Genomic DNA, 53,551 nt, shown 5'->3' with positions numbered 1-53,551 from the left:
GCATCAGCACCACGACCAGGATCGGCGGCACGATGGCCAGCATCGCGGTGACCATGACCAGGTGCCATTGGGTGTCGGCATCGGCGAAGGAAACCATTTTTCGCAGCGCGATGACGATGGTGTTCATGTCGTTGCTGTTGGTGACGAGCAGCGGCCAAAGATACTGCGTCCAGCCGTAGATGAAGAGGATCACGAACAGCGCGGCGATGTTTGTCCGCGACAGCGGTACCAGAATATCGAAAAAGAAGCGCCATGGACCGGCACCGTCGACACGCGCCGCCTCGACCAGTTCGCCCGGGATGGTCATGAAGAACTGGCGAAACAGCAGCGTTGCGGTGGCCGAGGCGATCAGCGGGATGATCAGGCCGGCATAGGTGTCGATCATGCCGAGATCGACCATCACCTTGTAGGTCGGCAGAATGCGCACCTCGACCGGAAGCATCAAGGTGATGAAGATCAGCCAGAAGAAGGTCATGCGCAGCGGAAAGCGGAAGAACACGATCGCGTAGGCCGACAGGATCGAGATGAAGATCTTTCCCACCGCGACGCCGAGCGCCATGATCGTGGTGTTGAGGAGCAGTCTGCCCACGCTGACACCGCCGATACGACCGATGCCGCCGAACAGCGCCTCGCTGTAATTGTTCCATAGCTGGTCGCCGGGCAACAGCGGCAGCGGCGGCCTGAGGATCGTTTGCAGCGTGTGCGTCGAGGCAACGAAGGTGTAGTAGATCGGAAAAGCCACGATCAATATGCCAAGGATAAGCACGGCATGGGCGATGACGGTGCGGAGCGGAGATTGGCCGATCATCGCTGCCCTCAGCCGTAATGGACTTTGCGTTCCACATAGCGGAACTGGATGGCTGTGAGCGCGATGACGATGGCCATCAGGATGACCGACTGCGCCGCCGAGTCCCCCAGGATCAGATTGACGAAGCCGTCATTGTAGACCTTGTAGACCAGCGTCTCGGTCGTCTTGCCCGGGCCGCCGCCGGTGACGGCATGAACGATGCCGAACGTGTCGAACAGGGCATAGACGGTGTTGACGACCAGCAGGAAAAAGGTTGTCGGCGCAAGCAGCGGGAAGACGATGGTCCAGAAGCGCTTGGTCTCGCCGGCGCCATCCATGGCCGCCGCCTCGATCAGCGTTTTCGGCACCGCCTGCAGGCCGGCGACGAAGAACAGGAAATTGTAACTGATCTGCTTCCAGGCAGCCGCCGACACCAGCAGGATCATGGCGTGGGTGCCGTTGAGCAGCGGGTCCCATGCGATGCCGAGGCTTCTCAGCAAATAAGCCAACGAGCCGATCGAAGGATTGAACAAGAAAAGCCACAGCATGCCGGCAATCGCCGGCGCGACGGCATAAGGCCATATCAACAGTGTGCGGTAGAGGCCTTTGCCGCGCACGGCCTTCTCGGCCATGACCGCGAGCAGCAGGGCCACAACCATGGCAACGATCGCGGTCGCAAGCGAGAACACCACGGTGACCTTGATCGAGTTGAGGTAGGCCGGATCGGCCAGCACCTTCCGGAAATTGGCAAACCAGACAAACCTGCTCTTCAGCCCGAACGGGTCTTGCCTGAGCATCGACTGGTAAAGCGCCTGACCGGCCGGCCAGTAGAAGAAAACCAGGGTGATGGCGAGTTGTGGCGCCACCAGCAGGTACGGCAGGATCTTGTTGGGAAATACGACGCGTGGAGACAGGCTGATTTCCCTCGCTATCCAGGTATCGCCCACGCGAGCTCGCGTGGGCGATATTCCAACCGACTAATGCATGTCGCCCAAAAGTGCGCAGCGGTTTTGAGATAACGACATGCATAAGAACAAGAGCTTAAAGCGCGTCGCATGTGGCCATTCAAACGCGACGCGCTTTAACCGAGATAATCTCGTCAGTTCTCCAGCGCTTCCTTGATCGCGGCGTTGCCGCGTGTGACCGCATTGTCGAGCGCCTGCTGGGCGGTTTGCTGGCCGGCCAGCAGCTTCTCCAACTCCTCATTCTGAATATCACGCACCTGCGGCAGATTCGGCAGGCGCACGCCCTTCGAGTTGTCGGTCGGCGCCTTGCCCGTCATCTGCAGGATGGGTGTCTCGCGGCCGGGGTTTTTGTTATAGAAGCCTGATTTCTTGGTCGCCTCATACGCGGCGAGCGTCACAGGCAGGTATCCCGACTTCTGGTGCAGATATTCCTGCACATCGGTCTTGGACAGATAGGCAAAGAAGGCGGCAACACCCTTATATTCCTCGTCCGACTTGTTGCCGAACACCCACAGGCTGGCACCGCCCGGCGTGGTGTTCTGTGGTGCGCCCTTGGCGTCGCTATCGTAGGGAAGCTGGCCGATGCCATAGTTCATGCCGGACTTGACGATATCGCCGAGGCCGCCCGACGATTCGGTGAAGATGCCGCATTCGCCGGCGAGGAATATCTGCTTGGCTTCGGAGGTGCGCCCGCCATACTTGAACGTGCCGTCCTTGGCTAGGTCCGCGAGTGCCTGGAAGTGGTTGACGAAAATCGGCGCATTGATCTTGAGTTCGACATCGCCGCCGGCCAGGCCGTTCTGCTGAGTGGCCCAAGGCACGTCATTCCACGCCGCGAAATTCTCCAGATGGATCCAGGTCAGCCAGGTCGAGGTATAGCCGCAAGGGGCGGCGCCGCTCGTCTTGATCTTCCTGGCAGCTTCCCACACCTCGTTCCAGGTCTGGGGCGGGCTGTTCACGTCGAGGCCCGCCTTCTGGAAAATGTCCTTGTTGTAGTAGAGGATCGGCGACGAGGAGTTGTAAGGGAACGACAGCATGGTGCCGTCCGGCTTCGAATAATAGCCGACGATGCCGGGCAGATACTGGCTCTTGTCAAAGGTCATCCCGGCACTGGTCAGCACATCGGCCGCCGGCTTGATCGCACCCTCGGCCGCCATCATCACGCCGGTGCCGACGTCGAACACCTGGAGGATATCGGGCGCCTGGCCGGCGCGGAAAGCGGCGATGCCGGCATTCAGCGTCTCCGGATAGGTGCCCTTGAACACCGGAACGAGCTCATAGTCGCTCTGGCTGGCGTTGAAATCCTTGGAGATCTTGGCGACGACCTCGGCGTTGGCGCCGGTCATGGCGTGCCACCAGCTGATCTGCGTGACGGCGAAGGCGGAGGTGGTGGAAAGCAGGGTCAAGGTGGCGGCAACACCGGCCGCGAAGCCGAAGAACTTCATGTTTCATCTCCCGTTTGTCATTGGCGAAAGGGGCACTCTCGCAAAGCCAATATGTGGCGCTGATGACAATCGGACAACGGTTTTGTTGCGGGTCAATGAACATCGCTTCCGGCTAAAGTGCGCTCGCTACCGAAAGCGTCGCCAGGAACTACATCACCGCCTTCTCGGCGGAGCGCATCGGTTTTCCCCCGAAAAGGCCCGCCTCATGGCCCGCGGGTTAACCATTCGTTAAAATCTCCAAGAGCTAATCAGTCACACCTCCCCTGTTATTTGGCAGACCGAGTGAACCCAGGATGCTGACGGTCTATAATTGTATTGTAAGTCAGCACGACCTGAGACTGGTCGCACTTGCCGCCCTCGTCTGCGGCATTTCTTGCTTCTCTGCAGTAAATCTCCTTAAGCACGTCGGCCGATCGACCAACCGAAACCGGCTTGTCTGGCTAATGATCGCCGCAACTTCGACCGGGTTCGGCATATGGGCGACGCATTTCATCGCCATGACTGCGTTTACGCCGGGAATACCAAACGCATACAATCCGGGATTATCCGCCTTTTCGCTTGCCGCCGCCGTCATCCTGACCGCGCTCGGGATGTGGGTTGCCACCTTGCGCCGCGGCATCGACCATTTCCTCGTTGGCGGTGCCATTCTCGGTGGTGCCATCGCGACGATGCACTACATCGGCATGGCGGCGTTCGAGGTCGAGGGCCGGATCGTATGGAACCTGCTCCTTGTCGCGATATCGCTTCTGGCCGGCGGGACGCTCGCGGCACTGGCGCTCCTTGTCGTCTTGCGCCGCCCGTCGGCGCTAGCGACTGTCGGCGGCGCCGCGCTTTTGACGCTGGCGATTTGCAGCTTGCATTTCATCGCGATGGCCGCGGTGTCGATCATTCCGGATTCCTCGATTGAAATATCCGAACATTCCATCGAGCCCATTTCCCAGGCCTTTGCCGCAGCGGTCGCCAGCCTGGTAATCCTTGTGCTGTCAGGCGCCGCGCTGTGGATCGACCTGCGCTTTCGCCGGCAGAGGCTCGAGGCGGATCGCATGCACGATCTCGCCAATGCCGCGGTCGAAGGGCTGATCGTTTGCGATGGCACACGCATAGTCAGCGCCAATGACAGCATGGCGAAACTGACGGGCACGGCGACAGCCACCCTGAACACGATGCAACTCGGCGAGCTGTTCGATGGACAGAGCGCAGCCGATGTATCCGGCTTCGGCGAACAGGCACAAGAAACGAAATTGAGGGGCAGCGACGGCACGAGAATTCCTGTCGAGCTGATCGCCAGGAAGATCGCCTACTGCGGCAGGCCTCATACGGTGCTTGCCGTTCGCGACATCCGTGAGCGCAAGAAGGCGGAAGAAGAGATCCTCCGTCTCGCGCATTTCGATCCACTTACCGGGCTTGCCAATCGGCGGAGCTTTTCTTCCCGGCTCGAAGCAGAAATCGCTTCGATGGAGCGTGGCAGCAAGGATGGATATCTGGCGCTCCTGCTGCTTGACCTCGACCGATTCAAGCAAGTCAACGACCTCTACGGCCACAGCGCCGGTGACGCCATGCTGCAGAAGCTGGCGCACTGCATTTCCGGCATTCCGCGCCACGGACAGATGCTCGCGCGTCTCGGCGGCGACGAGTTTGCCGTCTTAGCTCCGAACCTCCCCGACCCCCTGGCCGCAGGCCGCATAGCCGAGGACTTGCTGGCGGCGATCCGGGAGGAAAACAGGGTTTCAGTCGGCTCCGGCCTTGTTTCGGCCAGCATCGGCATCGCCTTCTTTCCGCTGGATGCCGAAGATCAGGCCGGCCTGATCGGCCATGCCGACACGGCACTCCATCGCGCCAAGACCGAGGGCAGGGACACCTATCGTTTTTTCGAGATAGCCATGGGCACCGCCGCCCGTGACAAGCGCGTGATGGAGCATGAACTGCGCCAGGCGATCGCCCGCAAGGAGTTCCACCTCGTCTACCAGCCGCAGAAGGAAATCCGCAGCGGCAAGATGATCGGCTTCGAAGCCCTGGTCCGTTGGCAGCATCCGGAGCGGGGCGACATTTCCCCGGCCGTTTTCATCCCCGTGGCCGAGGACAGTGGCGCCATCGCGCAGATCGGCGACTGGGTGCTGACGACGGCTTGTAACGATGCTGTTCGCTGGACGAATCCGCTGATGGTCGCCGTCAACGTCTCCGCCGTGCAGCTTCACAATCCGAACTTCAGCCGCAAGGTGCACGACGCACTGTCGAGATCCGGCCTCGCACCCGGCAGGCTCGAACTGGAGATCACCGAAACGGCCCTGGTGAAGGACATGCCCCGCGCATTGGCAACCTTGAGGCAGGTCAAGGCGCTTGGCGTGCATGTGGCGATGGACGATTTTGGCACCGGCTATTCTTCGCTGTCCAACCTTAGCGCCTTTCCCTTCGACAAGATCAAGATCGACGGGTCGTTCATCAAATCGGTCGACAAGAACGGCCAGTTCGCGGCGATCGTCCGCGCCGTGCTGGGGCTTGGACGCGGTCTCGGCCTGCCGGTCCTGGCGGAGGGCATCGAGACGCCGGGCGAATTGCAGTTCCTTGACGCCGAGGCTTGCGAGATCGGGCAAGGCTATTACCTCGGCAAACCGGCTCCGATCGAGACATTCGGCGAGTTGACGGGCGTCACGGCTCCGGCAGTCCGCACCGCCAGCCGGCGCGGCGCAAGCATCGCCGTGCTCAAGCCGCGCCTGCGCACGGTCTGAGCCTATCCCGGCTGAAGCGCTGCCTCGACCAGACGCTTGGCATCCGGCCCTGACCATTCGGCCGGGCCGTTCATATGGGCGATCAGGCAGCCTTGCCCATCGATCAGCATGGTGACCGGCAGACCGAGCGCCAGGCCGCGCGTCTTGACGTCGTTGAACAGTGCCATGGTGGCATCGCGATAATAGCCGAGCGCCTTGACGCCGGTGTCCTCGAGGAACTTCTTCGGCTTGGTATCGTCGCCGGCATCGACGTTGACTGCAACAACCTGAAACGCGTCGCTGCCCATCTCCTTCTGCAGTGCATCGAGCGCCGGCATTTCGGCGCGGCAAGGTGCGCACCATGTTGCCCACAGATTGAGCAGCACCGTCTTGCCGGCATGATCGGCGATCGTCGTCGGCTTGCCGTCGGGGCCGTTGAAGGCGAGGCTTTTCAGCGATTGCGGCGGATCCGCCGGCAAAAGCGCGGCGACTTGACCGGTAGCGGCCGCGGCGATCTTCTTGGCATGGTCGGTCCTGGCGGCGCAGGCGACGTCGTCCTTGCCGCCGCCGGCGGCCACTTGCGCGGGCGCGTTGTTGCCAGAACCGCTTTCCCTGACATATACCGCGACCGCGCCGGCCAGCACGCCCGCAACCAAAGCGGCGAGGATGAGACGCAAAGCCGGGAAAAATCTATTGCCGTCTGCCATTTTTCAAAAACTGCTCCGGAGCACGGGTTATAGCGATGAGCGACAAGAAGGCCAGCAACCAGATGTGGGGCGGACGTTTTGCCTCGGGTCCGGCCGCAATCATGGAAGCGATCAACGCGTCGATCTCGTTCGACCGCAAACTCTATGCCCAGGACATTCGCGGCTCGATCGCCCATAGCGAGATGCTGGCGCAAACGGGCATTATTTCGGCGGCCGATCAAGAAAAAATCAGTCACGGGCTGAACACGATCCTGGCAGAGATCGGGGCCGGCACATTCGAGTTCTCGACCAGGCTGGAAGACATCCACATGAATGTCGAGGCCCGCCTCGCCGATTTGATCGGCCCTGCCGCCGGCCGCCTGCACACTGCCCGCTCGCGCAACGACCAGGTGGCGGTCGACCTCAGGCTCTGGGTCAAAGACGAGTGCTTTCGTGTCGCCGAGGCGCTGAAAGGCCTGATCACAGCGTTCCTCGCCCGGGCCGAGGAGCATGCGGCAACGGTGATGCCGGGCTTTACCCACATGCAAGCGGCGCAGCCGGTGACCTTCGGCCACCACTGCATGGCCTATGTCGAGATGTTTGCGCGCGACCTGTCGCGCGTCCGCGACGCGATCGAGCGGATGGACGAAAGCCCGCTCGGTGCGGCCGCCCTCGCCGGCACCAGCTTTCCGATCGACCGGCACCAGACGGCAACGGCGCTTGGTTTTCGCGAACCGATGCGCAATTCGCTCGACAGCGTTTCGGACCGCGATTTCGCGCTGGAATTCTTGGGGCTGGCGGCGATCTGTGCGACACATCTGTCGCGGCTGGCCGAAGAGATCATCATCTGGTCGACGCCGCAATTCGGTTTCGTCAGGCTGTCGGATAGCTTCTCGACGGGTTCGTCGATCATGCCGCAGAAGAAGAACCCCGACGCCGCCGAACTGGTGCGCGGCAAGACAGGCCGTGTCACCGGCCATCTGGTCGGCCTGCTGACGGTAATGAAGGGCATGCCGCTGACCTATGGCAAGGACATGCAGGAAGACAAGGAATCCGTCTTCGACGCGGCAGAGACGCTCGACCTGATGCTGGCGGCGATGACCGGCATGATGCGCGACATGACGGTGAACACTGCCGCGATGAAAAAGGCGGCGGGCGCCGGCTATTCGACTGCGACCGACCTCGCCGACTGGCTGGTACGCACGCTCGGCCTGCCGTTCCGCGAGGCGCACCATATCACTGGCCGGGCGGTGGCGCTGGCCGAGGACAAGAAGGTCGGGCTCGACAGGCTTTCGCTGCAGGATTTGCAGTCCATTCACCCCGGTATCAGCGCCGACGTGTTTTCGGTTCTGGCCGTGCAGAATTCTGTAAGGAGCCGCACAAGCTTCGGCGGCACCGCGCCGTCCGAGGTGCGCAAGCAGATCCGCTACTGGAAAAAGCGGCTCGCCAAGGCGTAAGACGCGGGGTGCAATGGCCGCAAAACTCGGATAGAAGCGCTGCGGGCAACAGTTTCGGACGGATGACGCGATGACCGGAAGCAGGATTTTGGTGACGCTGACGCTGTTAGCGGCGATGGCGACCGTTGCGGCCTGCGGCAGGAAGGCTGCGCTCGATACGCCCTACGCGGCAGCCGTGCAGGCGCGCAAGGACGCCGAGAAGGCCAAGCAACCTTTGCCGCCGGAGCCGGAAAAACCTGTCGAGGACAAGAAATTCATCCTCGACCCGCTGCTCTGATTTTCGGACCGATCTCGTGAACCATTTCGACTACCGCGACGGCGTACTGCATGCCGAGGACGTGGCGATATCAGATATCGCCGCCAGTGTCGGCACGCCGTTTTATTGCTATTCGACGGCGACGCTGACCAGGCATTTTCGCGTCTTTGCCGAAGCTTTTGCCGGGCTCGACGCGCTCGTCTGCTATGCCATGAAGGCGAATTCCAACCAGGCTGTGCTGAAGGTGCTGGCAAGGCTTGGCGCCGGCGCCGACGTGGTCTCGGAAGGCGAACTGCGCCGCGCTTTGGCTGCCGGCATTCCGGCAAGCAAGATCCTGTTTTCAGGCGTCGGCAAGACCGCGCGCGAAATGGATTTTGCGCTCTCGGCCGGCATTCTCTGTTTCAACGTCGAATCCGAACCGGAGCTGGAGCTGCTGTCGGCCCGCGCCACCGCGCTGGGCAAGATCGCGCCGATCTCGCTGCGCATCAACCCGGATGTCGACGCCAGGACGCACAAGAAGATTTCGACTGGGAAGGCCGAGAACAAGTTCGGCATTCCCTGGCAGCAGGCGCGGAAGGTTTATGCCCGCGCGGCTGAGTTGCCGGGCATCAGGATCACCGGCATAGATACCCATATCGGCAGCCAGATCACCGAATTGCAGCCCTTCGACGACGCCTTCGCGCTGCTGGTGGAACTGGTCGGCGCGTTGCGTGCCGACGGGCATGCCATTGAGCATATCGATGTCGGTGGTGGCCTCGGCATTCCCTACCGCGTCGACAACAACCCGCCGCCTTTGCCCGAAGCCTATGCCCAGATCGTCAGTAAGCATGTCGCCAAGCTCGGGCTGAAAGTGATGTTCGAGCCGGGCCGGCTGATCGTCGGCAATGCCGGCATCCTGGTCTCGGAGGTCATCTTCGTGAAAGAGGGCGACGCCAAGAACTTCCTCGTCGTCGACGCCGCGATGAACGATCTGATCCGGCCGACCCTTTACGACGCCTTCCACGACATCAGGCCGGTGGTGCAGCAGCCGGTCGCGGCACCGCGCATGAAGGTCGACGTCGTCGGCCCGGTCTGCGAGACCGGCGACTATCTCGGGCTCGACCGTGACCTGCCCAGGCTGAAAGCCGGCGACCTGATCGCTGTCGCCACCGCCGGCGCCTATGGCGCCGTCCAGGCCGGCACCTACAACACCAGGCCGCTGGTGCCGGAAGTGCTGGTCGACGGCGACCGCTTCCACATCGTGCGCCCGCGCCAGACCTATGACGAATTGATCGGGCTGGATTCGGTGCCTGATTGGTTGACCTGAGAGATACCTTGCAGCGCTACAGCCGGTGCTGGACGAGCGCCCTGGCCTCGGCGATCCTGTCCTCGTTCCGGCGATAGAATATCCACTGCTTGATACGCTTGCTGCGCAAAAGCCTTGCCTGGGTGAGCACGCGCATATGCTCGCTGAGCGTCGCCTGCGTGATCCCCAGCTTTTCCGCGATCAGCAGCGCGCAGACCCCGTCCTCGACCAGATCACCGTCCGCCTGCGGCGGAAAATGCGCGCGCGGGTCCTTGAGCCAATCGAGGATCTGCAGTCTGCGCTCGCTGGCAATCGCTTTGAAGACGTCGACCTCTTGCATTTAGGCACTTTGCCAAGTTACTAAGTAATGTCAACTCTGAATGGCAACTCTGGGAGTGAAGCATGCTGCATGGCCACACGATCACCCGCGAGCGCATTGCGGCGATGGAACCCCGCATCCGGCCCTTCGTGCGCCACACGCCGGTGCTGCGCGTCGACATGGCCGATTTCGACCGCCCGCCTCTGCCTGTCGACCTGAAGCTCGAATGCCTGCAGCATTCCGGCTCGTTCAAGGCGCGTGGCGCGTTCACCAATCTCCTCGAACGGCCGGTTCCCGCAGTTGGCGTCGTCGCCGCATCGGGCGGCAACCACGGCGCCGCGGTCGCCTATGCCGCCATGCGGCTCGGCCATAAGGCGACCATCTTTGTTCCCGAAGTGAGCCCGCCGGCCAAGCTGGACCGCATCCGCGGCTATGGCGCCGAGCTGATCGTCGGCGGCGCCCGTTATGCCGAGGCGCTGGCCGCCAGCGAGAGCTTCGCCGAAAAATCCGGCGCGCTGCAGATCCACGCCTTCAACCAGGAGGAGACGCTGGTCGGGCAAGGCACGCTGGGCCTCGAGATCGAGGCCGACCTGCCGAAGCTCGACACGCTGCTGGTCGCTGTCGGCGGCGGCGGCTTGATCGGCGGCATCGCCGCCTGGTTTTCCGGCCGCATCAGGATCATTGCCGTCGAGCCGGAGGGTGCGCCGACGCTACACCGCGCTTTCGAGGCGGGCCGGCCTGTCGATGCTCCGACCGAGGGCATCGCCGCCGATTCGCTCGCGCCGAAGCGCGTCGGCGAAATGATGTTTCCTATCGCTGAGGCGTTCGTCGAGCGCTCGATCCTGGTCGGCGACGGCGACATTATCGCCGCCCAGGCGGCGCTGTGGGATCATGTGCGAATCATCTCCGAGCCGGGCGGTGCGGCCGCCTTCGCGGCGCTCCTGTCCGGCCGCTACAGGCCGGCTGTGGGCGAGCGCGTTGCCGTTCTGGTCTGCGGCGCAAACGCCAATCCAGCGAAATTTTGACAATATCCGGGGCATTATTGTTCACGTTTTGGGGAACCGCCTCGCCTTCGCCGTGTTTGTTGGTATCCTTAGAGCGACGTGCAGCCCGCTGAATGCACGAAGTATGCGCTAAGATTTTGGGTCTTCGCATCGTGCTTCCCGAAAAATCGACTTTTCGGGTCCATGCGATAGACTCGTGAGGTCCGGGCTATCCCGCCCGGCCAGGAAGGGCCGATGACGCAACGACCCATCTTCACCAGCGATCGCAGCCTGGCCGGGCGCCTTGCCTTGAGCCGGCTGGCGACGCAGGTGTCAATAATCGTCGAGCGCGGCTGGCCGTTGCTGCTGCCGCTGATCATCGTCGCCAGCCTGTTTCTCAGTATCTCGTGGCTCGGTCTGTTCCCGCTTTTGCCCGATTTGGCGCGAATCGGTCTCATCACGGCATTCGGCGTCGCAGCGCTTGCCGCACTCTATCCATTGCGTTTCTTCCGCACGCCATCCAGTGTCGAGGTCGACCGCCGCATCGAGGCGGCCAACCGGTTGCTGCACAGCCCGGTGCAGGTCCAGACCGATCGCCCGAGCGGCAAGGAAAGCATTTTTTCGCGAGCCCTGTGGCGCGAGCATCAGCGGCGCATGGCCGACCGGCTGGGCGAGCTTGGCGGCGACGTGCCGCGCACGCGCGTCCCCGAGCATGACCCGTGGGCGTTGCGCGCCGTTGCGGCGCTTTTGTTGGTCACCGCCTTTGCCTTCTCCTTCGGGCCGTCGGGCGGCAAGCTGACTGACGGGTTTGTTGCCCGTGCCGCGCGCGACGTCGTGCCGCCGCGCATTGATGCCTGGGTGACGCCACCGGCCTATACCGGCAGGCCACCAGTATTCCTCAACGCCCCTGTCCTTGCCAACAATGCCAATCAAGCGGCGCCGACCTTCACCGTTCCGGAAGGCAGCGACGTGTCGCTGCGCGTCACGGGCGGTTCGGGCGAGGAAACGCTGAACTACGCCGACGCCGGCGGCAACACCCGCGCCATCGATCCGACCGGGCCGCAAGCCAAGCCAGAGGCAAATACTGCAACGCCTTCCACCGTGCGCCAGTTCAGCGGCAAGTTGACGGCCGACGGCATGCTGACGCTGCAATCCGGCGACGGCGAGCTCGGCCGCTGGGCCTTCGCCATAATCCCCGACAAGCCGCCGCAGATCCGCTTTGTCGGTGAGCCGAAACGCGCCGTCAACGGCGCCTTCGAGCTCAACTACCAGATCGACGACGACTATGGCGCGGCCTCCGCCAAGGCGGTTTTCGCATTGGCCGATCCGCAGGTGCCCAACGCGCATCCGCTCTATGGGCCGCCGGAAATGCCGCTGACGTTGCCGCGCCGCGGCGGCAAGGCCAATGCCGCCAAAACGACGAAGGATCTGACCGACCATGTCTGGGCCGGTGGCAACGTCAAGCTGTCGCTTGTCGCTACCGACGGCGCCGGACACACGGCGACCAGCGAAACCAAGACGCTGGTGATGCCGGAGCGGCCATTCTCCAACCCCTTGGCGCGGGCCGTGGTCGAGCAGCGCCGCATACTGGCGCTCGATGCCTATGCCAAGGACCGCGTGCTCGACCTGATGGATGCGATCACGCTCAGGCCGGAAGACACGTTCGACAATATGGCGCACTACCTCGCCATCATGAGCGCCCGCACCCGGCTGAAGATGGCCGACAGCGACGACCAGTTGCGCGACGAGGTCGCTTACCTCTGGGAGATCGCGCTCGGCATCGAGGAAGGCAATCTGTCGGCGGCCGAGAAGCGGCTGCGCCAGGCGCAGCAGGCGCTGCAGGATGCGATCAAGAACGGCGCCAGCGACCAAGAGATCGAGAAGGCGATGAAGGAACTGCGCGAGGCGATGAACCAGTTCCTGCAGGAATTCGCGGCGCGGGCGCAGCAGAATCCGAATGCGCCACAGATGCAGCAAAACGGCCAGGAACTGCGCCAGAGCGACATCGACCGCATGATGGACCAAATCGAGAACCTGGCGAAATCCGGCAATCGCGACCAGGCGCAGCAATTGCTGTCGGAGCTGCAGGACATGATGAACAATCTGCAGGCAGGCCGCCAGCAGCAAGGCGGCCAGCAGGATAGCGAGATGCGCCAGCAGATGGACAAGCTGGGCGAGATCATGCGGCGCCAGCAGGAGATGATGAACGACACATTCCGTATGGACCAGATGCAGCGCGGCCAGCAACAGCGCGGGCAGAACCGCGACGAGCAACTCGGCGAGAACGGTGAGCAAGGCCCGATGGGCGAAGGGGGCAAGCCCAGCCCGGGCGACGACCGCGATCCGCTCGGCCGGCCGAAGCCGATGACGCCGCAGGAATTTGCCGATGCGCTGAAGCAATTGCAGGAAGGCCAGGGCAAGCTGCAGAGCGAGCTCGATCAATTGAGGAAGGGCCTCGAAGGCATGGGCCTCGACCCCAATGAGGGGTTTGGCGAAGCCGGCAAATCCATGGGCAATGCCGAACAGGCGCTCGGCGAGGGCGAGGGCGACCAAGCCGTCGGCCACCAGGGCCGCGCATTGGAAGCCTTGCGCAGGGGCGCCAAGGATATGATGAAGCAATTGCAAGCGATGCAAGGCGACCAGGGCGGCAACGGGCAGGGCGGACGCCAGCAGAATGCCGACCGTGACCCGCTCGGGCGGCCCCGCACCAGCGAGGGTCCCGATGACGGAAGTTCGGTGAGAGTGCCTGACGAGATCGACGTGCAGCGCGCCCGCCAGATCCTCGAGGCAATCCGCAAGCGGCTCGGCAACGCGCTCAGCCCCGATATCGAGCGCAGCTATCTGGAGCGGTTGCTGGAGCTGAAGTAAGGCTGCACTCTACATTTTTGGAAGATCGCCGTGCGCGGTCCTCCGTGGTGGCAGCTATCGCCGGACCGAGCGACGTGTTTAACGGTTGGTGAACGCCTCGCGGATCGCCTCTTCCATGCCGTCGATCGCCTCGCCGGAAGCGTTCGGATTGCGCCGCAGCACTACGTTCGAGGAATCGATGTCGCCGAAGCCGTCGGCGGCCGTAAGTTCGCGGCAGCCGGCCGGAATGTTGCTGCGCGAGATCGGCGCAATCGCCAGCCCGGAGGTGACGGCGAGCCGCAGGCCGCCATTGGTATCGCTGGTGTAGGCGACACGATAGGCGAGACCGCGCTGTTCCAGCGACTTTATCGCGAAATCCTTGCACCAGCCGGCGCGGTTGTAGAGCGCGATCGGCACCGGCCGGTCCTCATGCATGTGATGCAGCTCCGACGTCACCCATACGGTCGGATCATGCATCAGCACCTCACCGCCCGAGAGATCCTGCCATTCGAACACCACCGCCAGATCGAGCTCGCCGGCGGCGAGCGCCGCGATCTGCGCACCGGAATGCGCGTAGCGGACGGTGATGTCGACCTGAGGATGGCGCTTGGCAAAGGCACCGAGCGCGCGCGACAGGATCGCGTGGCCATATTCCTCCGGGATACCGATGCGCACCGGCCCGCCAAGCGGCGCCGCGACCATCGATGCCGCCGTCTCGTCGAGCAGCGAAACGATGCGCCTGGCGTTGGCGATGAGCTCGCCGCCGCGCCGCGTCAGCGCCACACCACGCGAGCCGCGCTCGAACAGGCTGTCGCCGACCATGCTTTCGAGCTTCTTCATCTGCATCGAGACCGCCGACTGGGTGCGGCCGGCCCGCTCCGCCGCCTTGGTGAAATTGCCGGTGTCGGCGACCGCGACGAAGGTGCGCAAGAGGTCGCTGTCGAGATTGGGTCGCATGTGCCCGCCATAAGAAAATCTGATTGCTGGCATCATTCCAATTCGTTTGCAACATGTCAAACGGCGGACGATAGTCGCCTCACCCATTGGATATGCGGCCGCGAAATCGGCCGCGGACCAATCAAAAGTCCTCACTCGTACCCGCTGCCCGAAACGGTGGCGGGTTCTTTTTACCCGGATGCAGGCCTGCTTCCGGCCGGCGCGCAGGAGACCGGAGCGCCCATGCAGAATCGGCTTGTGCTCGGCATCCTCAGCCTCTGTCTCGGCGTGTTGGTCTTTTCACTGCAGGACCCGCTGGTCAAGGCGGTGTCGAGCCGCTATCCCGTCACCGAGGTGATGGCGATCCGCTCGATCGTCGCCCTGCCGATCCTGGTTTTCCTCGTCCACGCCGACGTCGGATTGCAGGCGATCCAGTCGAAGCGGTTCGGCATGTTGACGATGCGCGCCTTCATCCAGTTCACCTCCTACACGGCCTACTATCTGGCAATCGCCGCCCTGCCGCTGGCCGACGCGGTGGCGCTCTATTTCATGGCGCCACTGTTCATCATGGCGCTGGCCGGCCCGTATCTCGGCGAACGCGTGTCCTGGCAGGCGCTCGCCACCGTCCTGGTCGGCATGCTCGGCGTGCTGGTGATGGCGCGCCCGGGTGCCGGCGTGTTCGACTGGGCGGCGCTGCTGTCGCTAGGCTCGGCTCTGCTCTACGGTTTTTCGCAACTGATGGCACGCAAGATCGGCGACACCGAATCCTCGACCGTTATGGCGTTTTACCAGAACGGCGCCTATCTGGCCGGTGCTGCCCTGGTGGCGGGGCTGTTTTGGCTGGCAGACATCGACCATGCCGTGCATCCGAGCCTCGAATTCCTAGTCCGGCCATGGGTCTGGCCGACGACGTCGGATCTGCTGAAGATGGGGGCATGCGGCTTCGTTGCCTCGGCCGGCATGATCCTGTTGTCGCAGGCCTACCGGTTGGCGCCCGCCAACAGCGTCGCCACCTTCGAATACACCGGTATCATCTGGTCGCCGCTATGGGGTTTTCTGTTCTTTGCCGAAGTGCCGCGACCGGCGACGGCGGCCGGCGCAGCCCTCATCATCGGCGCCGGCCTGTTTGCGCTCAATGCCAGCCGGCGCCGGAGCGGCGCGCCAGCCATCGCTGCGACCTGCGACCCTGCGTGAAGGGGTCGGCCTTGGGCTTTAGGCGAAACAGGCGAGCGCCTGTTCGACGCGGGCGCGAATTTCAGCCAGCGTGAACGGCTTTTGCACGACATCGAGAATAACGCCGTCCAATTCCTCGGCGCGCTCGCGCTGATCGGCAAAGCCGGTCATCAGCATGATCTTCATCGCCGGGAACAGCGCCGCTGCCGCCTTGGCCATCTCGATGCCGTCCATCTCCGGCATGCGGATGTCGGACAGCACAAGGTCGTAGCCCCCTTGCGCCGCCCGGATCAGAGAAAGACCGTGCGCGCCGTCGGCGGCAATAGTGACATTATGCCCGGCGCGTTCGAGCGCACGGGCGGCGAGGGTGCGGACGGATTCATCGTCCTCAACGATCAAGAGCTTTGCCATGGGCAGGATATTTGGCGAGGAAAAGTTGATGTTTCCTGAAGGCGCTGAGTGTCGATGAGGCCTTTTCAGAATTCGCTCCGGCGAGTCAGATGGCGTGGTTTTCGAGAACCGGAGGGGAGCGGACGTTCGAGTCCGGGAGCTTCGCGCTTGATCCCGAACTCGGTTTCGATTTCGGAAAGCATCATGCGCAAAATCAAAAGTGCTACAGCGTCCTTTGCGCGTCCAAAGGACGCGCTGCGCTGCAGGAAGCGCAGAACACTGCGTCAGGTGTCCGCCGGCGTAGAATTATCAAAAAGGCCTCAAGCGTCGCCCTTGACCATGCCGACGAACGGCAATTCGCGAAACGCGTGGGCGACGTCCATGCCATAACCGACGACGAAATAATCGGGGCAGTCGAAGCCGACATAGTCGGCGTTGAGCGTGGTCTGGCGGCGCATGCGCTTGTCGAGCAGCACGGCGATGGCACAGCTCCTCGCGCCGCGCGACAGCATGAGGTCACGGGTGAAGCTCAGCGTCTTGCCGGATTCGAGGATGTCGTCGATGAGAAGCACATCGCGGCCGGCGACCTCGTTGTCGATGTCGCGCAGCACCCTCACCTCACCGCTGGTTGTCCCGGCGCCATAGCTCGAGATGAAGATGAACTCAACCTCCGGCGACAGGCCGACATCGTGCATGGCACGGATAAGATCGGCGGCGAAGATGAATGATCCCTTCAGCACCGAGATTACCAGAAGGTCGTGGTAGTCGTGCCCGGCAATCTCCTTGGCAAGTTCCAGATTCCGCCGCGCGATGGCGGACGCCGAAAACAGGACTTCGATGTCCTTGCCGCGCACAACTGGCATTGGCCGCCTTTCCAGAAATGATCGCCTTGTAGGCGAAGCTGACCGAAAACGGTCTTCAACCCGTTTCTAGGCATGTCGAGCCGTCTGGCAAGGCCAAATCTTTGGCAGGGCGCCCGCGAACCGTCCCCTGCGCGTCGCAAATCGTTTATCTGGTGACCTGTTGATTTTCTGGCGCCGTTCTAACGAACCAGCGCATGGCCGCCCGAAATCCAGAAGGCGGCCAAGGCGGCACCGACGCCGGCAATCCAGAAGATCGGCCCACCGTGCACCCATAACGGCCGTTCGACGGCGGTTTCCGGCTTGCGCAACATGTCCATGCCTTCGATCGAAGGGGCGGAAATCGTGCGCGCAGGCGGCGGCGCAAAGTCTGGACGCGTAAAATGGCGGGGCAGCACCTCATAATCGGCATCGATGACGTCGGCGGTCACGTCGCGCATGATGCGTTCCGGCTCGGCGGCCGCATCGGTCATGATTTCGCCGGAAACCGGGCGCGCGGTTCGATCCTCAGCCATCGTGGCCCAACACTACGGCACCTGTTCGCTGTTCGTTTCTTTGGGTAAACGGAAATGGTTAACGCTTCCCCACCGGAACCCCTGTGACTCGTTTGAAAAGCCCCCAAATTAACCGTCGGTTAACCATGCCGGCCGATGGTCTTTCCACAGAAAGGGCTGGCATCTTGCCGCCGAGAATTTCAGGTCGTCGAAAGTGATCCGCTTCGAAAATGTCGGCCTCCGCTATGGCATGGGTCCGGAGATCCTCCGCGACATCTCCTTGCACATTCCGGAGCGCTCCTTTCAGTTCCTGAGCGGACCTTCAGGCGCCGGCAAGACGACGTTGCTGCGGCTTTTGTTCATGTCGCTGAAGCCGACGCGCGGCCTGATCACCATCTTCGGCAAGGACCGCTCGCGCATCTCGCGCACCGAATTGCCGCATCTGAGGCGCCGCATCGGGGTGGTGTTCCAGGATTTTCGCCTGCTCGACCATATGACCACCTACGAGAACGTGGCCTTGCCGCTGCGCGTGCGCGGCCGCGAGGAGGCGACCTACCGCACCGACGTCACCGAGCTGCTGAAATGGGTCGGCCTCGGCGAACGCATGCATGTGCTGCCGCCGGTGCTGTCTGGCGGCGAGAAGCAGCGCGCCGCGATCGCCCGTGCGTTGATCGAGCAGCCCGAGATCCTGCTCGCCGATGAGCCGACCGGCAATGTCGATCCACCGCTGGCACGACGCTTGCTGCGGCTGTTCATCGAGCTCAACCGGCTGGGCACTGCCGTGGTGATCGCCACGCACGACCTCGGCCTGATGGAACAGGTCGACGCACGGCGCATGATCCTGGCCGGCGGAAGGCTGGACATCTATGACTGAGCTCTCCGTCGAACACTTCGAGGGTCACGACGCCGCGGCGGCCCAGCCCCGCGTCCAGCGCAAGATGGCGCCGATCGTGCCGGCGCAGAACATCGCCGGCCGGGCGCTGGTGCTGGTCATCGCCATCATGACCTTTCTGTCCTGCCTGACGTTTGGCGCAGTCACGCTGGTGCGTGACACCGCCTCGGTCTGGGAGAACCAGATCTCGCGCGAGGCGACCATCCAGATCAAGCCGGTCGACGGCCTCGACATGGAGGCCGCACTTGCGCTGGCCTCGCAGATCGCCGGCGAATTCCCCGGCGTGAAAAGCGCCAGGATCGTCGACCGCGAAGCGACGGCCCGGCTGCTCGAGCCTTGGTTGGGCTCGGGCCTGAACATCGATGAGCTGCCGGTGCCGCGTCTGATCATCATCACCATCGACGAGAACAGTCCGCCCGATTTCGCCGCACTGCGCGCGGCGATCACGCCGAAGCTGCCGAGCGCCTCGCTCGACGATCATCGCACCTGGGTCGACCGGCTGGTTGCCATGGCCCGCACCACGGTAACGATCGGTATCGCAGTGCTGGCGCTGATGCTGTCGGCGACGGTGCTGACCGTGGTGTTCGCGACACGCGGCGCCATGGCCGGCAACGGCCACATCATCGAGGTGCTGCATTTCGTCGGCGCCGAGGCGCGCTTCATCGCGCGCGAATTCCGCCGGCATTTTCTGGTCACCGGCATGAAGGGCGCCGCGGCAGGCGGCGCCGCGGCAATACTCGTCTTCATCGTCTTCTCCTGGTGGTCGTCACGCAATATGGCGACGCCGCAGGCCGACCAGGCGACCGCCCTGTTCGGCAATTTCGCCATCGGCTCCGCAGGCTATCTCGGGGTCGCTGTCATGGTGCTGGTGATCGGCGCGCTGACCGCGGCAACCTCCCATTTCACCGTGGTTACCTATCTCAGCGACATCGACATTCGCCAGCCGGACGCCGGCTAAAGGAAAGATCGATCACGGATGAAAACGCATCGTCACGAAAATTGCATTTTTTTCCTACCAAAGGCCGTATTTCGGGATTAACCATTTCATGATGGACGTTCGGGACTCGACCGATACCGCTGGGTGCATGCCAGTGCTGGTTGCGCGTCCGCATGAATTCGCCGGGCCTGATGAATTTGCCAAGCCGGATCAATTCGCCACACACGGGCGGCTGCTGGCAGCCCGCTCCTTGCGACTTTCGGCCCTCGTTCTGCTCGCCCTTGTGGCGCTGTTTGTCGCCGGCTTCGGCTGGTTCGCCAACACCGTCAGCCGTCTGACGACGCCCGCCAATCCGGCAAGGGCCGACGCTATCATCGTGCTGACCGGCGGTCAGTCGCGCCTCGACGCCGCAATGGGGCTGCTTGCGTCAGGCAAGGGCGAGCGGCTGCTGATCAGCGGCGTCCATCCCTCCGCCAGCCGCCGCCAGCTTCAGGCCGCGACCGGCGGCGACAAGAGGCTGTTTTCCTGCTGCGTCGACATCGACCGCGCCGCGCTCGACACGATCGGCAATGCCGAGGAAAGCGCCAAATGGGTCGAGGACCACGCCTACGGCACCGTCATCCTCGTCACCAACAATTATCACATGCCGCGCAGCCTGCTGGAAATGGGACGGCTGCTGCACGGCGCCAGGCTTGAACCCTATCCGGTGGTCAACACCAACCTTGGGAATGGCGGCTGGCTGACCAAGCCGGAAGCGCTGCGCGTGCTGTTCACCGAATACAGCAAATACCTGCTGGCGCTGGCGCGTGGCATCATGCCGGTGAAGCAACCGCCCAACAGCGTCACGCTGGCCGACGCCGCGGGCGGAAACTGAACGGCACCGGCAGTTTTTATTCCCTGGCTGTTGCACCCGAGCGCAAGCGCGCGATCTCCTGCTCGAGCCGTTCTATACGCCTGTCGCGTTCGGCCAGAGCCGCCGCCACATCGGCCGCTTCGAAACGCTGCGGGATGTGCTGTGAGCAATTGGAATCCCAGGCAGAAACGGTAAACAGGATGACCTGTTCGGGTCGCGCTTTGTAGTCTTGCGGCACCAGCTTTGCCATCAGTTCGGCATCGCCCTCGACGACCTGCGCTGTGCCCCAGATCTTGATGCGCTGCCGGTGGGCATAATCGATGAGGAACAGGAAAGCCTGTGGGTTGTCGCTGAGATTGCCTTGGGTGATGAACTGCCTGTTGCCGGAAAAATCGGCAAAGCCGATCGTCCGTTCGTCGAGCACCTTGAGGAAACCGGCAGGCCCGCCGCGATGCTGGATGTAAGGCTGCCCGTCAGCATTGGCGGTCGACAGGAAGACGCTGGTCTGCGCCTCGATGAAGGCGGCGAGATCGGGCGTGATTGCCGCCTGCCAGCCACCACGCTCCTCAACACGGGCATAGGCCTGGCGCGAGCCCTTGCGGGCTTGGATCGCCTTCACCGTCGGTGTGAAGGCAACATCGCTGGTGTGAGCGTTCATGAAGACCCTCCTCAACTGCCGAGCTACGCTGCATTACTCACCGAAAAGTAGATACTTCCATCTTCGAGAAGCAGATGCCATATCTGCGATGCGTCCTTCCATTCTTCGGAAGGGCCAATTTTTTCGGGAAAGTTATGGATCGCCTCCACTCCATGTCGCTTTTCGTTGCCGCGGCGGAGACAGGCAGCCTTTCGGCTGCCGGGCGTCGCTTCGGCATTCCGCTGACGACGGTCAGCCGCAAGGTTTCGGACCTGGAAAGGCACCTGAAGACACGGCTGTTGAACCGCTCGGCGCGGCAGCTGTCGCTGACCGATGCCGGCCACGCCTATCTCGCCGCCTGTCGTCGCATTCTCGACGAGGTCGGCGAGGCCGAGCGAATAGCCGCCGGCGAGTACAGCGCCCCGACCGGCGAACTGATCGTCACCGCGCCGATCGTCTTCGGCCGCTTGCATGTGCTGCCGGTCGTCACCGCCTTTCTCGCCGCCTACCCCGACGTAAGTGTGCGGCTGACACTCGCCGACCGGATAACCCAGTTGGTCGAAGAGCACATCGATCTCGCCATCCGCATCGGCGCCCTTGCCGATTCGAGCCTGGTCGCCATCCGCCTCGGTTCGATCCGCCGCGTCGTTTGCGCGAGCCCGGCCTATCTCGCCGAGCACGGCACGCCGAAAAAGCCGCAGGAGCTTGCGGCACACAGTGCGATCACCTTCGAAGGGCTCAACGCCTCCGCCTGGAGTTTCGCCACCGGCAAGGCCGAATTCACCGTACCGGTCCGCTCCAGGTTACGGGTCAACACCGCTGAGGCGGCAATCGATGCGGCGATTGCTGGCGTCGGCGTGACGAGGCTGCTTTCCTACCAGATCGCCGCCGCGGTTCGGTCGGGTACGCTGCGCCCCGTGCTGCAGGAGTTCGAGCCCGAGCCATGGCCGGTGAGCCTCGTCCATGCCGGCCAGGGCCTGCTGCCGGTGAAGCTGCGCGCGTTCCTCGACTTCGCCGCCCCACGCCTGAAGCAGCGCCTGCTGCAGGCGGCGTGGCAGGCGTGACGAAGGACGGCCTACCGCAAAACCGGGCCGATCGCCCGCCTCGCACCGTTTCCTTTTTGCCGGCGCTTGGTGTAACCAACGCACACCTCCTCACCGGGCACTTGCTGTATGCTCTATTTCCGCTCGCTGGCGTTCAATCTCGCCTTTTACCTCAATCTGATCGTCCAGATGATCCTCTGGACCCCGTATTATTTCCTGTCGCCGCGCCACCGCGCCTGGTTCGTGCCGAAATTCTGGTCGCGCACCAGCATGTGGCTCTACGACAAGATCGCCGGCACCAGAAGCGAGATCACCGGCCAGGAGAACCTGCCTGAAGGCTCCTTCATCCTGGCGCCGAAGCACCAGTCCTTCTGGGACACGATCGCTTTCCTGCCGTTCCTCGACGATCCCGTTTACATATTGAAGCGGGAGCTGACCTGGATCCCGTTCTTCGGCTGGTACATCTTGAAGATGCGGATGATTCCGGTCGACCGCGGCAGCCGCTCGAAGGCATTGAAGATGGTGATCGCCGCGACCAAACAGGAATTGGCGCGCAATCCCCGCCAGCTCATCATCTATCCCGAGGGCACGCGCCGGGCGCCGGGCGACGAGCCGGTCTACAAATACGGCATCGTCGAACTCTACGCGCAACTTGGCATTCCGGTGGTGCCGGTCGCTCACGTCGCCGGCCTCTATTGGCCGCGCCGCAAATTCCTGCGCTATCCCGGCACGATCAAGGCGCGCTTCCTGTCGCCGATCCCGCCCGGCCTCGGCAAGGACGAATTCATGCAACGGCTGATCGGCGAGACGGAGGCCGCCTGCGACCAGCTCCTCGTCGAGGCGTCGCAAACGCCGAACCCGCCGCCGATGCCGCCGACTGCGGTGAAAAGGCTTGGTGAGCTGGACGCGAAACCTGAATTGAAAGGCTGAGGCAACGGCCTCAGATGCCACAAGGGCTCACGGCAGGGCAGCCAGGGCGGCTGTTGCAACCAGCGTCACGGCAAACACCAGATTGATGATCCGCGAAGCCAGCGGTTTGCGCAGCAAACGTGCAAAGGCTGCGCCGGCGAGAAGCCACAAGAGATGAATGGCAACGATCATCAAGGTGAGAACCCCCAGCTTGGCTGAAATACCGAGACCGCCGGCGCCGGAAGACGCGCCGGCGAACACGGCGGCAATCGCCACATAGGCTTTCGGGTTGGCAACAGCCAGAAGAAACCCGCCAAGGAAAGTGGGAAGCGCCGCTCCACGGACGCGTGCCGTCAGTGGCGGCGCCGTCGCTATCTTGAACGCCAGGTAAAGGATGTAGGCTGCCGAGGCGACCGCCAGCAGCGCCGCGAGCGTCGGCAACGCGGCGAGAACGGCCATGATGCCCGTCGCCACCACCACGAGCACGAGGATCGTGCCAACAACGATCCCCGAGGCATAGCGGAGCGAATCCCGCAGGCCGAACGCGGCGCCGACCGCGGTGACGCTTATCGTCGCCGGCCCCGGGCTGCCCATGACGATGGCCGATGCCAGCACAAGCGCCAGCAATTGCTGCCATAGCTGCTGATCGAGAAGAACCTGTCCGGCCATGCGGCGTCCCTGCATCCTGTGACGATGTAGGACGGTAGGCAAGGCAGCGGTGCGGGTCTTGAACGATCGTGCGCGGCTATGCGCTGGCCTTGTCGAGCTCGGCGATATCGTCCGGACTGAGCTGCAACGACGCCGCACGCACCAGGCTGTCGAGCTGGCCGAGCGTCGTCGCGCTGGCGATCGGAGCGGTGACGCCGGGGCGCGCCATGACCCAGGCCAGCGCCGCTTCCGCCGGCTTGGCCGAATGTCTGGCCGACACGGCGTCGAGCGCTGAGAGAATGCGCATGCCACGCGCGTTGAGATACCCTTTCACACCGCCGCCGCGCGGGCTTTTGCCGAGATCGGCTTCGCTGCGGTACTTGCCGCTCAAAAACCCTTTGGCGAGGCTGAAATAGGTGATGACGCCGATGTCCTCGGCCACGCACAGATCACGCAGCGGACCATCGAAGAACGAGCGGTCGTAGAGGTTGTATTCCGGCTGCAGCACCTCGTAGCGCGGCAGGCCGCGCAGGCTTGCTGCGTCGAATGCGGCGCGCAATTGGGCGGCGTCGAGGTTGGAAGCGCCGGCATAGCGGATTTTGCCCTTGTCGAGCAGTTTCTGGTAAGCACCGAGCGTTTCCTCATACGGGGTCGCAGGGTCGGGCCAGTGCGACAGATAGAGATCGACGGTATCGACCTGCAGCCGCTTCAGCGAGGCATCAATGGCCTTTTCGATATAGGCGGCGGACAGATCCCTTTTGCCCTGCCCCATGTCCGAACCGACCTTGGTGATGACGACAACCCTGTCGCGGTTGCCGCGGCTTTTCATCCATTTGCCGATGATGGTTTCGGATTCGCCGCCCTGGTGGCCGGCAATCCAGCGCGAATAGGAATCGGCCGTGTCGATGGCGTTGAGACCGGCGTCGACAAAGCGGTCGAGCAAGTCGAACGAGGTTTTCTCATCGGCGGTCCAGCCGAACACATTGCCGCCCAGAACCAATGGCGCGATGGATAGGTCGGTGCGACCGAGACGACGTTTCTGCAAGGCTGATCTCCATGGTGATTCATGCTGAGGCGGGTGGGAGCCGCCGACCGGGCTAACCTATGTCGCGCCATGGCAACGTCAAACGCATAGCCTCTTTTCCAACCCGCTGGCGCTTCACAAAACCGCGACCCGCCGCGCCGTGTCCGGCTTCCAAACCAGCCCCTCTGAGGAAATTGGCAAGTTTAGCACATAGATTGTCAAATCTGCCAATTCTGGCCTTTGCCGGCCGGCCATAAGTTCCGCGGCGCCGACGCAAATTTCGGCACGGTCTGGCCAAGCCCAGACTGTTTGCCCCGGATCGTTTGTTATGGAGACCGGCATGAAAGCAATTGTATTTGACGCCATCGGCTCGCCGCGCGACGTGCTCTACGTTGACGACCTGCCGATGCCGCGGATCGGCGATGGCGAGGTGCTGGTCAGGATGGTCTCGGCCTCGATCAATCCGGGCGACTTCCTGTTTATCCAGAACCTCTATCCCGAACCGAAGAAGCCGCATTTTCCCCAGCAGATCGCGGGAAACCATGGCGCCGGCATCGTCGAAGCCGTTGGCGCGAACGTTTTGCTGGAACCGGGCACGCTCGTCGCGTTCAGCTATTATGGCAGTTGGGCCGAGTACGCGGCCATTCCCGCCGAATGGCTGATCCCGTTGCCTGCCGGCTATCCGGTCGAACGCGCCGGGCAGATGGTGAACCCCATTACCGCGTGGGATCTGATGGTGGATTCCCGTGTGCGGCCTGGCCAGTGGCTGGCTGTCACGGCCGGCTATTCGTCGATTTCGACAATGGTGATGCAGTTCGCCCAACGACGCGGCATCAACGTCATCGCTCTGGTGCGGCGCTCGCACCAAAGCTTCGATCTGAAGACGCTTGGCGTCGCCGCCATTCTTGACCTTTCGGACTTGAAGGCAGGTATCCGGGAAGCTGTGATGGATATCACCGGTGGCGCCGGATTGAACGGGATTATCGACAATGTCGGCGGACCTGTCAGCGGCGAATTGATCCGCACCCTGGCGCTCGGCGGGCAGATGGTGATCAATGGCGGCATGAGTGCCGAGCGCTTCGAACTTCACAATTTCGATGTGTTGCTGAGCGGCGTCGAGATCAGGGCGAATATCTATCGCTACTTCTTTTCGCCGCCGGTCGAAGCCGAACGACCTGTGCTACGCGAGATCATCGACATCTTCGGCCAGCCCGGCTTCCACGTTCCTGTCGGCGGTCTCCGCCCGTTGACCGAGTTCAAGCTCGCCGTGGCAAACAGCCTGGATCGCGCCGATCTTGGCAAACAGATTTTCAGGATGTAGCCCGGACCACGACGCCGCAAGCATCATGGTCAACGACCAAAGAAGCTACGTCGCGACCCGTCTTGTCACCTCTTCCAGCCAGCGATCGCTTATACCCAGTGCTTCGAGGTGCTCCAGCGTGCTGAGCACGTAATCCTCATTCCTCCCCGACTGGCCGACGGCGCCGCGAACGACGGCTGCTGCCTCGGCGGCGTCGAGCGCACCGGCATATTGCTCATGGCTGCGGTCCACGACATAGGCGATGGCTTCGACCGTCTCGCCCCCATCCGTTTCACGCTTGTCGAGGCGAACGCTGAGCACACGCTCGAGATAGACGTTGGTGACCAGCTCGCGTTCGCGCAGATAGGTGATGACCTCGTTGCGCAGCTCGCCTGGAACCCGGAACGCCAGCCCGATGCAGGAGCCGCCGCGGTCGAGGCCGAGCACCAGGCCCGGCCGTTCGCGCGAGCCGCGATGCACGAAAGAATAGACGCAGAGCGAACGGCGATAGCCATGCAGGCGGGCACGCCGCGTCTCGACATGTGCGAATCCCGGCCGCCAGATCAGTGAGCCGTAGCCAAAAACCCAAAAATCGCCCATATCGCCAAGCCTGATTGTGACGAACCACCCCACCGGTGGTGTTTCAGTCCGTCTACCTGTTGTTGCCGAAAGCGACAGCCCGCCCGTGTCACCCGCGTTAACGAAAGCCGCAGCATGACGTCAAGTGACGAGCGCCCGCCGCCCAGCCAACGTCGCCGCCTGTTGTGGCTTGCCGCTTTCATCCTCGTGCTGTTCGGCATCTACAGCGCCGGCTGGTTCTACCTGGCGGATCTGGTCGAGAGCGCAACCGAAAAGGCGGTCGCCGATCTCGACGACAACGGCATCAAGGCCGACTGCGCCAATCTTGCGGTCAGCGGCTATCCCTTCACCTTCACCCTTTCCTGCGACAGTCTGGCTTACGAGGACGACAGCCGCAACGTCGCTGCATCGACAGGCAAAATCAACGCCGCCACGCAGATCACGCGGCTTCTGTCGCCTGCCGCCGAGTTCAGGGGGCCGCTCAGGACCTCTGTTCCCGGCATGACGCCGCTGTGGATCGACTGGGATGATCTGCGGGCCGACATGAAGCTGTCCTGGCCGCTGCCGGGGCGCCTCTCGCTGCAGGCAGAAGGCCTGTCCGGCCAGACCGATCCGGCGGACGACACCGATCCTGTCTCGCTGTTCAGCGCCGGAACCGCCACCGGACAATTGCGCCCAAACGGCCAGGACATCGACTATGCCGGCAATTTCACCGATCTCGAAATCGACGCAGAGGCCATCGGCGGGCGCGTCTTGCCGCCACTCGACGGCAGCGGCGACGTGACATTGAAGAACGGTGTGACGCTGATCAAGGCAAATCCGAAGAGCCTGCGCGGCCAGGCGGTCGAAATCCGCGAGCTCGATCTGTCGTCCGGAACTGCGCGCATCACCGTTTCCGGACCGCTGTCGGTCGACAATGATGGTCTCATAAATGCCGACCTGATGATCAAGCTCAATGATCCGAAGGCCGTGGCGGCAATCCTCGCCACCGCCATCCCCGAGCAGAAGAAAGAAATCCAGACCGGCTTCGCCGGACTGGCGCTGCTCGGCAACGCACCGTCGATGCCGCTGAAGATCGTCAAGGGCAAGGCCTCGCTCGGCTTCATCCCGCTCGGCAAGATCAAGCCGCTCGACTAGAGCAATTCCAGGAAATTGTGAACGGTTTTCCGTCCGGATTGCGTCAAACAAAAAGATAGACCGGTTCGGCGTTTCCGTGAAACGATGAACCGTTCTGGGGCGGTACGGCCTGCGATCGGCTTGCCGCGGCTTATCCCTTCGGCGGGTGTTCGACTGCCTGGCGGCCGAAATCCGGTACGTCGATGTCCTGGCCGGCCTCGATAATCGAGCGGCGGACAGCGCGGGTGCGGGTGAACAGGTCGAACAGCTTTTCGCCGTCGCCCCAGCGGATCGCCCGCTGCAGCGAGGATAGATCTTCCGAGAACCGCGCCAGCATTTCGAGGATGGCGTCCTTGTTGTGCAGGCAGACGTCGCGCCACATGGTCGGGTCGGACGCCGCGAGACGGGTGAAGTCGCGAAAGCCGGAAGCCGAGTATTTGATGACCTCGGACTTGGTCACCGACTCCAAATCGTCGGCGGTACCGACGATGTTATAGGCGATGATGTGCGGCAGGTGCGAAACGATGGCCAGCGTCATGTCGTGATGCTGCGGGTCCATCGTGTCGATGTTGGAGCCGCAGCGGCGCCAGAATTCCGAGAGCTTTTCCAGCGCCACGGGATCGGTGCCGGCCAGCGGCGTGAAAATGCACCAGCGGTTCTCGAACAGTTCGGCAAAACCGGCATCCGGTCCCGATTTTTCGGTGCCGGCCAAAGGATGGCCGGGGATGAAGTGCACGCCATCAGGCACATGCGGCTGCATCTGCGCGATCACCGATGCCTTGGTCGAGCCGACATCGGTGAGGATGGCGCCCTTCTTCAGCGCCGGTGCGATCTCCTGGGCGACCGTGCCTGAAGAGCCGACCGGCACCGAAACGATGACCAGATCGGCATCGCGAACCGCTTCTTTCGCATCTGTCGTGTAGGTGTCGCCAAGGCCGAGTTGGCTCGCCCGCTCCAGCGTCGCTTCGCTGCGCGTCGAAATGGCGACTTGGCCGGCAAGTCCCTCGCGGCGGATGACGCGGGCCAGCGACGAACCGATCAGGCCGATGCCGACCAGCGCGATCTTTTCGAACATCGGTGAGGTCATGGTGCCCTAGCTTTTCAGGAATGTCGCGAGTGCTGCGACAACGCCGCGATTGGCCTCTTCGGTGCCGATGCTCATGCGCAGCGCGTTGGGAAAACCGTAGCCGGAAACGCGCCGCAATATGTAGCCGCGCGCACTGAGGTAGTCGTCGGCGGCCGCCGCCGAATGCTTTTTGTCTTCGGGAAAGTGGATCAGGATGAAATTGCCGACGCTCGGGGTCACCCGCAGCCCGAGCCCGGTCAATTGCTCGCTCAGCCAGGCCAGCCAGGTCTCGTTATGCGCGACGCTGCGCTCGATATGAGCGCGGTCGCGGATCGCCGCGATGCCGGCCTCGATCGCCGTCGCATTGACGTTGAAAGGCCCGCGCACGCGGTTGATCGCGTCGATGACGTGCATTGGCGCATAGATCCAGCCGATCCGCGCGCCACCGAGGCCCAATTTCGAGAAGGTGCGGGTCATGACCACGTTTTCCGCGCTGCCCACCAACTCGACGCCGGCTTCATAGTCGTTGCGCCGGACATATTCGGCGTAGGCGGCATCCAGCACCAGAAGCACGTTTCGCGGCAGGCCGGCATGCAGGCGGCGCACCTCCTGGAACGGCACGTAAGTGCCGGTCGGGTTGTTCGGATTGGCAAGGAAGATGATCCTGGTACGCGGCGTCACCGCGGCGAGGATCGCATCGATGTCGGCGCGTTCATCGGTCTCCTTGACCGTTACCGGGACGGCACCGGCCGACTGTATGTAGATCTTGTAGACCATGAAGCCGTGTTCGGTGATGATGGCTTCATCGCCGGGCGCGAGGTAGGTCTGCGCAAGCAGGCCCAGGATCTCGTCGGAACCGTTGGAGCAGACGATGTTCGCCGGATTGAGCCCATGCACCTCGGCGATCGCCTCCCGCAGGCGCCTGGCGCTGCCGTCGGGATAGACCGCGAGCTTGTCGGCGACCGCGCGCGCGGCCTCTATCGCCTTTGGCGAAGGACCGAGCGGGTTCTCGTTCGCCGACAGTTTGTAGACTTTGGCGACACCTTCCGGCGCCGCGCTCTTGCCGGGCACATAGGCTTCGATGTCCATGATGCCGGCGCGGGGCGTTGGACGTGTCTGATCCGGTGTCTGGCTCATTCCATGAAATCCGTCGAGGATGCCTCCATCCGGAGGCCGCAGCGGAAATACAAGCCGTGGCCAGGAATGTCGAGGGGCGGCAATTCGGGATCAAGAACTTGCCGTTGACGAAGCCATGCGTCAGTCCTAGAAGAGCATCGACAGTTCCGTGGTGATTTGGCCGGTCGGCTTGCAGCCACGTTAAACAACTTGCTAAAGGGCCGTTTGCATCTTGTAACCGGCTTTGCGAAGGCATGGCCGGTTTTTGTTGCCCAGACCGGTGGACAACTAAAGCCCGGGCAAGGAGATGTGATGGTCGCTTTGCGCGCTCGAAAAACCAACAACGAGGCCGACCAGCCGTCGAGCCCAGTGTTGCGTTTCGGCGCCGACAAGCCGCTCAAGCTCGACGCCGGCACGCTGCTGTCGCCGTTCCAGATCGCCTACCAAACCTATGGCACGCTCAACGACGCGCGCTCCAACGCCATCCTCGTCTGCCATGCGCTGACCGGCGACCAGCATGTCGCCAACACCAATCCGGTGACCGGCAAGCCGGGCTGGTGGGAAGTGCTGATCGGCCCCGGCAAGATCATCGATACCGACCGTTTCTTCGTCATCTCGTCCAACGTCATCGGCGGCTGCCTCGGTTCCACCGGCCCCGCCTCGACAAATCCCGCAACCGCCAAGCCTTACGGACTCGACCTGCCGATCATCACCATCCGCGACATGGTGCGGGCGCAGCTGATGCTGGTCGAGCATTTCGGCATCGAACAGCTGTTCAGCGTGCTGGGCGGCTCGATGGGCGGCATGCAGGTGCTGCAATGGGCCTCCAGCTATCCCGAGCGCGTCTTCTCGGCCCTGCCGATCGCCACCGGCGCCCGCCATTCCTCGCAGAACATCGCTTTCCACGAGGTCGGCAGGCAAGCGGTGATGGCCGACCCCGACTGGCATGGCGGCAAATATTTCGAGCACGGCAAGCGACCGGAAAAGGGGCTGGCGGTGGCGCGCATGGCCGCCCACATCACTTATCTGTCGGAAGCAGCGCTGCACCGCAAGTTCGGCCGCAACCTGCAGGACCGCGAAGCGTTGACCTTCGGCTTCGATGCCGACTTCCAGATCGAGAGCTATCTGCGCCATCAGGGCATGACCTTCGTCGATCGCTTCGATGCCAACTCCTATCTCTACATGACCCGGGCGATGGACTATTTCGATCTCGCCGCCGACCATGGCGGCCGGCTGGCCGATGCCTTCGCCGGCACCAAGACCCGTTTTTGCCTGGTCTCCTTCACCAGCGACTGGCTGTTCCCGACCGAGGAGAGCCGCTCGGTCGTTCACGCGCTGAACGCGGCCGGCGCCTCGGTATCGTTCGTCGAAATCGAGACCGACCGCGGCCACGACGCCTTCCTGCTCGACGAGCCGGAACTGTTCGCCGCCATCAAAGGCTTCATCGCCTCGGCGGCCCGGGCTAGAGGGCTCGGCGCATGACCTCGAAAAGTTGCACGCTTTTCGGATCAGGACCATGTGCCAGGCATCAGCGCATGACCCTGAAAAGTTGCAGACTTTTCGGATCAGGATCATGCGCCAGGCATCAGCGCATGGCCCCGAAAAGTTGCAGACTTTTCGGGTCAGGACCATGCGCCAGGCAGGAGCCGAGCCAATGAGCGTCAACCGCGCCCAGCGCGTCGACCTCGAAGTCGTCGCCGATCTCATCCCGCCGCAGTCGCGGGTGCTGGACGTCGGTTCCGGCGACGGCCTGCTGCTCGAATTGCTGCAGGCGACCAAGAAGGTCGACGGCCGCGGGCTGGAACTGTCGCAGCGCGGCGTCAACGAATGCGTGGCGCGCGGCCTGTCGGTCATTCAAGGCGATGCCGACAAGGACCTCCAATTCTATCCCGACAAGGGCTTCGACTTTGTCGTCTTGTCGCAGACCTTGCAGGCGACCCGCAATCCGAAGCTGGTGCTCGACGAACTGCTCCGGATCGGCAACCGCGCCATCGTCTCATTCCCCAATTTCGGCCACTGGCGGGTACGCTTTTCGCTGCTCTTCAACGGCCGCATGCCGGTGACCAAGGACCTGCCCTATTACTGGTACGACACCCCCAACATCCATTTCTGCACCATTCGCGATTTCGTCAATCTATGCGACGAGCTGGGCGCGACGGTGGAAAAGGCAACCGCGCTCGACGCCAACGGCCAGCGGATCGGCTTCTCGATGCCGTGGTGGTTCTGGAACTTTTTCGGCCAGCAGGCGGTATTTCTGCTGAAACGATAGGTTAACAGGCAGAAGCAACGAACCTCCGACCTCCGCAAAAAACCATATTTTCAGTTTTCCATTCAATGAAATTGCCCAGCATTCTTTGTTGCTTTAACAGGTCTCAAATGGGTTGGTTTGGGGGAAGCAATGAAGACGCTAGTATTAGCAACAGCTTTGATATCGGCCACTTTGATTTCTGGGTGTACGACATCGAAGTCCGATTTCCAGAATGGACAAGTCGCGTTGAGCGGCAGCCCGGCGCTGAAGCGGCAGGCGATCCAGCGGTGCATGACCAAGTTCAAGATGCGGTTCGGCAAGGTTGAAAGGGCAAACCTCGCCGCGCTCATGAACGTCCCGGACGCCGGATTGGAACACACGTTCTGCACGCGATTGATGAACGGCTTCGCGAACGGGAGGATCAACTACTCGGATTATCTGGCTGCATTGTCGCACGGCGACATGTCCAACGCGATCAAGGTGCTGCAGGGGCGGTGAAGCTGCCGATGCAGACGCGATCCAAATTCAGTGTCGCCGGACAGATGGCGGCGCCATAGAAGCCGATCGTAGCCGATCATTGCCCTATTCAAGTACGTCGGTGGCCTTGTGCGGATGCGCAACGCCGTCGACAAGGACCACATCGGACTGAGAATTCTCGGTGCGCAGCGGCAAGATCTCCTGATAGGCGGCCGAGCGGTACCATCCGCGCGCCTGCTGCATGTCTGGAAATTCGATCATGACGAGGTGCCCCGGCCAGGTGTTTTCAACCACGTCCACCTCGCTGCCATGCACAATGAAGCGCCCGCCGAACGGCTCAAGCGTGGCATCGATCTTCTGCAGGTACTCGACGATCGGCGGCCCCGGCGTGACCTGGCGCATGTGGGCGACGGCGTAGGCGGTCATGGTGTAACTCCTTGTGGTCGAAAGCCGGACAACCGGCTTGATGGGAGCAGTTTGCCGGGACGTTGCGCGCTGGTCGATTACCCCCGAGGTAATGACACCGAATACAAAACTGGCGCGCCGCTGCCGTCACCTGAAAGATATTTCTGCCTGGCACCGATGATTTCCGCCCACCTGCGCTGTCCTTATCGATGAGCGCGCCTGGATGGTCCGGCGGCCGGGAACAGAGAGGTGATCCATGGGATCGTTGCAAAATCAGAATGTCGTCGTCGTCGGAGGCAGCCGGGGTGTCGGCCGCTCCATTGCGGAGGTCGCCCTCAAGGAGAAAGCGACGGTGCTGGCGGTCGCCCGCGGAAAACAGGCCCTGGCGCAATTTGCCTGGGAGGTCTCCGGCGTGAAGACGCTCGCGATCGATGCGACGGTGGACTCCGCCCCCGATAAGGTCTTCGCCGCGCTTGAGCCGGACGTGCTGGTGATCTGCGCAGGTGCGCTGGCCCCTTCCGCGCCGGTGCATGAACAGAACTGGAAGGCCTTCTCGGCAAATTGGGACACCGACGTCAAGGCGTCGTTCCTGTTTTGCCGGGCTGCTCTGCGCCGTCCGCTCAAGCCGGGAACCCGGATCGTTCTGATCTCCAGCGGCGCGGCCTTGAGCGGTGGGCCACCCAATGCCGGCGGCTATGCCGGCGCAAAACGCATGCAGATGTTCCTGGCCGGTCATAGCCAGAAGGAGTCGGACCGGCTTGGCCTCGGCCTGCGCTTCATGGCGCTCGCGCCGATGCGGATCATGCCGGAGACCGGCGTGGGCAAGGCCGGCGTCGACAGCATCGCGGCCTATATGGGCATCCAGCCGGCGGACTTCATCGCCGCCATGACCGACATGCAGACGCCGGCCGATGTCGGACGGGCGGTGGTCGCACTCGCCACCGGCCAGCCGCAAGGCAGTTCCTTCATGGTGAGCGGGAGCGGGCTTGCCCCGGCCGCCTGAGGCGCGCGTAATGCAAACCTGACCCGGAACCCGAAAGTAGCATGACAGACGCTCAACCACCTCTGGAACCGGCACGCCAGCCGATCCTCGATCGGCTGGCCTTCGAGAAGGTCACGGCCGCGCATCGCCGCGAGCTCAAGCTGCATTGCTATCGCATGATGGGTTCGCTGCACGAGGCCGACGACCTCGTCCAGGACACGTTGCTTCGCGCCTGGCGCGCAAGGTCGGAGTTCGACGGGCGGGGTTCGGTTCGCGGTTGGCTCTATATGATCGCGACCAATGCTTGCCTTAACGCCATCAAGGCGAGGTCGAGGGCGCGTCGCATTCTCCGGGAACCCGGACGGCCGCCGTCGCACGGGGCGGCCATAGGCGGGCCCGTAGCTGACGTCGCGTGGCTGGAGCCCTACCCCGACGCCGAGCTTCCAGACATTGCCGGCAGCGAGCCAGGTCCGGAAGCCCGTTACGAGAGCCGCGAGGCCGTCCAGCTCGCCTTCGTCGCCGCTATCCAGGATCTGCCGCCCAGGCAGCGCGCCGCGCTGCTGCTTGCCGACGTCCTGGGATGGTCGGCCGTCGAGACGGCGCGTTTGCTGGGCGGATCGACGGCTTCGATCAACAGCGCGTTGCAGCGCGCCCGCGCAACGCTGACGGCGCGCTATCCTGGCGGACGGCCGGCCAGCCGATCACGGCCCAACCCCGAAGAAGGCCTGCTGCTCGAACGTTACATGCAGGCCTGGCAGGCCGCCAATCTCGAAGGTTTGATCGAGCTCCTGCGTGAGGACGCCATCTATACCATGCCGCCTTGGCGCGAATGGTATCAAGGCCGCGAAGCGATCCGCGGTTTCTTCGAGACCGTCTGGCCGAGGTTCGGCGGCTTCCGCACGCTGGCCACCGCGGCCAATGGCCAGCCGGCGGTCGGGGTCTATTCCCGCAGCCACGATGACCCGGCGTGGCGGGCCCATTCCCTGCATGTGTTCGAGCCAGCCGAGGGCGGGATCGCTTCCTTGACGATCTTCATAGGGCCGCTCGGGCCATCTCTGTTCCCGGCCTTCGGCCTGCCACCGGCCTAGCTTACCCGTGGGCAAGCCTTACCGGTCGAGTTCCGGGAAATACGGGTCGGAGAAAAACCGCCGGTCGCGCTCGCCTTGCAGGCAGTCGATCGGTGCGTCGATGCGGATCGTCCTCGGATCCTCCTTGGGATACTCGACGCCGCTGACCTCGAGGATCAGTTTGCGGCGAGTGGCGGTGGCGAATTCGGAAACCGCATAGATTGGCAGGACGAACGAGCCCGGTCCGCCGGTGACGCATTCGGCATAATACCGGTCGAGATGGCTGAAGGTCGGTGACGGGCTGATCAGGATCGGCAACCCGTTGATGACGATGCCCTTCGCCAGCGCCGCATCGCGTGCCGTTGTGACCGGCAAGCCGGTGTTGTTTGGGCCGTCGCCAGAGACGTCGATGACGCGGCGTTTGGCCACGAAGGCCGTGCCATCGAAAAGCTCGGCGCCGAAGGCCACGGCACCGGAAATCGAGGTGCCGCGGAAGCTCCTGAACGGGCGGGCCGCGATCTTGTCGGCGAAAGCGTTGGCGCTCTCCTTGCTGTCGATGACGTGCCAGGCAATGACCGCATCGTCCCGGATGGTGCCGGCCCATTCGAAATAGGCGATGGCGATGCGGCCGGAAGGGCCGGCACGCACGGCATTGATGAAGTCGGGATGGCGCAGCGCCGCGACATAGCCGGCGCGCTGCAGGGCAAACTCCCTTTCATCCATCGACTGCGAGATGTCGACGGCCAGCACCAGCTCGACGTCGACGGCAATGGCATTGGCGGGCGCGGCCACAGGTGCTGCCGGGGCGCAGGCAAGGCAGGCGAGCAGGGCGAGAGCGTCAAGCATGGCCGATCGGAACGTTCCCATCTGAAACGATCGCGATAGTTTTTCGCCGCGATCGCGGCGAAATAAAGCTTGGCTTCTATTTCTTTCGGCGGGCCGAGGCGATAATCGGGGGCGGTTCGATGGCGCCTGCCCTGACACGGGCCGGCTTGAGGGGCGGTTGGCCGGCATCCTTGACGATGGTCAACGCTCGCGGGAAGAAGCGGGTATTGTGCTGGCCGCGGCCGATATTGAGGATCGCGGCGTCGGGAAGGCGCTTGTCCAGCATCGACAGCACTTGCCTCAGCGTCGCGCCGTCGAACGCGTCCAGCGCCTCGTCGATGATCACCCATTTCGGCCGTCGCAAGGCGAGCCTGGCAAAGGCCAGCAGACGCTGCTCGTCGTCGCTGAGCTCACGCTCCCAGCGCGCCGAGTGATCGAGCGAGGACGACAGGCGTTGCAGCCCGACATCGGCCAGCACCTCCGAAATCTCGGCATCGCTCGCCTCCGCCGCGCCGTCTGAATGGTTGAGCACCTCGCGCAGCCTGCCGAGCGGGAAATAGGGAGTACGCGGAACGAAGATCGGCGCTTCTCCGGCCGGCATGCCGATCCGGCCGCTGCCCCATGGCCACAGACCGGCAATGGCGCGGAAGAAAAGCGTCTTGCCGGCGCCCGGATCTCCGGTGATCATGACGCGGTCGCCGGCTCGGATTTCGACATGCGGCTCGGCAAGCTTGGTGCATCCGTCCGGCGAGGCAATCTCGAGCTTCTCGAAGGTCAGGCTGCCGTCGGGATTTTCGCCGAACGAAATGCGCCTTTCCGTATCGTGCAGCGCGTCGGTGTCGCCAAGCGCGATGCGGAAGTCGGCGACCCGCATCAGCGTGGCGCGCCAATCGGCGATGCCGCCGATATTGTTGATGAACCAGCGCAGCGAGGAATGGACCTGATTGAAGGCGCCGACCGCCATCATCAAGCCGCCAAAGCTGATATCGCCGGCAAAATAGACCGGGGAAGCGACGAGGATCGGCGCGACGACAGTGATCCAGCCATAGGTGTCGATTACCCAGGAAAGATTGATCTGGGCGCTGTAGATGCGCCGCATGGCGCCCAGCACCATGCCAAGGTCGAATTCGAGCCGGCGCCTGGCATCGGCCTCGCCATGCGCAAGCGCGATGGCATCGACATTCTCGTTGACGCGAACCACCGAGGAGCGCAGTTCCGCCTCACGCGTATAGCGATCGTTGTTGAAGCGGATCAGCGGCCGCCCGACCAGCCAGCTCAACCACGAAGCTGTGCCCGCATAGAGGATCGCCGCCCAGACCATGTAACCGGGTATGGCCAGCGAATGGCCGCCTATGTGGAAGACGAAGCCGGAAGACAGCGACCACAAGACGCCAACGAACGAGGCAAGCAGGATGCAGGACTGCAGCAGGCCGATGCCGAGACCGGTCGAAAGGTCGGAGAGATGCCCGGCATCCTGCTGCAGGCGCTGGTCGGGATTGACGCCGATGGCGCCGGCATGGGTCAGCCGGAAGGCACGCGCCGGCCGCATCCATTCGCCGATCAGGTCGAGCGTCAGCGCCTCGCGCAGCTTCAGGCGAAGCATCTGGTCGAGCCAGGTCTGGCTGACATTGAGCACCACAAGCCCGCCGGCGATGCCGGCGAAGACCAGAAGCTGATGCAGGAAAGCCGGCATGTCGCGCCGCGCCAGCGCGTCGTAGAAAGGCTGGTTCCAGCGATTGAGCAGAACCTGCCCGATCGAGCTCGCCACGATGACGGCGACGATGCCGATCGCTGCCCAAAGCAATTGTTTTCGCACTGGCGAGGTGGTCAGCGCCAATTTGATTGTTGCCAGCTGCTCACGCAGGCTGCTGGCTTCGATCGACGTGGCAAGCTTCTGGGCGCTGGGCTCGACATCCGGATGATCAGCCATGAGTGGATCCTTGCATTCGGAAGCGGTGCTAAACCCCGGTCATAGGATCGACCGCGTATGCCTTCAATCGGGCAGCGAACCCGTCCGCGACAGATAGGTGAGAAAAAGCCTGCGTCGGATCACGAACGCGTCATCCTGGCGACGCCGGACGTTCGGCCGGCGACAGCCGGCCAAGCGTCGGCGCACCATGCGGCGAGAGAACCGGCACGAAGACGCGGCGGGAGGCGCGCTGCGCCACCGGGACGCCCTGATAGAGCCGCTTCTGCGCCTCGACAACGATGACGCCCGAAAAGATCGGCCAGAAGCGCCGGCCGGCACGTTCCAGCACATTGTGGAACTGCATCATGAAACGTCGCGGCGACGGCGGAAAGAATAGCGCATCGGACCATGCCGCCGGCGTGAAATTCGCTTCGCGCAGCAATTCGGTCAACTGGCCGCGCGAGAACGGCCGGCCATTGCCGAAAGGCGTATGCTCGAAGCGCGCCCAGACGCCGCGCCGGTTGGGCACGACGATGACGACACGGCCGGCCGGCGACAGCACCCGCCAGATCTCGTTCAGCGTCTCGCGCGGGTTCTCGACATGTTCGAGCGAATGGACGAGCAGCATGCGGTCGATACAGGAATCGACCAGCGGCAGCTCCTCGTCGAAGACCAGCGCGGTCGCCGTCGGCCCCGTCGCCGGCCAGACCACCGCGCCCTGCGTCGCCGGCATGAAGGCAAAGACACGCTCGGCATCGCTGCCGAAGCGCTCCAGCCACGGCAAGGTGTAGCCGAGGCCGACCAGCCGCTCGTTGGGCACGACAGCCCATATCGAGGACAGGGCCATGGTGATCGAGCGTTCGGCCAGGCGCCCGAGCGTGGTCGAATAGAAGGAACGGAGGTCGACAATATCTGAATGCATGGGCGGAACGGTAGCTTCGAAGCAGTCCAAGTTCAACAAAGGCAGATGACATCGGCTGGCAGGCGCCCTATGTCTGCGCCTGTAAACGGAGAGATATGATGCCGGTCGAGATCGAACAATTCATGTGCCGCAGCGACAATTTCGGCGTGCTGGTGCATGACCCCAAAAGCGGCCAGACGGCGCTCATCGACGCACCAGAAGAGGCGCCGATCCTGGCCGCCATCAAGCGCACCGGCTGGGCGCCGACGATGATCCTGACCACCCACCACCATCTCGACCACGTCGAGGCCAATCTGGCGCTGAAGGAGCGTTTCAAGCTGCGCATCGTCGGGCCGGAAGCCGAAAAGGCAAAGATTCCCGGCATCGACGAAACCGTCGAGCAAGGCTCGGTCGTCCACCTCGGCGATGAGCGGATCGAGGTCATCGCCACACCCGGCCACACCGCAGGCCATGTCACCTATCACCTGCCGGCGTCAAAAGTGGCATTCGCCGCCGATACGCTGTTTGCGCTCGGCTGTGGGCGGCTGCTCGAATGCAAGCCGCCGGTGATGTACGAATCCCTGAAAAAGCTCGCAGCGCTGCCGGCCGAGACGGTCGTCTATTGCGGACATGAGTATACGCTGGCCAACGCCCGTTTCGCGCTGACCGTCGACCCGACCAATTCGGCGCTGAAAGAGCGTGCCGCCAAGATCGAGGCGCTGCGCGCCGACGGCAAGCCGACGCTGCCGACGACGATCGGCGAGGAACTGTCGACCAATCCGTTCCTGCGCTGGCACGATCCGGCGATCCGCAGGCATCTCGGCCTGGAAAAGGCCTCCGACGCCGAAGTGTTTGCCGAGATCCGCAAGCGCAAGGACAATTTCTGAGCGGCACCAGGAGCTAGGGCATGACCAGTTCCGCCGAAATCATCGCCCTGCTCGGCCTGAAGCCGCATCCGGAAGGCGGCTGGTATGCCGAAACCTTTCGCGACGGCGCGGCAGGCACGCGCGGCCATTCGACGGCGATCTATTTCCTTCTGGAGAAGGACCAATTGTCGGCCTGGCACCGGGTCAAGGACGCGGCCGAGGTTTGGCACTTCTATGACGGTGCGCCGCTGGCGCTGTCGATACATCGAGAAGGCGGTCCCGTCATCGAGGAGATCCTTGGCACGGCGCTTGCCGCAGGCGAGCGGCCGCAGATCGTCGTGCCGGCAGGCTGGTGGCAGTCAGCACGCAGCCTCGGCGAATGGACCCTGGTCGGCTGCACCGTGGCGCCGGGTTTCGATTTCTCCGCCTTCGAACTGGCCGAACCAGGCTGGCTGCCGGGCACGCCGTAGTGGTGAAGACCTGACGCTTGGTACCCAACGACAACAGCCGCTCAGGATGGAAAGCCGTCGTTCAGGTTGTCGCAAGAGTCACTCTCGAACCTCCGAAATTTTGCAACGGAAACTACCCTTGATATTCAGGGGGCGACCAATATGTCCCAACACTTAGGATTTCTGCGAAACTACCCGACGATGATCACTTGGCCGGTGATGGCCCCTTCCACGCTCTTCGCATAGGCGAGCCCCACCCGTTTCGACGAAACGGGCTCGTGACCGGGGAACCACTCGCCATATCTCGGCACGACACGTCCAGAAGTCCGGGACTCACAACATTGATGCGAAGACCGCGCGGCATCTCGATCGCCGCACCAAGGACAAAACCGCCGAGCGCGCCGTTCGGAAGCAAACCCAATTTTTCATAATAGCGGATAGTGTCGATACCCAGTCCGCTTGTAGCTGCCGCCTCCGAAATGCGCATGTGTCGCCTACCCTGCCGATTGTGCGCTAGGCTACCAAGCTGGAGCAGCTCTAGGTCAAGCGAGAATTTTTACCCTCTGATCTGACGACCTCGAGGATTGCGTCACAAAGGCTTGCCCATGGGCACCAAGCGTCGGATCTTTCGCCGTTTGCAGGCCGGCATCATCTGAATATCGACATGCCTAGCCTAAAACGAAACCCAGGGTGATCGCCAGCTGACCGGCGTAATACAGCGCCCAGACCGCATGGCGCATCCAGGCACGGTGCGGCGAGATGGCGGGCAGCAGGAACTTTTCCGCGGCAAGCAGCCCGTCGGACAATATGAGCAGGGCGACGCCACCGATGACCCAGGCACTACTCAGGGTAAGCGCGCCAATGCCCATGGCGAGGATTGCCGCCACACGAAGGCCTATCGGCAGGCGCAGTGCCGGGCCGACGCGGCGCCGGAGCGCGAAAACCATCGCCAGCGCCAACACGACCATCGCCAGCACGATCGCTGCCCGCCACGGCTCGGCCAAAAGCAGCCCGAGGCCGCCGCCGGCACGCAGGAACAGCACGACGTAAAGCACATGCGCGGCAAGAAAACTGGCCGCGCCGCCAAGAAATGCCTTCTCGCCGTCGCGCGACAGGAAGGCGTCGCCGACGGCGCTGACGCCCAGTGCGGCGACGAGCAGCCATGGGCCGCTCTGCTGCACGACCAGCACCGCCAGCATCGCCACCGCCAATGTCCTTGCCGCCGACCGCGAAAGACGCGGCGGCATGCCGAGGCTGAACGCATAGATCACCGCCGCCGCCAATGAAAACAGCAGCGTCGCATTGGCATTGGCATCGATGCCGCCGGGAAACGGCATCAAGCGTTTGCCTCGCTCGTGGCCCTCTTGCGCAGCAACAGCGATTTCGCCGCCAGTGCCGCGCCGCCGGTGATCAGCACGCAGGCGGCGAGGATGCGCCATGACGGCTCGGCGAAGCCGGCGGCGATCAGCACCAGTGTCGACAGCAGCGGCGCGGCGTAGCTTGCCGCCCCCAGCACCTGGATGTTGCCGCGCTTGACACCGATGTCCCAGGCATAGAACGCCGCCCCTACCGGCATCAGACCGAGGCCGAGCACGGCCAGCCACTGGCCGGCGCCGTTGGGCAGCACCGTTTCTTCCAGCAACAGATGGCAGACGAGCGAAAGTGCCGCCGTGGCGGCGCAGAACCAGGTGACGATGCTGGTCGGCACCGACGGGAAGCGCCGCGATAACAGCGAATAGGACGACCACAACACGGCACAGACGGCGGCCATCGCATAGCCGAAGGCATAACGTGCATCGAAGGCAAGTCCGCCGCCCTTGGTGACGATCAGGACCGTGCCGGCAAGGCCGAGCAGCGCGCCGACGATATGGTTCCAGGCCAGCCGCTCGCCAGGCATCAGCGCCGATCCCAGCACGATCAGCAGCGGCCACAGATAGGCGATAAGGCTGGCCTCGACGGCCGGCGCATTGCGCAGCGCGGTGAAGTAGAAGAAGTGGTAGCCGAACAGGCCGGCAATGCCGATCACCCAGACTTTGCGTGGTATTTTGACTTGGCGCGGTATCTTCGCGGCGCCATCGGCTGCCGGCATGAACAGCCGGGCAACCAGGCCGACGCAGGTGCCGATCGTAAAGGTGATTGCCGAAAGCAGGAACGGCGGCACCGAACCCGAAGCATCCGTAAACAGCGCCAGCAGCGCCCACATGGCGACCGCGGAGAAGCCGATCAGTGTTGCGCGCGCCATACCCGTCGCCCCGTGGCCCATTGGCGGCGCACCATCACGCCTATTCGTCTGCTTCGAACCGCTCCGCGCTGACCGTCAACGGGCCGATTTGCGTGCTGACCGTGGCGCGGATCGGCGCATATACGCCGCTTTGGCCGACCGGTGCAAACGTCACCATGATGCGGCTGCGTTTCTTCAGGTAGTTCAGCGCCTTGCGGTTCTTGCGGTAGCCGGCCACCGGCTCGAAACCCAGCCTGCAGGTGACCGTATCGCCCTCGTAGCCGGCCACCGAGATCGACCCTTTCGACTCGTAGGTCAGTTTCAGATCGGCACGCATTTCGCCGTCATAGAGCTTCACCGTGCGCCCGCAGACCTGGTCGAGGCTGTCGGCATGGATGACGGTCGCGGCCATCGGATCGAGGACGGATACGAGATCGCTGCCGACCAGCGGTATCCAATTCTCGGGATTGCGCTTCTTTGGCTCAGGCACGACCTTGGTCGAGGTGACCACGCCGTTGGCAAACTGGATGTCGATCATCGACGCCTTCTTGCCGGACGTGTAGTCGGCGCGAAACGCCTGCGGCTGCAACTGCTTGCCCGAAATCTTGCCCTTCGATGAGATCGTGCCTCGCGTATCGTCGAACAATGTGGCGAGCCCGGCGCTGGAGACGCTGCCCTCGATCGAATAGGTGTCGCCCTCGTAATGGCTGGAGAATTTCGCCTTGGCCACGGAAAGGCCGAGGAACGACACCGAATACTCGCCCGTGAAGGATTGCGGCTCGGCGGCCGAAACCGTCGTCGACAGCGCGACGGCGAACAGCACGACCAGGGCATGGAGGAAAGAACGAGGCATGGCGGGTCCTTGATTGTCGACCGGAGACGGGCGATCTGGCATGTCCCTGTGTGACCGCTTATAGGCTGAATTCCGGCCTTTATGTGAAGGCGGCGTCGGCAGGGAACGCTGGGGCTGGTCGGTGGGAGGTGACGGAAGCCAGAAATGAAAAACCCGCCTCGGCGGGCGGGTCGTCGGCGCGAATCAGCACCATACCCAAACTAGTAGCATAGCTGCCGGCACAAAGCAAGAACAAAATGTGGCGCTCGATGAATTTGTCGATCTCCCCCTTGCGGAGGAGATGCCCGGCAGGGCAGAGGGGGTGGGAAGGATCGCCAAGATCCAGCTTATCCTCCCAGTGCCGAGAGTTTTGGCTGCAACGGAGCTAAGTCGGAGGGACAGCACCCCCTCTGGCCTGCCGGCCATCTCCCCCGCAAGCGGGGAGATCGGCAGCTTCGCCACTGGTGCTCATCTCTTGAAGGTGTAATTCCCTCTCCCGAACCAACCCCAAGCTTGACGCATCGGCGAAATGCAACTATGGAACGCCAACTTTTTCCATAAGGCCGCCTGACCGAAACCGCGCGCCACCCGGCGCGGGTCGAATGTTTGGCCAGGACCGAGAACCGAAGGTTAGTATCATGTCCCGCACCTGCGAACTCACTGCCAAGGCAGTCATGTCCGGCAACAATGTGAGCCACGCCAACAACAAGACCAAGCGTCGCTTCCTGCCCAATCTCGTCAATGTGACGCTGATCTCTGAAGCGCTGAACCAGAATGTGCGCCTGCGCATTTCGGCCAACGCGCTGCGTTCGGTCGAGCATCGCGGCGGCCTCGATGCCTTCCTGGCCAAGGCCGATGCCAAGCAATTGTCGCAGCGCGCGCGCCTGTTGAAGAAGCAGATCGCCAAGAAGCTCGCCGAACAGCCGGCCGCCTGAATTTTTCGGCGGCAGCCGCCTTCCGATCCGAACTCCGGATCGCGTTCCGCTGGTTCCATTACCCAGGATAAAAAAATGATTTTCCTCTCGCGATACCTGCCCTTCGTGGCCGCCATGGCGCTCGTCGTCGTGGCCTCGAACATCCTCGTGCAGTTTCCGATGCAGGGCGCAATCGGCGGGTTGTCGCTGGCCGACATCCTGACCTGGGGCGCCTTCACCTATCCGTTCTCCTTCCTGGTCACCGATCTCGCCAATCGCCGCTACGGCGCGGCGGTGGCGCGCAGGATCGTCTTTGTCGGGTTCATGACAGCGGTGGTCTGCTCGATCGTCATCCCGCCCTTGCTGTTTCGCCACGGCCTGATCGAATTCGAGACCGCCGCCGACCGGCTGGTGCGTATTGCCGCGGCGTCGGGTGCGGCCTTCCTCACCGCGCAATTGCTCGACGTCACCGTGTTCAACCGACTGCGCCGGCAGAGCTGGTGGCGCGCGCCGATCGTCGGCACGCTGGTCGGCTCCGTTTTCGATACGGTGGTGTTTTTCACCGTCGCCTTCGCGGCGGCTTTCGCCTTCGCCGGGCCGAACGATGGCTTTGCGCTGGAGACCGCACCGCTCATGGGCATGCTGCCAGTCGAGACGATGCGCTGGATATCCTGGGCGCTCGGCGATCTCAGCGTCAAGCTGATCATAGCGGTGGTAGCGCTGATCCCTTACCGGCTGCTTGCCGCCCGCTGGAGCCAGCCGGCACTGGCGGCATAGAGCATGATCCCGAACCGAAGGTCCGCGTTAGCGAAAAGTGGGAACCGGTTTTCGGACAAGATCATGCTCAAAGACTATCGAGCATGATCCCCTGGCTTCAGCTGGACTCGGCAAAAACGCCTGACGGCGGACAGGAGCTTCGCCTGAAACGGCGCGGCGGCGAATTCTCGATCATGCTTGGCGCCAACGAGCTGATGAACAGTCGGCTCAGCGGTTCCGAAGAGGCGCTGGCCAAACTGTCCCGTCAAAGGATTGCCGGCCGCCGGAACCCAAGCATCCTGATCGGCGGCCTGGGCATGGGCTTTACCTTGCGCGCGGCGCTGGCCGAGCTCGGCGACGATGCGCAGGTCACTGTTGCCGAACTGGTGCCGGCAGTCGTGACGTGGGCGCGCGGCCCGATGGCCGAGGTTTTCGACGGTTGCCTTGACGACCGGCGCGTCAGTGTTCACGAGACCGATGTCGGTCAGCTCATCCGTTCGCAAGCATCGGCCTGGGACGCGATCCTGCTCGACGTCGACAACGGTCCCGAGGGCATCGTCTACAAGGCCAACGATGCGCTCTACAGCGGCACCGGCCTCAACGCCGCACGCGCCGCGCTCAAGCCCGGCGGTGTGCTGGCGGTCTGGTCGCAGGGCCCTGACGCAGGTTTCACCCGAAGGCTCAAGCAGGCGGGCTTCACGGTCAACGAGGTTAAGGTGCGGGCTCACGGCAAGCGCGGCGCTCGTCACATCGTCTGGCTCGCGAGTAAAGCATAGCGGAAGCAATTCGGGCGGATTGCTGTTTGGGCTCCGCCCGGCATGCCGACACCTACTACTTCGCTTTCTGAAGCTCGGCCGCGAGCGCCTGCAGCAGCCCGCGCGTGCCCTCTTCGCGTCCTTGCGCTGAATCAATGCCATCGAAAAACGCACCCTGTTCGGTATAGGTCAGGCGAGTGCCGTCGCCGGAGGGTGCGAGCTCGACGGTGGTGAGCGACGCCGACAGCGGCTGCGGCCCGACCGCCATCCGGTAGGAAAATACGATGCGTCGGTCAGGGACGATGTCCTGGAACTGCGCATCGAGCCTGATTTCCGGGCCGCCCTGATAGCTGAACCGCGAAACCTCGCCGCCGCCGACATGGAAATCGAAGGTGAACTCGGCGATGGTGAAGCCGTCACCTTCGACGCGCCAGCGCCGCACTGTCGCCTTGTCGGAAAAGGCGAAGAAGACGCGCTCGGGCGATTGCGGATAGGTCCGCTCGATCGTGAAGGTCGAATGGATGACGGAGTGGTCGTTCACGGGCGCAATCTGGTTCATTTCTCTTCGTCCTTTTCCTGGTCGTGGAGTGTTGCGTTCGGTTGGTCAGTCTCCGCCAGAATCTGGCCGAGACGGTCGAGGTGGCGTTCGGCCGGCGTGCGGCGCGCGGCGATCCAGTCGGCGAGCGGGGCGAGCCCGCCGGGCTCGATCCGGCAGGTGCGCACGCGTCCGATTTTTTCGCTGCGGATCAGCCCGCACGCTTCCAGCGCCTGGAGATGCTGGAGCACCGCGGCGAAGGTCATGCCGAACGGCTCCGCCAGCTGGCTGACGGTGGCCGGCCCGCGGCCCAGCCTTTCCAGGATTGCCCGCCGCGTCGGCTCGGCAAGAGCCCGCAGGATGCTGTCGATCTCGGAATAGTTAAGCATGGACTTGAGTATTTCGCCGATGACACAAATTGTCAAGCCACAACTAAAGTATTTTTGCAGATGGTGAGAGCCGGTTGGAAACGCGCGACGCGGGTCATTGCGAGGGGAAATCGCCATGGGAAATTGCATGCGCTGCGAAACGGCGCGGAAATGCCAGCATCGCCAACAGCCGATCAATGGCCGATCGCGCGTCAATCCTCGTGCAGGATGAATTCCAGATAGAGGTTGCGCTGCAGGATCGAGTGGTTGTCGTCGGACATCAGCGACACGATCAGCGCGCCGTCGTCGCGGGTCCAGACGTCGAGCGCTTCCATGTTGTCGATCTGGTAATCCATGTCGGCTTCAAGCAGCACCGGCCCGTCGGCGACGGCGCCCTTCTCGACGCTTTCGCCATAGATGCGCCGCAGCCGCATCTTGACGCCGCCGGCCATCGAAAAACTGCGCTCCAGAAGCAACAGGTCGCCATCCGGCAGGAAGGCGCCGTCGGTGATGTCGAAGTCGCCATTGCGCTTGACGGTGAAGACGCCCTTATGCGGCCCTTCGATGATCGCCGCGAAGATGTTACCGGCCTTGTCGAGGCTCTTTTCCGACACCACGACCAGCCCGCCCGCGTGCTGTCCGTAAGGATGGGCGCGGGCGACGGTCTCAAAGCCGCGATTGCGGCGAAGTTCCCAGGCCGGGATCAGGAAGTCCAATTGCTTGAACGGCGCCTTCATGTCGTCCGGATCGATCTTGACCTCTGCGATACGGTGATCGCGCTCGAAGCCGACCGTGGCGATGCCGTCCTGGACCGCGAGGCCTTCGGCATCGACCGCCCATTTCAGGTCGATGGCCTGGCCGGCCGCATCGACCATCTGCTGCATGCGAAAATTCTGAATGCCGGAAGGCCGCTTGTCGGCATCGTGGACAAGGGTGCCGAAGAACCAGAAGCCGGTATCGGCGACGCCGATGAAATCGCTGCCCGGCTTGAGGAACCGAAGCGCCGACAGCGCGCCGAAATCGCGCGTCGGCGAGGTCATTTCGAGCCCGCCGACGAATTCGAGCGGCCCGAACTGTTTGTCCGGCCGGCCGATATGGAATTCGCTGATCGGCCGTGCCGAGATTTCGGCCGGCTCGACCGGGGCCGGCCCGGCAGCGACAGCCGGCGCCAAACTGATGCCTGACAACGCAATGGCGGCCAAAAGCGTCTGCCAAAGGCCGCCGCGGGAAAAAATCATCCGGCGCGCCGCATGCCGCCGCGCCGCGTGTCGCGCACGGTTTCCTCGGCGAACAGCGAGGCCAGTTGCTCGGTCATGGCGCCGGCCAGTTCTTCGGCATCGACGATGGTGACGGCGCGGCGATAGTAGCGGGTGACGTCGTGGCCGATGCCGATGGCCAAAAGCTCGACCGGCGAGCGCGTCTCGATGAGCTCGATGATGGCGCGCAGATGCCGCTCGAGATAATTGCCCGGATTGACCGACAGCGTTGAATCGTCGACCGGCGCGCCGTCCGAGATCATCATCAGGATCTTGCGCTGCTCCGGCCGCGCGATCAGCCGGTTGTGCGCCCAAAGCAGCGCCTCGCCGTCGATGTTTTCCTTGAGCAGGCCCTCGCGCATCATCAGGCCGAGATTGCGGCGCGCCCGCCGCCACGGATGGTCGGCGGATTTATAGATGATGTGGCGCAGATCGTTGAGCCGGCCGGGGTTCGGCGGCTTGCCTTCCTTCAGCCATTTCTCGCGCGCCTGCCCGCCCTTCCAGGCGCGGGTGGTGAAGCCGAGGATTTCGACTGAGACGCCGCAGCGTTCCAGCGTGCGCGCCAGGATGTCGGCGCAGGTCGCCGCGACCGTGATCGGCCGGCCGCGCATCGAACCCGAATTGTCGAGCACCAGCGACACCACCGTGTCGCGGAATTTGGTATCACGCTCCTGCTTGAAGGACAGCGGCTGCATCGGGTCGATGACGACGCGCACCAGCCGTGCCGGATCGAGATAACCTTCTTCGAGGTCGAAATCCCAGGAGCGGTTCTGCTGCGCCATCAGGCGGCGCTGCAACCGGTTGGCCAGCCGCCCGACGACGCCGGACAGGTTGGCGAGCTGCTTGTCGAGGAAGGCGCGCAGCCGGTCGAGCTCCTCCTCCTCGCACAGTTCCTCCGCGCCTACGGTCTCGTCGAAGGCCGTGGTGAAGACCTTGTAGTCGATCTCTTTCGGCAGATTGGTGAAGGGATTGTCGTTGCGGCGCGCCTCGCCGGGCGTCTCCGCGTCGGCGTCGTCATCGTCGGAAAGGTCGTCGGCAGTGGCGTCGGAGGCCTCGGTCTCGGCCGATTGCTCGTCGTCGGACGATGCCTCGGTATCTTCGGACTGCGACTGCTCGGAGCCGGAATCGTCTTCGCCGCCCTCCTCGCTCTGCTCCTCGCCTTGCGGCTGGTTTTCGTCGTTGTCCTCCGAGTCTTCCGTCTCCTGGTCGTCGCCGAGTTCCTCGGCCATTTCCATGGAGGCGAGCATTTCGCGCACGACGCGGGCAAAGGCCTGCTGGTCGTCGAGCTTTGCCGACAGCCCGTCGAGGTCGGCGCTGGCCTTTTCCTCGACCCAGGGGCGCCAGAGATCGACCAGCCGTTCGCCGCTCTTCGGCACAGTGCGGCCGGTCAGCTTTTCGCGCACCATCAGCGCCAGCGCTTCCTCGATCGGCGCGTCGGCCTTGTCCTTGACGTCGACGAGGTTGGCCCTGGCGTATTTGTCCTCGAGCATCGAGCCTATATTGTCAGCGACGCCCTGCATGGCGCGAGAACCGATCGCCTCCACCCGGGCCTGCTCGACCGCGTCATAGATGGCGCGGGCCTGCTTGCCTTCCGGCGCCAGCCTGGTGTGGATGCGCGCATCATGGCAGGCGCGCTTCAGCGCCATGGAATCGCCGAGCCCCCGGGTGATGGCGATATCGGCTTTCGATGCCTTCTTCGGCAGTTCGGGCAGCCGGGCGCGGCTGCCGGCCAGCGCCGGCCGGTCCTTGGCGAAGCCGACTTCGAGGTCCTTGTCGCCGGCGATGGCGCGCATGCAGACGGTAACCGCGCGCTTGAAGCTGTCGTTCTCAGCGCCGGTCTTGGATTTGTTTCGCGTGTTGTCGCCCGGACCCGCCATCGAGACTCTGCTTAGCCCAGCACCACATTGGCAGCCGATTCCGGCAGATCTTCGCCGAAGGCGCGCTGGTAGAACTCGGCGACCAGCGAGCGTTCCAGCTCGTCGCATTTGTTGAGGAAGGTCAGCCGGAACGCCATGCCGATATTGCCGAAGATCTCGGCATTCTCGGCCCAGGTGATGACCGTGCGCGGGCTCATCACCGTCGACAAATCGCCGTTGATGAAGGCCGAGCGCGTCATGTCGGCGACGCGCACCATCTTGTTGACGATCTCCTTGCCCTTGCCGTCGCGATAGTGCTTGGCCTTGGCCAGCACGATGTTCACCTCATTGTCGTGCGGCAAATAGTTCAGCGTGGTGACGATCGACCAGCGGTCCATCTGCGCCTGGTTGATCTGCTGGGTGCCGTGATAGAGTCCGGTGGTGTCGCCCAGCCCAACCGTGTTGGCGGTCGAAAACAGCCGGAAGGCCGGATGCGGGCGGATGACCCGGCTCTGGTCGAGCAGCGTCAGCCGGCCCGACGATTCCAGCACGCGCTGGATGACGAACATCACGTCCGGACGCCCGGCATCGTATTCGTCGAAGCACAGCGCAACATTGTGCTGATAGGCCCAGGGCAGGATGCCGTCGCGGAATTCGGTGATCTGCAGCCCGTCCTTGACGACGATGGCGTCCTTGCCGACGAGGTCGATACGGCTGACATGGCTGTCGAGATTAACGCGCACGCAGGGCCAGTTGAGGCGGGCGGCGACCTGCTCGATATGCGTCGATTTGCCGGTGCCGTGATAGCCCGACACCATGACCCGGCGGTTGTAGGCAAAGCCGGCGAGGATCGCCATGGTCGTGTTCTTGTCGAACAGATAGTCCGGGTCGATGTCGGGCACATGCTCGCTCGTCACCGAATAGGCCGGCACCACCATCTTGGAGTCGAAGCCGAATGTCTCCTTCACCGACACCGTGGTGTCGGGCAGGTTGGCGATATCGCGATCGACCTTGTTCATCTCTATCAACGTCTCCACAAGCGAAACGCCGCGTTTCGCTGGCAATCGATTTTGTTCGGGGGCGGTCTTAGAGCCTTTTCCAACCTTATGAAAGTTGGAAAGCGACACGAACCGTAAGGTCGCTCAGCACAAACCTGCCTGCTTGAGCACGCGATAGGCCTGGAGCACATCGCGGAACCGGTCTTCCGAACCTCTGTCGCCGCCATTCGCATCCGGATGGTGGCGTTTCACAAGTTCCTTATAGCGCGCCTTGATATCCTTGCCAGTCGCCTTTGTATCAAGGCCAAGCGTTTCCAGTGCCTTGGCCTCAAGCGGCTTGGCCTTGCGCTCGCGTGCTTCGCGCGGGTCCTTCGGGCCTTTGAACAGATCGAACGGATCGCGCATGCGGTTGTAGTAGCCGGCGCGACCGGAGCGCGCCTGGGCGAAGTCGGGCGAGGAGCGTGTCGAAGCACCGTTGACGCCCATTTTCCAGGTCGGCCGGTGGCCGGTCATGGCCTCCTTCTGGAAGCGGGCAATCTCGGTGTCGGGAACGCCCGAGAAATAATTGAAGCCCTTATTGTACTCGCGCACATGATCGAAGCAGAACTGGAAGTACTCGCCTTCCTTCATGCGTCCCACCGGGGCGCGGTGGGTGCCGGCCTCCTTGCAGCCATCCCACTGGCAGATCGGTGAGCGCGACTTCAGCTCCGCGTCCTTCTCCGGGCGGATGCGAATCTTTTCGAAATATTTTGGGTACGGCTTCATCTCACCCATTTATGGGCTGTTCGCTGATGCGAAACAAGAATTGACATTTTCGCGATGATCGCCCTAACCGCTGAATCGCGGCATAAAACCGGCGAACGGCGAATTTTGTGCGATGACATAGATGTGGTGAAGGGAAGCGGCGATGTCCATACAGGCAACGATGGAAGACAAGCTGAAAAAGGCGTTTTCGCCGGAACGGCTGGCCGTCATCAACGAAAGCCATCTCCATGCCGGCCATCATCATCTGGATTCCGGCCATCACGCCACCTTCGACGGCACCGGCGAGACGCATTTCCGCGTCCGCATCGTCGCGCCCGCCTTTGCCGGCATGAGCCGCGTCGAACGCCACCGCGCCGTCAACGCATTGCTGGCCGAGGAATTGAAATCCGGCGTCCATGCCCTGGCGATCGAGCCGGCGGCGCCCGGCGAAAAGACCCGCTGGTAACTCAGCCGAGGCTCGCCCTCAGGAAAGCCATCACCGCGGCGGTCAACGCATCGCCTTCGGTGCCGAAGTCGCGATTGATCGACATGTGCGAATAGGCGCTGCCATCGAACAGCGTGACCCTGGTTCCGGTGGCGCCCAGACGCCCGGCAAAGGCCTGCGCGTCCGCCGCGCGGGTTTTCGCCCGCGAATAGGCGATGAACGTCGGCGGATGCTTGCGGCCGTCGACATAGGTGACCGGCGACAGCGCCCGCCACTGCGCCGGATCGGGAAAGGCGCGGGCATAGACCCCTGCCATGCCGCCGCTCCTGGCCAACGCCTCCAGATCATAGGCCCTGGTATCGTCGAGGACCAGCGCCGCGACGCCGGGCAGGCCGCCGCGCAGGCCGGTCAGCGCGACGAGATGGCAGCCGGCCGAATGGCCCATCGCGACGATCCGGTCCGGATCGCCGCCATGGCTGGCGATGTTGGCGCGGACGTAGCGATACGCCAGTTCGACATCGGCGGCCTGGGTGGCGACGTCGGCTTCAGGCAGCATCCGGTAGTCGATCGAGACGAAGCAGAAGCCATTGTCGAGCAGGAATTGCGGCTTGGAGTTGACGTTGTTGCGGTTGCCGACCCGCCAGGCGCCGCCATGGACGAAAAAGACGACCGGCAGGCCGCTTGCGCCATCGCGGGAATAAATGTCGAGCTTGGCCGGCCCATAGTCGAAGGTTTCGGGTGATGGCGGACGCAGCTGCAATGCCGCTGCAGCCTGACCCGGCAGCAGCGCCGCCATCGACACCAGAAGCAGGGTTCGCCGATCGATTGTCATAGACTCCTGACTGCCCACGGCTGCCATAAGGCGTGCACTGTCATTCGCCAAGCATCGCCGGCTTGATCCTCAGCCGCGCGATCCGATTCTTGTCGCGTTTCATGACGACGAAGCGCTTGCCGTGAAACGTAAAGGCCTGCTTTTCGTCCGGAATCGACTGCGCCTCGTGGATGACAAGGCCGGCAATGGTGGTGGCTTCCTCGTCCGGCAGGTTCCAGTCGAGCGCCCGGTTGAGGTCGCGGATCGACACCGTGCCGTCGACGACGACGGAGCCGTCGGCTTCCTGCTTGACGCCCTGGATGTCGATGTCGTGCTCGTCGGCGATCTCGCCGACGATCTCCTCGATGATGTCCTCCAGCGTCACCAGTCCCTCGACCTCGCCATATTCGTCGACGACGATGGCGAAATGCGCCTTGCGGCGCAGGAAGGCGTTGAGCTGCTCCTGCAGCGTCGTGGTGTCGGGCACGAACCACGGCCGCGACGCGATCTTCATCACGTCGATCCTGGAGAAATCATTGCCGACCTCGTTCAGCGCGCGCAGCAGGTCCTTCGCGTGCAGCACGCCGACGATGTTGTCGAGCGAGCCCTTCCACAGCGGCATGCGGGTATGCGGGCTCTGCAGGATCTCGCGCACCACCGCTTCCGGCGGGTCGTCGGCGTTGACCGAGCGCATATTGGTGCGGTGGACCATCACGTCCGACACTTCGAGCTCCTCAAGGTCGAACAGGCCGCCAATGCGGGCACGATCCTCGCGCACCACCTGGCCGTCGCGGCGGAAATCGTCGACGGCGCCACGCAATTCCTCATGCGTCGAGCGCTGCGGCTCGATACGCTGCAACTCGTAGCCGAAGGCGGCGAACAGGTGCCGACGCAAGACGAAGCCCAGCAGGCCGAGGCCGGCAAGCGCAGCAGCCGCGATCCAGCCGGCCTGGCTCATCCCGGATGGTTCTCCCCGAGGAACGCCAGCACTTCCGAGGCCGGCACATCCCTGGCGATGAAGGCCTGACCGATGCCGCGCGTCAGGATGAAGGTCAGCGCGCCGCGCGACACCTTTTTGTCCTGGGTGATGAAGGAGAACAGCTTTTCGGCGTCAGGCAATTCGCCTGGAATGTCGGCCATGCACCACGGCAGGCCGACGACGCGAAGGTGCGCCTCGACGCGCGCCGCATCGTCGGGGCTCGCCAAATTGAGCCTTGAAGAAA

General features: G+C 63.3%; 58 protein-coding genes and 1 riboswitch (2 of these 59 running past the window's edge). Of the genes, 25 read left to right on the top strand and 33 right to left on the bottom strand.

Going from position 1 to position 53,551, the window contains the following annotated elements:
- The 3 genes from ugpE to ugpB form a co-directional block, all read right to left on the bottom strand.
- On the bottom strand, positions 1 to 808 hold the 5' portion of the coding sequence (gene ugpE / locus NKH89_RS22025; RefSeq protein WP_352483522.1) for a sn-glycerol-3-phosphate ABC transporter permease UgpE. Its footprint begins 41 nt before the window's first position; 808 of the gene's 849 nt are visible here — the first part of the coding sequence; its start codon is at positions 806 to 808; its stop codon lies off the left edge, out of view.
- Positions 809 to 816: 8 nt separating this feature from the next.
- Complete coding sequence (gene ugpA, locus NKH89_RS22020) at positions 817 to 1,701, bottom strand: sn-glycerol-3-phosphate ABC transporter permease UgpA (protein WP_352483564.1); 885 nt, start codon at positions 1,699 to 1,701, stop codon at positions 817 to 819.
- A gap of 185 nt (positions 1,702 to 1,886) precedes the next feature.
- Positions 1,887 to 3,197 carry a sn-glycerol-3-phosphate ABC transporter substrate-binding protein UgpB gene (ugpB, locus tag NKH89_RS22015; RefSeq protein ID WP_352909923.1) on the bottom strand — a complete coding sequence of 437 codons (1,311 nt, stop codon included), beginning with the start codon at positions 3,195 to 3,197 and terminating at the stop codon, positions 1,887 to 1,889.
- Between the two features lie 293 nt (positions 3,198 to 3,490).
- On the opposite strand from ugpB, the gene NKH89_RS22010 reads away from it, so the two are divergent.
- Complete coding sequence (locus NKH89_RS22010; protein WP_352909920.1) at positions 3,491 to 5,923, top strand: bifunctional diguanylate cyclase/phosphodiesterase; 2,433 nt, start codon at positions 3,491 to 3,493, stop codon at positions 5,921 to 5,923.
- Between the two features lie 2 nt (positions 5,924 to 5,925).
- Here the strand turns inward: NKH89_RS22010 and tlpA are convergent, their stop codons facing one another.
- Positions 5,926 to 6,609, bottom strand: coding sequence for a thiol:disulfide interchange protein TlpA (gene tlpA, locus NKH89_RS22005; protein WP_352483519.1), 684 nt, complete (start codon positions 6,607 to 6,609; stop codon positions 5,926 to 5,928).
- Positions 6,610 to 6,644: 35 nt separating this feature from the next.
- Between tlpA and argH the strand changes: the two genes are divergently transcribed.
- The 3 genes from argH (at position 6,645) to lysA (ending at position 9,607) form a co-directional block, all read left to right on the top strand.
- Positions 6,645 to 8,045, top strand: coding sequence for an argininosuccinate lyase (gene argH, locus NKH89_RS22000; RefSeq protein ID WP_352483518.1), 1,401 nt, complete (start codon positions 6,645 to 6,647; stop codon positions 8,043 to 8,045).
- 70 nt (positions 8,046 to 8,115) lie between these two features.
- Entirely contained in the window at positions 8,116 to 8,322 is a 207-nt protein-coding gene (locus NKH89_RS21995; protein ID WP_023677931.1) for a hypothetical protein, read from the top strand.
- A 16-nt stretch (positions 8,323 to 8,338) separates the two neighbouring features.
- On the top strand, positions 8,339 to 9,607 hold the full coding sequence (gene lysA, locus NKH89_RS21990; RefSeq protein WP_352591122.1) for a diaminopimelate decarboxylase: 1,269 nt from the start codon (positions 8,339 to 8,341) through the stop codon (positions 9,605 to 9,607).
- Between the two features lie 16 nt (positions 9,608 to 9,623).
- Here the strand turns inward: lysA and NKH89_RS21985 are convergent, their stop codons facing one another.
- A complete protein-coding gene (locus tag NKH89_RS21985) occupies positions 9,624 to 9,926 on the bottom strand; it encodes an ArsR/SmtB family transcription factor (protein ID WP_352909915.1) in 303 nt (100 codons plus the stop codon).
- A 62-nt stretch (positions 9,927 to 9,988) separates the two neighbouring features.
- Between NKH89_RS21985 and NKH89_RS21980 the strand changes: the two genes are divergently transcribed.
- Positions 9,989 to 10,930 carry a threonine/serine dehydratase gene (locus tag NKH89_RS21980; RefSeq protein ID WP_352483515.1) on the top strand — a complete coding sequence of 314 codons (942 nt, stop codon included), beginning with the start codon at positions 9,989 to 9,991 and terminating at the stop codon, positions 10,928 to 10,930.
- A 213-nt stretch (positions 10,931 to 11,143) separates the two neighbouring features.
- Positions 11,144 to 13,756 (top strand): TIGR02302 family protein, encoded by a 2,613-nt coding sequence (locus NKH89_RS21975; RefSeq protein WP_352909912.1) that lies wholly within the window; start codon positions 11,144 to 11,146, stop codon positions 13,754 to 13,756.
- Positions 13,757 to 13,834: 78 nt separating this feature from the next.
- Here the strand turns inward: NKH89_RS21975 and NKH89_RS21970 are convergent, their stop codons facing one another.
- On the bottom strand, positions 13,835 to 14,692 hold the full coding sequence (locus NKH89_RS21970; RefSeq protein ID WP_023721091.1) for a LysR substrate-binding domain-containing protein: 858 nt from the start codon (positions 14,690 to 14,692) through the stop codon (positions 13,835 to 13,837).
- Between the two features lie 222 nt (positions 14,693 to 14,914).
- Between NKH89_RS21970 and NKH89_RS21965 the strand changes: the two genes are divergently transcribed.
- Positions 14,915 to 15,865: a DMT family transporter gene (locus NKH89_RS21965; RefSeq protein WP_352483513.1), complete on the top strand. Its 951-nt coding sequence runs from the start codon at positions 14,915 to 14,917 to the stop codon at positions 15,863 to 15,865.
- Positions 15,866 to 15,883: 18 nt separating this feature from the next.
- Here the strand turns inward: NKH89_RS21965 and NKH89_RS21960 are convergent, their stop codons facing one another.
- The 3 genes from NKH89_RS21960 to NKH89_RS21950 all read right to left on the bottom strand — a co-directional run bounded on the left by NKH89_RS21960 (position 15,884) and on the right by NKH89_RS21950 (position 17,567).
- Positions 15,884 to 16,255, bottom strand: coding sequence for a response regulator (locus NKH89_RS21960; RefSeq protein WP_023721093.1), 372 nt, complete (start codon positions 16,253 to 16,255; stop codon positions 15,884 to 15,886).
- Between the two features lie 299 nt (positions 16,256 to 16,554).
- A complete protein-coding gene (gene hpt, locus NKH89_RS21955) occupies positions 16,555 to 17,097 on the bottom strand; it encodes a hypoxanthine phosphoribosyltransferase (RefSeq protein WP_023721145.1) in 543 nt (180 codons plus the stop codon).
- A 179-nt stretch (positions 17,098 to 17,276) separates the two neighbouring features.
- Complete coding sequence (locus NKH89_RS21950; RefSeq protein ID WP_352591131.1) at positions 17,277 to 17,567, bottom strand: hypothetical protein; 291 nt, start codon at positions 17,565 to 17,567, stop codon at positions 17,277 to 17,279.
- 235 nt (positions 17,568 to 17,802) lie between these two features.
- Here NKH89_RS21950 and ftsE point away from each other — a divergent pair, with 235 nt between their 5' ends.
- The 3 genes from ftsE (at position 17,803) to NKH89_RS21935 (ending at position 20,291) form a co-directional block, all read left to right on the top strand.
- On the top strand, positions 17,803 to 18,462 hold the full coding sequence (ftsE, locus tag NKH89_RS21945; RefSeq protein WP_023677923.1) for a cell division ATP-binding protein FtsE: 660 nt from the start codon (positions 17,803 to 17,805) through the stop codon (positions 18,460 to 18,462).
- The gene (locus NKH89_RS21940) at positions 18,455 to 19,438 is read left to right on the top strand and encodes a cell division protein FtsX (protein ID WP_352909909.1); all 984 of its coding nucleotides are present in this window, start codon (positions 18,455 to 18,457) and stop codon (positions 19,436 to 19,438) included. The genes ftsE and NKH89_RS21940 overlap by 8 nt, the downstream gene beginning before the upstream one ends.
- 88 nt (positions 19,439 to 19,526) lie before the next feature.
- Positions 19,527 to 20,291 carry a YdcF family protein gene (locus NKH89_RS21935; protein WP_352591134.1) on the top strand — a complete coding sequence of 255 codons (765 nt, stop codon included), beginning with the start codon at positions 19,527 to 19,529 and terminating at the stop codon, positions 20,289 to 20,291.
- A gap of 16 nt (positions 20,292 to 20,307) precedes the next feature.
- Here NKH89_RS21935 and NKH89_RS21930 read toward each other — a convergent pair whose 3' ends face one another.
- Entirely contained in the window at positions 20,308 to 20,928 is a 621-nt protein-coding gene (locus tag NKH89_RS21930) for a pyridoxamine 5'-phosphate oxidase family protein (protein WP_352483511.1), read from the bottom strand.
- A gap of 134 nt (positions 20,929 to 21,062) precedes the next feature.
- Between NKH89_RS21930 and NKH89_RS21925 the strand changes: the two genes are divergently transcribed.
- Both NKH89_RS21925 and NKH89_RS21920 read left to right on the top strand, forming a co-directional pair.
- Entirely contained in the window at positions 21,063 to 21,971 is a 909-nt protein-coding gene (locus tag NKH89_RS21925; protein WP_352483510.1) for a LysR family transcriptional regulator, read from the top strand.
- A 108-nt stretch (positions 21,972 to 22,079) separates the two neighbouring features.
- Entirely contained in the window at positions 22,080 to 22,880 is an 801-nt protein-coding gene (locus NKH89_RS21920) for a lysophospholipid acyltransferase family protein (RefSeq protein ID WP_023721099.1), read from the top strand.
- A gap of 27 nt (positions 22,881 to 22,907) precedes the next feature.
- Here NKH89_RS21920 and NKH89_RS21915 read toward each other — a convergent pair whose 3' ends face one another.
- Positions 22,908 to 23,528: a LysE family translocator gene (locus tag NKH89_RS21915; protein WP_352495622.1), complete on the bottom strand. Its 621-nt coding sequence runs from the start codon at positions 23,526 to 23,528 to the stop codon at positions 22,908 to 22,910.
- Between the two features lie 76 nt (positions 23,529 to 23,604).
- Entirely contained in the window at positions 23,605 to 24,552 is a 948-nt protein-coding gene (locus tag NKH89_RS21910) for an aldo/keto reductase (protein ID WP_352495623.1), read from the bottom strand.
- Between the two features lie 319 nt (positions 24,553 to 24,871).
- Between NKH89_RS21910 and NKH89_RS21905 the strand changes: the two genes are divergently transcribed.
- Positions 24,872 to 25,852, top strand: coding sequence for a quinone oxidoreductase family protein (locus tag NKH89_RS21905; RefSeq protein ID WP_352495624.1), 981 nt, complete (start codon positions 24,872 to 24,874; stop codon positions 25,850 to 25,852).
- 45 nt (positions 25,853 to 25,897) lie between these two features.
- Here NKH89_RS21905 and NKH89_RS21900 read toward each other — a convergent pair whose 3' ends face one another.
- Complete coding sequence (locus tag NKH89_RS21900; RefSeq protein WP_352483506.1) at positions 25,898 to 26,431, bottom strand: gamma-glutamylcyclotransferase; 534 nt, start codon at positions 26,429 to 26,431, stop codon at positions 25,898 to 25,900.
- A gap of 114 nt (positions 26,432 to 26,545) precedes the next feature.
- On the opposite strand from NKH89_RS21900, the gene NKH89_RS21895 reads away from it, so the two are divergent.
- On the top strand, positions 26,546 to 27,547 hold the full coding sequence (locus NKH89_RS21895; protein WP_352495625.1) for a DUF2125 domain-containing protein: 1,002 nt from the start codon (positions 26,546 to 26,548) through the stop codon (positions 27,545 to 27,547).
- 130 nt (positions 27,548 to 27,677) lie between these two features.
- Here NKH89_RS21895 and NKH89_RS21890 read toward each other — a convergent pair whose 3' ends face one another.
- Positions 27,678 to 28,613 (bottom strand): prephenate/arogenate dehydrogenase family protein, encoded by a 936-nt coding sequence (locus tag NKH89_RS21890; protein WP_352483504.1) that lies wholly within the window; start codon positions 28,611 to 28,613, stop codon positions 27,678 to 27,680.
- 6 nt (positions 28,614 to 28,619) lie between these two features.
- Entirely contained in the window at positions 28,620 to 29,729 is a 1,110-nt protein-coding gene (hisC, locus tag NKH89_RS21885) for a histidinol-phosphate transaminase (protein ID WP_023721107.1), read from the bottom strand.
- Between the two features lie 138 nt (positions 29,730 to 29,867).
- A riboswitch (SAM riboswitch) is annotated at positions 29,868 to 29,945 on the top strand.
- 75 nt (positions 29,946 to 30,020) lie between these two features.
- Here hisC and metX point away from each other — a divergent pair.
- Together metX and metW are read left to right on the top strand one after the other, a co-directional pair.
- A complete protein-coding gene (gene metX, locus NKH89_RS21880; RefSeq protein ID WP_292661143.1) occupies positions 30,021 to 31,190 on the top strand; it encodes a homoserine O-acetyltransferase MetX in 1,170 nt (389 codons plus the stop codon).
- 172 nt (positions 31,191 to 31,362) lie between these two features.
- On the top strand, positions 31,363 to 31,977 hold the full coding sequence (gene metW, locus NKH89_RS21875) for a methionine biosynthesis protein MetW (RefSeq protein ID WP_023721109.1): 615 nt from the start codon (positions 31,363 to 31,365) through the stop codon (positions 31,975 to 31,977).
- A 62-nt stretch (positions 31,978 to 32,039) separates the two neighbouring features.
- Here the strand turns inward: metW and NKH89_RS21870 are convergent, their stop codons facing one another.
- Positions 32,040 to 32,249: a hypothetical protein gene (locus NKH89_RS21870; protein ID WP_352909904.1), complete on the bottom strand. Its 210-nt coding sequence runs from the start codon at positions 32,247 to 32,249 to the stop codon at positions 32,040 to 32,042.
- Between NKH89_RS21870 and NKH89_RS21865 the strand changes: the two genes are divergently transcribed.
- Positions 32,248 to 32,454, top strand: a complete 207-nt coding sequence (locus NKH89_RS21865; protein ID WP_352483502.1) for a hypothetical protein — start codon at positions 32,248 to 32,250, stop codon at positions 32,452 to 32,454. The genes NKH89_RS21870 and NKH89_RS21865 overlap by 2 nt on opposite strands.
- 84 nt (positions 32,455 to 32,538) lie before the next feature.
- On the opposite strand, the gene NKH89_RS21860 is transcribed toward NKH89_RS21865, so the two are convergent.
- Positions 32,539 to 32,859, bottom strand: coding sequence for a DUF1330 domain-containing protein (locus tag NKH89_RS21860; protein WP_023721111.1), 321 nt, complete (start codon positions 32,857 to 32,859; stop codon positions 32,539 to 32,541).
- A gap of 235 nt (positions 32,860 to 33,094) precedes the next feature.
- Between NKH89_RS21860 and NKH89_RS21855 the strand changes: the two genes are divergently transcribed.
- Positions 33,095 to 33,841 carry an SDR family NAD(P)-dependent oxidoreductase gene (locus tag NKH89_RS21855; protein ID WP_352483501.1) on the top strand — a complete coding sequence of 249 codons (747 nt, stop codon included), beginning with the start codon at positions 33,095 to 33,097 and terminating at the stop codon, positions 33,839 to 33,841.
- Positions 33,842 to 33,882: 41 nt separating this feature from the next.
- Positions 33,883 to 34,908 (top strand): RNA polymerase subunit sigma-70, encoded by a 1,026-nt coding sequence (locus tag NKH89_RS21850; RefSeq protein WP_023721113.1) that lies wholly within the window; start codon positions 33,883 to 33,885, stop codon positions 34,906 to 34,908.
- Positions 34,909 to 34,926: 18 nt separating this feature from the next.
- On the opposite strand, the gene NKH89_RS21845 is transcribed toward NKH89_RS21850, so the two are convergent.
- The 3 genes from NKH89_RS21845 to NKH89_RS21835 form a co-directional block, all read right to left on the bottom strand.
- Positions 34,927 to 35,733: a DUF1194 domain-containing protein gene (locus NKH89_RS21845; RefSeq protein WP_352591157.1), complete on the bottom strand. Its 807-nt coding sequence runs from the start codon at positions 35,731 to 35,733 to the stop codon at positions 34,927 to 34,929.
- A gap of 76 nt (positions 35,734 to 35,809) precedes the next feature.
- Complete coding sequence (locus NKH89_RS21840) at positions 35,810 to 37,642, bottom strand: ABC transporter ATP-binding protein/permease (protein WP_352909900.1); 1,833 nt, start codon at positions 37,640 to 37,642, stop codon at positions 35,810 to 35,812.
- A 130-nt stretch (positions 37,643 to 37,772) separates the two neighbouring features.
- Positions 37,773 to 38,543 carry a class I SAM-dependent methyltransferase gene (locus NKH89_RS21835; protein ID WP_352591160.1) on the bottom strand — a complete coding sequence of 257 codons (771 nt, stop codon included), beginning with the start codon at positions 38,541 to 38,543 and terminating at the stop codon, positions 37,773 to 37,775.
- Positions 38,544 to 38,641: 98 nt separating this feature from the next.
- Here NKH89_RS21835 and gloB point away from each other — a divergent pair, with 98 nt between their 5' ends.
- Positions 38,642 to 39,409, top strand: a complete 768-nt coding sequence (gloB, locus tag NKH89_RS21830) for a hydroxyacylglutathione hydrolase (protein WP_352591163.1) — start codon at positions 38,642 to 38,644, stop codon at positions 39,407 to 39,409.
- Between the two features lie 20 nt (positions 39,410 to 39,429).
- On the top strand, positions 39,430 to 39,858 hold the full coding sequence (locus NKH89_RS21825; RefSeq protein WP_352591166.1) for a cupin domain-containing protein: 429 nt from the start codon (positions 39,430 to 39,432) through the stop codon (positions 39,856 to 39,858).
- 184 nt (positions 39,859 to 40,042) lie between these two features.
- Here NKH89_RS21825 and NKH89_RS21820 read toward each other — a convergent pair whose 3' ends face one another.
- The 4 genes from NKH89_RS21820 to NKH89_RS21805 form a co-directional block, all read right to left on the bottom strand.
- Positions 40,043 to 40,324: a MerR family DNA-binding transcriptional regulator gene (locus NKH89_RS21820; RefSeq protein ID WP_352909897.1), complete on the bottom strand. Its 282-nt coding sequence runs from the start codon at positions 40,322 to 40,324 to the stop codon at positions 40,043 to 40,045.
- Between the two features lie 181 nt (positions 40,325 to 40,505).
- The gene (locus tag NKH89_RS21815) at positions 40,506 to 41,174 is read right to left on the bottom strand and encodes a lysoplasmalogenase family protein (RefSeq protein WP_352495628.1); all 669 of its coding nucleotides are present in this window, start codon (positions 41,172 to 41,174) and stop codon (positions 40,506 to 40,508) included.
- Entirely contained in the window at positions 41,174 to 42,079 is a 906-nt protein-coding gene (yddG, locus tag NKH89_RS21810) for an aromatic amino acid exporter YddG (protein ID WP_352495629.1), read from the bottom strand. The genes NKH89_RS21815 and yddG overlap by 1 nt, the downstream gene beginning before the upstream one ends.
- Before the next feature lie 40 nt (positions 42,080 to 42,119).
- The gene (locus tag NKH89_RS21805) at positions 42,120 to 42,911 is read right to left on the bottom strand and encodes a DUF3108 domain-containing protein (protein WP_352495630.1); all 792 of its coding nucleotides are present in this window, start codon (positions 42,909 to 42,911) and stop codon (positions 42,120 to 42,122) included.
- A gap of 617 nt (positions 42,912 to 43,528) precedes the next feature.
- Here NKH89_RS21805 and rpmB point away from each other — a divergent pair.
- The 3 genes from rpmB (at position 43,529) to NKH89_RS21790 (ending at position 45,336) form a co-directional block, all read left to right on the top strand.
- Positions 43,529 to 43,825, top strand: a complete 297-nt coding sequence (rpmB, locus tag NKH89_RS21800; RefSeq protein ID WP_023721124.1) for a 50S ribosomal protein L28 — start codon at positions 43,529 to 43,531, stop codon at positions 43,823 to 43,825.
- 75 nt (positions 43,826 to 43,900) lie between these two features.
- Positions 43,901 to 44,581, top strand: a complete 681-nt coding sequence (locus tag NKH89_RS21795; RefSeq protein WP_352909894.1) for a queuosine precursor transporter — start codon at positions 43,901 to 43,903, stop codon at positions 44,579 to 44,581.
- Positions 44,582 to 44,664: 83 nt separating this feature from the next.
- The gene (locus NKH89_RS21790; protein ID WP_352909891.1) at positions 44,665 to 45,336 is read left to right on the top strand and encodes a spermidine synthase; all 672 of its coding nucleotides are present in this window, start codon (positions 44,665 to 44,667) and stop codon (positions 45,334 to 45,336) included.
- Positions 45,337 to 45,391: 55 nt separating this feature from the next.
- On the opposite strand, the gene NKH89_RS21785 is transcribed toward NKH89_RS21790, so the two are convergent.
- The 6 genes from NKH89_RS21785 to NKH89_RS21760 all read right to left on the bottom strand — a co-directional run bounded on the left by NKH89_RS21785 (position 45,392) and on the right by NKH89_RS21760 (position 51,102).
- Positions 45,392 to 45,874 carry an SRPBCC family protein gene (locus NKH89_RS21785; RefSeq protein ID WP_352483490.1) on the bottom strand — a complete coding sequence of 161 codons (483 nt, stop codon included), beginning with the start codon at positions 45,872 to 45,874 and terminating at the stop codon, positions 45,392 to 45,394.
- On the bottom strand, positions 45,871 to 46,239 hold the full coding sequence (locus tag NKH89_RS21780) for an ArsR/SmtB family transcription factor (RefSeq protein WP_352483563.1): 369 nt from the start codon (positions 46,237 to 46,239) through the stop codon (positions 45,871 to 45,873). Before NKH89_RS21780 ends, NKH89_RS21785 begins: the two co-directional genes overlap by 4 nt.
- A gap of 191 nt (positions 46,240 to 46,430) precedes the next feature.
- Complete coding sequence (locus NKH89_RS21775) at positions 46,431 to 47,456, bottom strand: esterase-like activity of phytase family protein (RefSeq protein WP_352591175.1); 1,026 nt, start codon at positions 47,454 to 47,456, stop codon at positions 46,431 to 46,433.
- On the bottom strand, positions 47,453 to 49,351 hold the full coding sequence (gene cobT, locus NKH89_RS21770; RefSeq protein ID WP_023721130.1) for a cobaltochelatase subunit CobT: 1,899 nt from the start codon (positions 49,349 to 49,351) through the stop codon (positions 47,453 to 47,455). The genes NKH89_RS21775 and cobT overlap by 4 nt, the downstream gene beginning before the upstream one ends.
- 11 nt (positions 49,352 to 49,362) lie before the next feature.
- Entirely contained in the window at positions 49,363 to 50,349 is a 987-nt protein-coding gene (gene cobS, locus NKH89_RS21765) for a cobaltochelatase subunit CobS (protein WP_023721131.1), read from the bottom strand.
- Positions 50,350 to 50,472: 123 nt separating this feature from the next.
- Positions 50,473 to 51,102: a J domain-containing protein gene (locus NKH89_RS21760; protein WP_036238769.1), complete on the bottom strand. Its 630-nt coding sequence runs from the start codon at positions 51,100 to 51,102 to the stop codon at positions 50,473 to 50,475.
- A 133-nt stretch (positions 51,103 to 51,235) separates the two neighbouring features.
- On the opposite strand from NKH89_RS21760, the gene NKH89_RS21755 reads away from it, so the two are divergent.
- A complete protein-coding gene (locus tag NKH89_RS21755; protein WP_023721132.1) occupies positions 51,236 to 51,538 on the top strand; it encodes a BolA family protein in 303 nt (100 codons plus the stop codon).
- Position 51,539: 1 nt separating this feature from the next.
- On the opposite strand, the gene NKH89_RS21750 is transcribed toward NKH89_RS21755, so the two are convergent.
- The 3 genes in view from NKH89_RS21750 to aroB are tightly spaced (at most 40 nt apart) and all read right to left on the bottom strand, a layout consistent with a single transcriptional unit that may run on beyond the window.
- A complete protein-coding gene (locus NKH89_RS21750; protein WP_352483488.1) occupies positions 51,540 to 52,349 on the bottom strand; it encodes an alpha/beta hydrolase in 810 nt (269 codons plus the stop codon).
- Positions 52,350 to 52,389: 40 nt separating this feature from the next.
- On the bottom strand, positions 52,390 to 53,286 hold the full coding sequence (locus tag NKH89_RS21745; protein ID WP_023721135.1) for an HlyC/CorC family transporter: 897 nt from the start codon (positions 53,284 to 53,286) through the stop codon (positions 52,390 to 52,392).
- Positions 53,283 to 53,551 carry the 3' end of a 3-dehydroquinate synthase gene (gene aroB / locus NKH89_RS21740; RefSeq protein ID WP_352483487.1) on the bottom strand. It continues 853 nt past the right edge of the window, so only the last 269 of its 1,122 coding nucleotides appear in the window; its start codon lies beyond the right edge, outside the window; its stop codon occupies positions 53,283 to 53,285. The genes NKH89_RS21745 and aroB overlap by 4 nt, the downstream gene beginning before the upstream one ends.

It is taken from the genome of Mesorhizobium sp. M0923 (assembly GCF_040319365.1).
In the GTDB taxonomy this organism is placed as follows: Bacteria; Pseudomonadota; Alphaproteobacteria; order Rhizobiales; family Rhizobiaceae; genus Mesorhizobium.
The sequence above is the reverse complement of the archived record's forward strand: the minus strand, read 5'-3'. Positions and strand labels throughout refer to the sequence as shown.

What these genes read in the sequence shown, in the direction of transcription:
- ugpB (WP_352909923.1), bottom strand. Translation starts at nt 3,197, where the DNA reads ATGAAGTTCTTCGGCTTCGCGGCCGGTGTTGCCGCCACCTTGACCCTG.
- NKH89_RS22010 (WP_352909920.1), top strand. Translation starts at nt 3,491, where the DNA reads ATGCTGACGGTCTATAATTGTATTGTAAGTCAGCACGACCTGAGACTG.
- tlpA (WP_352483519.1), bottom strand. Translation starts at nt 6,609, where the DNA reads ATGGCAGACGGCAATAGATTTTTCCCGGCTTTGCGTCTCATCCTCGCC.
- argH (WP_352483518.1), top strand. Translation starts at nt 6,645, where the DNA reads ATGAGCGACAAGAAGGCCAGCAACCAGATGTGGGGCGGACGTTTTGCC.
- NKH89_RS21995 (WP_023677931.1), top strand. Translation starts at nt 8,116, where the DNA reads ATGACCGGAAGCAGGATTTTGGTGACGCTGACGCTGTTAGCGGCGATG.
- NKH89_RS21985 (WP_352909915.1), bottom strand. Translation starts at nt 9,926, where the DNA reads ATGCAAGAGGTCGACGTCTTCAAAGCGATTGCCAGCGAGCGCAGACTG.
- NKH89_RS21980 (WP_352483515.1), top strand. Translation starts at nt 9,989, where the DNA reads ATGCTGCATGGCCACACGATCACCCGCGAGCGCATTGCGGCGATGGAA.
- NKH89_RS21975 (WP_352909912.1), top strand. Translation starts at nt 11,144, where the DNA reads ATGACGCAACGACCCATCTTCACCAGCGATCGCAGCCTGGCCGGGCGC.
- NKH89_RS21970 (WP_023721091.1), bottom strand. Translation starts at nt 14,692, where the DNA reads ATGCGACCCAATCTCGACAGCGACCTCTTGCGCACCTTCGTCGCGGTC.
- NKH89_RS21965 (WP_352483513.1), top strand. Translation starts at nt 14,915, where the DNA reads ATGCAGAATCGGCTTGTGCTCGGCATCCTCAGCCTCTGTCTCGGCGTG.
- NKH89_RS21960 (WP_023721093.1), bottom strand. Translation starts at nt 16,255, where the DNA reads ATGGCAAAGCTCTTGATCGTTGAGGACGATGAATCCGTCCGCACCCTC.
- hpt (WP_023721145.1), bottom strand. Translation starts at nt 17,097, where the DNA reads ATGCCAGTTGTGCGCGGCAAGGACATCGAAGTCCTGTTTTCGGCGTCC.
- NKH89_RS21950 (WP_352591131.1), bottom strand. Translation starts at nt 17,567, where the DNA reads ATGACCGATGCGGCCGCCGAGCCGGAACGCATCATGCGCGACGTGACC.
- NKH89_RS21940 (WP_352909909.1), top strand. Translation starts at nt 18,455, where the DNA reads ATGACTGAGCTCTCCGTCGAACACTTCGAGGGTCACGACGCCGCGGCG.
- NKH89_RS21935 (WP_352591134.1), top strand. Translation starts at nt 19,527, where the DNA reads ATGATGGACGTTCGGGACTCGACCGATACCGCTGGGTGCATGCCAGTG.
- NKH89_RS21930 (WP_352483511.1), bottom strand. Translation starts at nt 20,928, where the DNA reads ATGAACGCTCACACCAGCGATGTTGCCTTCACACCGACGGTGAAGGCG.
- NKH89_RS21925 (WP_352483510.1), top strand. Translation starts at nt 21,063, where the DNA reads ATGGATCGCCTCCACTCCATGTCGCTTTTCGTTGCCGCGGCGGAGACA.
- NKH89_RS21920 (WP_023721099.1), top strand. Translation starts at nt 22,080, where the DNA reads ATGCTCTATTTCCGCTCGCTGGCGTTCAATCTCGCCTTTTACCTCAAT.
- NKH89_RS21915 (WP_352495622.1), bottom strand. Translation starts at nt 23,528, where the DNA reads ATGGCCGGACAGGTTCTTCTCGATCAGCAGCTATGGCAGCAATTGCTG.
- NKH89_RS21905 (WP_352495624.1), top strand. Translation starts at nt 24,872, where the DNA reads ATGAAAGCAATTGTATTTGACGCCATCGGCTCGCCGCGCGACGTGCTC.
- NKH89_RS21900 (WP_352483506.1), bottom strand. Translation starts at nt 26,431, where the DNA reads ATGGGCGATTTTTGGGTTTTTGGCTACGGCTCACTGATCTGGCGGCCG.
- NKH89_RS21895 (WP_352495625.1), top strand. Translation starts at nt 26,546, where the DNA reads ATGACGTCAAGTGACGAGCGCCCGCCGCCCAGCCAACGTCGCCGCCTG.
- NKH89_RS21890 (WP_352483504.1), bottom strand. Translation starts at nt 28,613, where the DNA reads ATGACCTCACCGATGTTCGAAAAGATCGCGCTGGTCGGCATCGGCCTG.
- hisC (WP_023721107.1), bottom strand. Translation starts at nt 29,729, where the DNA reads ATGAGCCAGACACCGGATCAGACACGTCCAACGCCCCGCGCCGGCATC.
- metX (WP_292661143.1), top strand. Translation starts at nt 30,021, where the DNA reads ATGGTCGCTTTGCGCGCTCGAAAAACCAACAACGAGGCCGACCAGCCG.
- metW (WP_023721109.1), top strand. Translation starts at nt 31,363, where the DNA reads ATGAGCGTCAACCGCGCCCAGCGCGTCGACCTCGAAGTCGTCGCCGAT.
- NKH89_RS21865 (WP_352483502.1), top strand. Translation starts at nt 32,248, where the DNA reads ATGACCAAGTTCAAGATGCGGTTCGGCAAGGTTGAAAGGGCAAACCTC.
- NKH89_RS21870 (WP_352909904.1), bottom strand. Translation starts at nt 32,249, where the DNA reads ATGCACCGCTGGATCGCCTGCCGCTTCAGCGCCGGGCTGCCGCTCAAC.
- NKH89_RS21860 (WP_023721111.1), bottom strand. Translation starts at nt 32,859, where the DNA reads ATGACCGCCTACGCCGTCGCCCACATGCGCCAGGTCACGCCGGGGCCG.
- NKH89_RS21855 (WP_352483501.1), top strand. Translation starts at nt 33,095, where the DNA reads ATGGGATCGTTGCAAAATCAGAATGTCGTCGTCGTCGGAGGCAGCCGG.
- NKH89_RS21850 (WP_023721113.1), top strand. Translation starts at nt 33,883, where the DNA reads ATGACAGACGCTCAACCACCTCTGGAACCGGCACGCCAGCCGATCCTC.
- NKH89_RS21845 (WP_352591157.1), bottom strand. Translation starts at nt 35,733, where the DNA reads ATGCTTGACGCTCTCGCCCTGCTCGCCTGCCTTGCCTGCGCCCCGGCA.
- NKH89_RS21840 (WP_352909900.1), bottom strand. Translation starts at nt 37,642, where the DNA reads ATGGCTGATCATCCGGATGTCGAGCCCAGCGCCCAGAAGCTTGCCACG.
- NKH89_RS21835 (WP_352591160.1), bottom strand. Translation starts at nt 38,543, where the DNA reads ATGCATTCAGATATTGTCGACCTCCGTTCCTTCTATTCGACCACGCTC.
- gloB (WP_352591163.1), top strand. Translation starts at nt 38,642, where the DNA reads ATGCCGGTCGAGATCGAACAATTCATGTGCCGCAGCGACAATTTCGGC.
- NKH89_RS21825 (WP_352591166.1), top strand. Translation starts at nt 39,430, where the DNA reads ATGACCAGTTCCGCCGAAATCATCGCCCTGCTCGGCCTGAAGCCGCAT.
- NKH89_RS21820 (WP_352909897.1), bottom strand. Translation starts at nt 40,324, where the DNA reads ATGCGCATTTCGGAGGCGGCAGCTACAAGCGGACTGGGTATCGACACT.
- NKH89_RS21815 (WP_352495628.1), bottom strand. Translation starts at nt 41,174, where the DNA reads ATGCCGTTTCCCGGCGGCATCGATGCCAATGCCAATGCGACGCTGCTG.
- yddG (WP_352495629.1), bottom strand. Translation starts at nt 42,079, where the DNA reads ATGGCGCGCGCAACACTGATCGGCTTCTCCGCGGTCGCCATGTGGGCG.
- NKH89_RS21805 (WP_352495630.1), bottom strand. Translation starts at nt 42,911, where the DNA reads ATGCCTCGTTCTTTCCTCCATGCCCTGGTCGTGCTGTTCGCCGTCGCG.
- rpmB (WP_023721124.1), top strand. Translation starts at nt 43,529, where the DNA reads ATGTCCCGCACCTGCGAACTCACTGCCAAGGCAGTCATGTCCGGCAAC.
- NKH89_RS21795 (WP_352909894.1), top strand. Translation starts at nt 43,901, where the DNA reads ATGATTTTCCTCTCGCGATACCTGCCCTTCGTGGCCGCCATGGCGCTC.
- NKH89_RS21790 (WP_352909891.1), top strand. Translation starts at nt 44,665, where the DNA reads ATGATCCCCTGGCTTCAGCTGGACTCGGCAAAAACGCCTGACGGCGGA.
- NKH89_RS21785 (WP_352483490.1), bottom strand. Translation starts at nt 45,874, where the DNA reads ATGAACCAGATTGCGCCCGTGAACGACCACTCCGTCATCCATTCGACC.
- NKH89_RS21780 (WP_352483563.1), bottom strand. Translation starts at nt 46,239, where the DNA reads ATGCTTAACTATTCCGAGATCGACAGCATCCTGCGGGCTCTTGCCGAG.
- NKH89_RS21775 (WP_352591175.1), bottom strand. Translation starts at nt 47,456, where the DNA reads ATGATTTTTTCCCGCGGCGGCCTTTGGCAGACGCTTTTGGCCGCCATT.
- cobT (WP_023721130.1), bottom strand. Translation starts at nt 49,351, where the DNA reads ATGGCGGGTCCGGGCGACAACACGCGAAACAAATCCAAGACCGGCGCT.
- cobS (WP_023721131.1), bottom strand. Translation starts at nt 50,349, where the DNA reads ATGAACAAGGTCGATCGCGATATCGCCAACCTGCCCGACACCACGGTG.
- NKH89_RS21760 (WP_036238769.1), bottom strand. Translation starts at nt 51,102, where the DNA reads ATGGGTGAGATGAAGCCGTACCCAAAATATTTCGAAAAGATTCGCATC.
- NKH89_RS21755 (WP_023721132.1), top strand. Translation starts at nt 51,236, where the DNA reads ATGTCCATACAGGCAACGATGGAAGACAAGCTGAAAAAGGCGTTTTCG.
- NKH89_RS21750 (WP_352483488.1), bottom strand. Translation starts at nt 52,349, where the DNA reads ATGACAATCGATCGGCGAACCCTGCTTCTGGTGTCGATGGCGGCGCTG.
- NKH89_RS21745 (WP_023721135.1), bottom strand. Translation starts at nt 53,286, where the DNA reads ATGAGCCAGGCCGGCTGGATCGCGGCTGCTGCGCTTGCCGGCCTCGGC.